The sequence below is a fragment of the Streptomyces sp. NPDC059247 genome, assembly GCF_042754005.1.
Lineage (GTDB): Bacteria > Actinomycetota > Actinomycetes > Streptomycetales > Streptomycetaceae > Streptomyces.
Map to the genome: position 1 here is coordinate 1 of NZ_JBHYZW010000031.1, position 47784 is coordinate 47784.

A 47784-nucleotide genomic window follows, 5' to 3' on the forward strand; every position below is an offset into this window, starting at 1 on the left:
CAGTTCCGCGCGATCGCCACCCGCTTCGACAAACTCGCCGCCCGTTACAAGGCAGGAGTCCACCTCGCCGCACTCATCCTCTGGCTCCGCGAACCCCTCCAAGATCGTTTGTCAGACAGGTCCAGCAAGGGTGCCTGCCGCCACCAGAGAAGACCTGTCAAAATACGACGCAGGTTTCAAACGCGGGAGACGAGCGGGACGCATGGAGAACGAGGACGCTTCGGCCAATCGGATCGGTGGATTCGGAGCGGGGGCACCGCCGTTTACGGATTCGATGACACGCGCTGAGATGGTCGAGGCGTGGCGGGCGCGGCGGTCCGCCCGACGCTCCGCCGCGATCACCAGTTCCGGGGGCGTGGTCGACGGGTTCGCGTTGCGCAAGTGGCGCAGGGCCGGGGTCTTCGGTGCGGAGGCGGTGGCGTGTGTCGAGGATGTGCTGCGCGGGCTGCTGGAGTCCACGAACGCCGAGGACGAAACCCTGCGGTGGGGCGTCGACACCATTCGTGCCTGTCTGGACGGACAGCCGACACCCCAACTTGTCCACGCCGTTAAGGCCCTGCTCGAAGCCGTCGATCCGGGCCGGGCCGTCGAGCAGACCGCCGCCGTGCTCTCCGCCGTCTACGAAGTCGGCCTGCCCTGGCTCTCCCCGGCTGGTGAGCGCCGACTCGCGGTGATCATGGGAGCGGTCCCGGCGGCTGACCTCGGCACGGACACCATGCCCGGCGGGGCCGAGGCGGATCCCACCGGGGCTTTCGCACTTCAGCAAGCTCTTGCCCGGAGGAACCTGAAAGAGCTGTCCACGCACCATCTGGGGGCCATCGTATCCTGGGCGCCCCTCGGCATCATCGACGACCTGATCGAGGCAGGCGTATTGGAACGCGGCCATCAGCCGTGGGCCCTGCGGGCGGACGCCGGCGAACAGCGTTACCTGCTCGCCAGGCTCGCGCCGGAGAAGACGGATGCCGCCCTTGCCCGCTCGCTCGGCTGGGACGAGCCCGGCGAGCGGGAGGCGTTCCTGGCGGGCGACCCGGTCCAGCCGACACCGGGCAGCCTCTACGACCTGCTCCTGTGTGTCGCGGATGGTGAGACGGACGTCCTCAAGGAACTCGAAAGGCTACTGCCTCGCGAGCTGGTGCTTCGCCTGCGCAAGGTGCGCGATGGCGCTGTCACAGGCTCCTGGGACCCGGACATCCCCGCCGACCGCGGGCTGTGGCGGCTGATGTGCTCCCTGTGGGAGCCGAGGGCCGCGGTAAATCCGGCGCGCGGACCGTTCTATGCCCTCGTGGCGCTGCGGCACGCCTACGACCTCATCTGCCAGGGCGAGAGGAAGAAGGCCCAGGCACAGGTGGACAAGCTCGTCGATCACGAAGATGCGCCGGCCGAGCACGCGGCCGAGGCGTGGAACATGTTCGCCTACCTCGCCCTGCTCGATGACGATCTCGACCTCGCCTACGTCTCGCTGGCGCGCGTCGCCCGAACCGACCGGCGGGTCGAGGAAAACCTGGCTCTGCTGGAGCGTCGGCGGGCGACCAAACGCAACGATCGGGATCAGCCCGCCAATCCTTATCTGGAGCTCGGGCTGCCGCACAAGAGTGAGCAGTGGAAGCACCAGTGGCGCGAGCGCAGGCGGGCCGACCGGGACGACCTCGACCTGGCGGCGCAGGCCAACTGGGCGAAGCGCCGGATTGAACAGGCCGAACAGACCGAGGACTGGTCCGACTTCTTCGTGCTGCCGCTGGATCCTGCGTCCCTGCGACTGCCCGCGGTGCGACCGAGCTCCCTGACGCCGGGACCCATCGCGATGCCGCGTCAGACCACGCACCGGGCCGACGCTGACCTCTCGGCGATACGCGACCGCGCGATCGCCGATCTTCTCCCCACCCTGCTGACTGCGCCCCGGCGCCCCGATCACGACCACAGGACGACTTCATGAGCAGCAAGTCCGCACGCCGCAATGGCAGCCCGAACGCGGCCGGACAGGCCAAGAAGCCCACGGGGCGGACCCGGCGCAAGGAGAACCAGGAGTTCACGGCGGACATGAAACTGCGCACCCTCAGGCCGGAGGAACTCCTTCATCCGGCGCAGCTCCTCGCCCGATTCACCGAGCGAGCTTCGGAGCTGATTGCGCAGCTTCCGCAGGACGCCTGTCCGACCCCCGCCACAGTCAACGCGGCGCTGCGTCAGGGAGTGTTGGAGGCATTCAGGACACGGGACGAGCACATCGCGCGGCTGGTCGAGACCGACGTCCTCGCGAGCACGCCCGAACAGGGAGCGAAGGCCATCCGCCGGGCGGTGCGCGCCTCCCTCATCGACATGGGAGTCCGTGTGGTCGAGGAGGCCGATGAGCAGGAGCTCTTCGTCGTCGTCGAGGGCGAAGGCGAGGGCTTCGAGCTGCTCCGGCCGGCCTACGTGGACCAGGCAACGGACAAGCTGCTGCTCGCCGGCCAACTCCGCCGCATCCCAGCCCTGAGGACCCTGGCGGAGCGTGACGGGACCAGTGCGGCGGACGTGCGGGGAGACGATGCCAAGTGACCTCGACAGGAATCGACTTCGGTACGACCAATTCCGTCGTGGCCCAGTGGCAGGGCGACGACGCCGAGGTACTGCCACTCGACGCCCACCACATCGATGCCGACTGGCGGCGGCCCGGGTTTGAACAGCTCTTTCCTTCGGTCGTGGGTGTCAGTTCGCTTCGGCGCGGCCCCTTGTTCGGCTGGGAGGCCAAGCTCCGCTCCGAGGAGGCGGCCGAAGCCTGTAAGCGTCTCCTCAAAAGCGACGAGTACGTGACCATCCAGGGCAGGCGCTTCGCGGCGACCACCGTCGCGGCGGGTGTATTCACCGCCATGCGCGACGGCGCCCAGCACAACCTCACCGACATCGATCGCGCCGTCATTACTGTGCCCGCCAATGCGACGGGCGCCGCCCGGTATCGGACCAGGGCAGCGGCGCGGTTCGCCGGCATCGAGGTCCAGGCTCTGCTCAACGAGCCGACAGCGGCTGCCATCTCGTACGTCCACGACTTCCGCGAGGACTCCCAGATCCTGGTCTTCGACTGGGGCGGCGGCACCATCGATGTGACTGTGCTCGACTACTCGGACGGGTTCTTTGAGGAGCGCGCGTCACGCGGAGTGACGGAGCTCGGCGGTCTGGAGATCGACCGGCGGCTGCGTGAACTCGTCCTCGAACGAGCGCCCGCGCGCAGGGCCTGGACTCCGGCACAGGAGCGCCAGTTCCGGCTGGACGTGGAGCGGAACAAGATCCTGCTTTCCTCCCAGCCGTTCGTCACGGTGGTCACCCCCGACGGTGTCGGCGTCGAGATCCATCAGGGCGAGCTGGAGGAGGCGATCGGCGACCTCGTCGACCGCGCCCTCGGGCCTGTGGAGCAGTGTCTGAAGGACCTGCACATGGCCCCGCTCGACGTGGACGAGATCCTCATGATCGGCGGTACGAGCCAGATCCCCAGCGTGCGAGCCGCGGTTGCCGAGGCACTCCAAACGGAGCCCGTGCCCACCGAACTGTGCGACCCGATGACAGCAGTCGCGCGGGGCGCGTCAATCGCAGCGGCTGTGCTCGCCGGTGAGACCGAAGGAGTCATCCAGGTCGCCACCAGCCATGCGCTCGGCACGATGGTCAAGGACTCCTCGGGACGCAAGCGGTTCAGCCAGATCATCCCCAGGAACTCGCCGCTGCCCTGGAAGGAGCGCAAGAGCTACACGCCGCAGAAGGACCACGCGCGGAAGCTGTCCGTGGAGATCTGGGAGGGTGACCCGGACAAGGAGCTCGCCCACCGCGACAACGTGCAGCTCACCGAACTCACCCTCACGTACCCCACGCCGCGGGTCCGCGACGAGTCCCGCTTCGACCTGGAGTACACGTACGACTCCAACGGCCTGCTCCACGTCAAGGCCACCCTGGAGCACACGGGCGAGGTCGTGGTCGACCGAGAGGTCGAGAGCTTCGGTTCGGGTGGCCCCACTCCCGAGGTCCGAGAAGAGCTGGACCGCCTGCTGAAGGGCAACTCGAATCCGGACCCCCTCAGGACGACGGCCTCGGCCGCAGGCGCCCGCCCCGTTCCCGCGCCTCCGAAGGCGCGGCCGGTGCCGCTCGACGGTGGCCCGCACACCCTGGTGGTCGACGGATCCAACCTCGCCTGGATCGGTCATTCACCGGTCCGCCCGGGGGTCTACGAAGACGACGATCACCCAAGTTTCTCTCAGCTTCAGGCCGCTCGGACGGCGCTGGCCAAGAAGTACCCGCAGGCCGACATTCATGTCGTGGTCGACGCCAGCTTCCGGCACAAGGTCGCGGACGCGGAACGTGAGGCCGTGGAGGCCGCCCTCAGCAAGGGGGACATCATCCAGCCGCCAGCCGGTACCGAGGGCAAGGGTGATGCCCTTGTGGCGGTCATCGCGGATGATTCCGGTGCGACGGTCGTGACGAACGACAACTTCGCAGAGCTGCAAGGCCGCTATCCGTGGCTTCGAGAGAAAGGCAGGGTTCTGGGCGCCACCTGCTCCAAAGGGGTCTGGTTCTTCACCGAACGTACCTGCGTGGCGCCGCGGGGACGGGGGTAAGCGGCAACCCAGCCAGCGAGCCCGTCCTGGATATGCCAGCGGCGCAGCCCGCAGGCTGTTTAAGGTGTCGGGGGCACGCTTCAGTCTCTTCCACAAGGCCCATTACTCCACGGGCTTTTGTCTTCCGCAGTCTCGCCGTCCTGAGAGAAACGTCTGAAGTTTCCGGGACTGGCCGGTGCCTGAGCACGTTCGCCCGGTTCAGAGCCACCCCACTCCCTCACCTACCGATTCCCTTCTAAGTACTCGGCAGCGAAGCTGCGCGGCACACCAAAGACGTATAGAGCGCCAGTTGGAACCTCACCGAACCTCAATGCCAGCCCAGCGGGGTGCACTCGCTGGGCTGGCAGGCCCAAGGCCCTGCGTTCGGCTTCTACAAATGTCGCGTTCGGCTGACCTCCACCGGACGCAACCATGGAGGGCCAGGGGAAGGTCAGCTCGTACAGCTGCCGGCTGTGCCCCAGCGAAGGAACTCCTCGCCTCCGGCGCCGTCGAGGACCGCCACCGCGAACTGGGAGTAGCTCCATTCCCGCCCCGCGCGAGATTCCGTGAGCACTGTCTGGCAGGCCACGCCGGCGGCGGCCTCTGCCCACTCCTCTCGTGTGCTCTGGTCCCACTCGGGCTTCGTGGCCCACACGTACATCACCCCTTCGTGCGGAGCGAAGCCGATGCTGGTGTTCTCGTCGCTGATATAGCGGGGGTCTTCGAACAGACGGGAGTTGGCGTTCCAGTCGGCAAAGAGCTGGTGGACCGCCTCGGTTGCCACTCTGATTTCGCGCTTGTCAACGCTGGGGATCTGGGCCGCGGCCAGTCCTCCTTCAGTGGGGTACCAGCTCGGGGCCTGCCCGGGGTCGGCGGCAGTGCGGTCGATGGTCTGCGTGATGCAGCCGGTGTTGACGCGGAAGTCGTCCTCCCACACGATCGCCGGCGCCGTGGACGTGGTGTTGTCGACCAAGACGTACTCGTCGTACGGAAGGGACTTGTAGATGCCCGCCATCATGCGCAAGGTGAGGCAGGCGTTCTTGGCCACTCCCTGCACGACGCGTGACTCCACGGCCGGGCCGCTGATGGCTATGTAGAGCTCTCTCCGGGCCGGGGCGTAGCCCACGTCGTACTGACCGCTGTAGTTGTAGTCCTCGCCCATGCCGTAGCTGAGATCGTGCCCGAGTGCGGCCTCGGTCTCGATCTCCGCTTCTCCTTTGGCACGACGAGCCGCACGCCACGTGTCGAGCGTCGCCTCATCCGCGTTCGCAGGAGTAGGGGATGACGCAGCGTCCACCGCGGCCTGGGAGCTTGCTGCGGGTGAAACGGAAGCCGGCATGGTGGCAGTCTTGCTGGGGGATGCGCTGGCGAGAGGACGGGAACTCGTCGAAGTCGTCTCCGTCTTGTCGGGCTGCAGGGCCAGCGCTCCACCCGCCAGGCCACCTATGACAGTGCCCACCACCGCCGCGACGCCGACGAGTCGTCTGCTGGAACGGGCCGGACCTCTCCAGTTCGGGTCGTCCAGCGTGAGGACGTCCCACTGGGCAGCGACGAGATCGCCCACCAGTGTCGGTTCCGCACCGGCCGGCGCGACCTGTGTGGCCTGTGCTGCGAGGAGGACGGCGCATGTCTCGGCGGCGTCCCTCGCGGTGGCTCGGACTCCCGGCTCCTTGGCAAGAGCGTTGCTCACGATGGCGTGGAGTTCGCCAGGAAGGCCACGCAGATCAGGATCCTCGGACATGACCCGGTAGGCGACCGCGTCGGGGGCTCCCCCACCGAAGGGCGCGCGACCGGTGGCTGCGAAGGCTATGAGGGCGCCCCAGACGAACATGTCGCCCTCGGGACCGGTTGTACCGGTGCGGTAGTGCTCGGGGCTGATCCATCCTGGGGTTCCGGTCAGAATGCCGGTGCGCGTCACGGATGTGCCGTCGGCGGCATGAGCGATGCCGAAGTCCAGGACTCGGGGACCGACCGGGGTCAGGATAACATTCTGCGGCTTGACGTCCCTGTGGACGACACCCGCGGTGTGAATGGCCGCGAGAGCCTGGGCTGTGCCCGTAGCAAAGGCGTAGAGGGTTCCACCAGCCAGCGGCCCGTGCGCGGCAATGTACCGATCGAGGGTGAGCCCTGGGGCATAGGCAGTGGCCAGCCACGGTGACGGTGCTTCGGCGTCAGCCGCGATCAGGGGTACGAGGCAGGGGCCCTGGACACGGGCGGAGAGCTGGACTTCTCGGCGGAAGCGCGCCCGGAACTCCGCGTCGGCCGCCTGAGCAGGGTGGACCACCTTGACCGCGACCCGTAGACCGGCGGCGTCAAGGCCGGCGAACACCGTGCCCATGCCCCCTGAGCCGAGGCGCCCGATGATCCGGTAGGGGCCGACGCGCTTGGGGTCACCGGGGTGGGCAGCCAGCACCCGCCCACCAGAACGAGCACTGCTCACCGGGCTTCCGATCTCCTTCAGACGTGCAGCAGGCCAAAGGCCGGACGCATGCCGGTACCTGAGACCTGGATATTAGCCGCGCGTCGAGGCGATAGGCACTGCCTTCTCAGGCAATGGTCGGCAACGCTTCCTCATCGAGCGCACAAGAGCGAAACGGAGCCGACGAGCCTCGCTCGCCGTGCTCCGTCGCTTCGCCGCAGCGCGTCTGTTCATCGGTGCGCGCTGCGGTCCGACCCTCCCCGACAATCGACTGACGCCCCATCAGGACGAGCGTCAAATGAGCGTCGCGAGCGCCATTTCAGCGTCAAGATATCGCCCGTAACACCCACACTGCACATGATGCGCACGGGAAAAACCCCAGGTCAGGCGTCCTTCTTCACCGGCTCCAGGATCGCCACGCACTCCACGTGGTGTGTCATCGGGAACAGGTCGAAGACCCGCAGGGTGCGGACGCGGTAGCCGCGCTCCTTGAAGTAGGCGAGGTCACGGGCCAGGGCAGCCGGGTCGCAGGCCACGTAGGCGATGCGGCGGGCGCCGAGGGTGGTGAGGTGGTGGACCGTCTGCTTGCCCGCGCCCGCGCGCGGGGGGTCCAGGACGATCAGGTCGACGTCGGTGATGCCCGTGCGCGGGAGGACCTGCTCGACCTTGCCCTGTTCGATGCGGACGCGCGGGAAGTCGGCCAGGTTGTGGCGGGCGTCCTCCACCGCGCGCTTGCCGGACTCGACGCCCAGGACCGCGCCCTGGTCGCCGACCCGGTCCGCGAGGGCGCCCGCGAAGAGGCCGACGCCGCAGTAGAGGTCGAGGGCCGTCTCGCCCTTGCGGGGCGTCAGGCCCTGCATGACGGCGAGCATCAGGGTCTGCGCGGCCCTCGGGTGGACCTGCCAGAAGCCGCCGCTGCCGACGCGGTAGGTGCGCTCGTCGGCGCGCTCGCGGACGAAGGGGCGGCCGTGGACGCGGTGGACGCCGCCGTCCTTCTCGTCGACGCGCATCACCGAGACCGGCTTGTCCAGCTCCACCAGCGGGAGGCGGGCCCCCGGCCGGGGGGTGAGGATGACCTGGCGGTCGTTCGAGCCCGAGGCGGCGATGGCCTCGACCGAGGCCATGCCCTCCCAGACGCGCTTCTCGATGCCCAGCTCCGAGACTCCCTCGGCGGCGATCATGCAGTGGTCGACGACCTCGACCTCGTGCGAGCGGTGCTTGCGCAGACCCGCGCGGCCCTCGTCGTCGATCGCGTACTGGACGCGGGTGCGCCACTTCGGCACCTCGCCCGCGGGGAGCTTGTCGCCCTCTGCGGGCATGACGGTGCCGTCCCAGCCCGCCTCCTCGGGGGTGAGCCCGGCCAGCCGCAGGAGCTGTTCCGCGACGACCTCGCCCTTGAGGCGGCGCTGGGCGCCCGGCTTGGCGTGCTGCCAGTCGCAGCCGCCGCACTTGCCGGGCCCGGCGAACGGGCAGGGCGCCTCGACCCGGTCCTTCGACGCCTCCAGGACGGTGACGGCGTCGGCGCGCAGGAAGCGGGAGGTCTCCTCGCCCTCGGTGACCCGGGCGACGATCCTCTCGCCGGGCAGCGCGTGGCGGACGAAGAGGACGCGGCCCTCCTCGGTGCGGGCGATGCAGTGGCCGCCGTGCGCCACCGGACCGACCTCGACCTCGTATTCCTCCCCGACCAACGACGAAACAGGGCTGTTCTGCATGGCGGGGGATCTCCAAGGGGAAGATTTCAAGGGCTGCCGCAGGGACGGCAGCCCACCAGTCTAGTTGTTCTTTCCGGCCGTTTCCTTCTGGCCCTTCTCGACCGGTCCGCGGCGGACCGCGCCCGGCGCGTTCCAGTCCTGGCGCTTCCGGGCCCGCTTCTTCGCGGCTTCGGAGGACCGGAGCTGGTACGGGACCGAGGTCACCATGACGCCCGGGGTGAAGAGCAGCCGCCCCTTGAGCCGCAGGGCGCTCTGGTTGTGCAGCAGGTGCTCGTACCAGTGGCCGACGACGTACTCGGGGATGTAGACGGCGACGGCGTCGCGCGGGCTCTCCCGGCGGAGGCTCTTCACGTGCTCGATCACCGGCCGGGTGACCTCGCGGTACGGCGAGTCGAGGATCTTGAGCGGGACGTTGATGCCGCGCCGCTCCCACTCCTCCTTGAGCGCCTTCGTCTCGGCCGGGTCGACGTTGACGGTCAGCGCCTCCAGCTCGTTCGCGTGCATGAGCTTGGCGTACGCGAGGGCGCGGAGGGTGGGCTTGTGGAGCTTGGAGACGAGGACGATGGAGCGCACCCGGGAGGGCCGCACGTACTCGTCGGGGCGTTCCTCTGCGGCGGCGATCTCGGCGGCGACGGAGTCGTAGTGCCTGCGGATCGCGGTCATCGTGCCGTAGAAGATCACCATGCCGAGCAGGGCGACCCAGGCGCCGTGGGTGAACTTGGTGGCGAGGACGACGACGAGGACGAGACCGGTGAAGAAGGCGCCGAAGGTGTTGATCGCGCGGGAGCGGAACATGTGGCGGCGCTTGGCGGGGTCACGCTCCGTGCGCAGGTGCCGGTTCCAGTGCCGGACCATGCCGATCTGGCTGAGCGTGAAGGAGACGAAGACGCCGACGATGTAGAGCTGGATCAGCCGGGTGGAGTCGGCTCCGTAGATCACGACGAGGAGGGCGGCGGCGCCCGCGAGGAGCACGATGCCGTTGGAGAAGGCGAGGCGGTCGCCGCGGGTGTGGAGCTGGCGCGGCAGGTAGCGGTCCTGGGCGAGGATCGAGCCGAGCAGCGGGAAGCCGTTGTACGCGGTGTTCGCGGCCAGGAAGAGGACGAGCGCGGTGGCGGCGGCGAGGACGATGAAGAGGAACGTCCCGTCGCCGAAGACGGCCGCCGCGACCTGGGAGATGACCGGGTCCTGGACATAGCCGTCGCCGACCGGGACGCCGTCGCGCAGCAGGTCGTGGGCGGGTTTCTCGGCCATCCGCACGTCGGTGGCCATGGCGAGGAAGATGATGCCGCAGAACATGGTGACGGCCAGGCCGCCCATGAGGGCGAGCGTGCTGGCGGCGTTCTTCGACTTGGGCTTGCGGAAGGCGGGGACGCCGTTGGAGATGGCCTCGACCCCGGTGAGGGCGGCGCAGCCGGAGGAGAAGGCACGGAGCAGCAGGAAGACCAGGGCGAAGCCCGCGAGGCCCTGGTGCTCGGGCTTGATCTCCAGGTCGGCGGTGGGCGCCCGCATGGTCTCGTCGAGGACGATCCCCCGGTAGGCGCCCCAGACGATCATGAGGAAGACGCCGACGACGAAGACGTACGTCGGGATCGCGAAGAGCTTGCCCGACTCCTTGACGCCGCGCAGGTTCATCAGGGTGAGCAGCACGATCACGGCGACGGCCGCGGCGACCTTGTGCTCGACGACGAAGGGGACGGCCGAGCCGAGGTTCTCGATGCCCGAGGAGATCGACACGGCGACGGTGAGGACGTAGTCGACGAGCAGGGCGCTCGCGACGGTGAGTCCGGCCTTGGGCCCGAGGTTCGTGGTGGCGACCTCGTAGTCGCCGCCGCCGCTGGGGTACGCGTGGACGTTCTGCCGGTAGGACGCGACGACCGTGAACATCAGGACGACGACGGCGAGGGCGATCCACGGGCTGAAGTGGTAGGCCGACAGGCCCGCTACGGAGAGGACGAGCAGCACCTCGCCGGGTGCGTACGCCACCGAGGACAGCGGGTCGGAGGCGAAGACGGGGAGGGCGATCCGCTTGGGGAGAAGGGTCTCTCCCAGCTTGTCGCTGCGCAGGGCCCGCCCGATCAGGATCCGTTTGGGCACGTCGGTCAGTTTGGACACGGAGAGGATCGTAAGCGTTCGAAAAGAGCCATGCTCACCGGCACCCCCGATCGGCACCGAATCTCCCTCCGTACCATCTCGGATGCGGTCCCGGCCAGCGTTGCCGCATAAGCTCGGACCGGGTGAGCCGGTGGGGCATCGCCCGCCACGACCCGGGCCCTTCGGGTGAGGAAAGTTGTGAGCAGGGTGTTTTCGCAGGTCAGCAGGGCGATCAGGAGTGCGGGGTAAGGGGACGTGCACATCGTCATCATGGGCTGCGGGCGAGTGGGAGCCGCTCTCGCGCAGACCTTGGAGCAGCAGGGGCACACCGTCGCGGTGGTGGACCAGGACCCGACGGCTTTCCGCCGTCTGGGCTCCGGTTTCGGCGGTCGGCGCGTCACGGGCGTGGGCTTCGACCAGGACACGCTCCGCGAGGCGGGCATCGAGGACGCCGGTGCTTTCGCCGCGGTGAGCAGCGGCGACAACTCCAACATCATCGCGGCGCGGGTCGCGCGCGAGATGTTCGGCATCGAGAACGTGGCGGCGCGGATCTACGACCCGCGCCGGGCCGAGGTCTACCAGCGCCTCGGCATTCCGACGGTCGCCACGGTCCGGTGGACCGCCGACCAGATGCTGCGGCGGCTGCTGCCGTCGGGCGCGGAGCCGCTGTGGCGGGATCCGAGCGGTGGTGTGCAGCTCGCGGAGGTGCACACCACGTCCGCGTGGATCGGCCACAAGGTGAGCCGTCTCCAGGAGGAGACCGGGGTCCGCGTCGCCTTCCTCACCCGACTGGGCGAAGCGATTCTGCCGACCTCGCAGACGGTGCTCCAGGAGGGGGATCTGGTGCACGTGATGATGCGTACGGACGAGATCGCGAAGGTCGAGGAGGCCTTCGCCGAGGGTCCCGAGGAGGGCGGTCACTGATGCGTGTCGCTATTGCGGGCGCGGGTGCGGTGGGCCGTTCCATCGCCGCCGAGCTCCTGGAGAACGGGCACGAGGTCCTGCTCATCGACAAGGCGCCGACCGCCATCTCGGTGGAGCGGGTGCCGCAGGCGGAGTGGCTGCTCGCCGACGCCTGTGAGATCACCTCGCTCGACGAGGCGGCGCTCCAGCGCTGCAACGTGGTGATCGCGGCGACCGGTGACGACAAGGTGAACCTGGTCGTCTCGCTGCTCGCCAAGACCGAGTACGGCGTGCCGCGGGTCGTCGCCCGGGTGAACAACCCGAAGAACGAGTGGCTGTTCAACGAGTCGTGGGGCGTGGACGTGGCCGTCTCGACGCCGCGGCTGATGTCGGCGCTGGTGGAGGAGGCGGTGAGCGTCGGCGATCTGGTGCGGCTGCTCCGCTTCAGCCACGGCGACGCGAACCTGGTCGAGCTGACGCTCCCGCCGGAGTCGGCGGTCGCCGGTACCTCGGTCGGGGACGTGGACTGGCCGCAGGACACCTCGCTGGTGACGATCATCCGTGGTTCGCGGGTGCTGACGCCGAGCCCCGAGGAGACCCTGGAGGCCGGTGACGAGCTGCTGTTCGTGGCCGCGCAGGCCCGCGAGGAGCAGTTGGAGGACCTGCTCCAGGTCCGCCGTCCCGTGGAGTCCTGATCCCGGTGCGCTCATGACCTCGGGGCATCCGTCCGCGCCGGATCCCTGATCCCGCGCGGACGTTCCCGAGGCCGTCGTACGCGGAGGGGCCCGGACCTGTGACAGGTCCGGGCCCCTCCGCGTGACGTCCGTCCCCGGGGTTCAGGCCTCCGGGTGGGTCCGCGCGGCGGCGGCCGCCGCGCGCTCCTCGTCGGTGCGGTCCTTGTCCGCGCGGTCCTTCGCGGCCCGCTCCTTCTCGGCGCGCTCCTCGGCCTCCATCTCGGCGAAGACGTCGATCGGCGCCGGGGCCTTCGCGAGGAAGACCCAGGTGAGGTAGACCGCGAGCAGGAACGGCGGGATCTTGAGCGCGACGAGCACCCAGCCGAACTTGGTCGTGTCGGCCCACCAGTACATCGGGAAGAGGATCGCGCACTTGCCGAGCAGGATCAGGCCCCAGGCCCAGCTGGCCTTGGTGTACGCCTTCTTGCGGCCGGGGTTGCGGGTCCGCCAGGAGAGGTTCTCCTTGAAGACCGGGCCGAGGATCAGGCCGATCAGCGGTACGCCCGCGAGCGCGGTGACGATGTACGCGAGGGCGAGGCCCAGCGTGTAGATCATGCCCGGCAGGTAGAAGTCCTTGGCGTTGCCGGTCATCATCGCGAAGACCACGCCGAAGGCGACGCCGAAGACCCCGCTGAAGGCGTGCTTGACGGTGTCCCGGCGGATCAGCCGGACGGCGACGAGGACCAGGGAGACCGCCAGCGCGGCGATCGCCGAGAACTGGAGGTTCTTGTTGACCGTGAAGATCGTGACGAACAGCAGACCGGGCACGACCGTCTCGATCATGCCCCGCAGGCCGCCGAAGGCCTCGAACAGCGCGGCCTCGGTGACCTCCTTCGAGGCCTGGGCGTCCTGATCGGCCTGGGCGTCCGTGGGGGTCGGCTTGTCGAGGGACGTCACCGGCTACTCCTGTCCGAGCGGTCGGAGCTCGTATTTGGGGTTGAAGAGGACCCGCCGGCCCTGGCTCATGGAGATCCTGCCGGAGGCGATCAGCCTGCGGCCCGGTTCGATGCCCACGATGGAGCGGCGGCCGAGCCACACGACGTCGAGCGGTGCCGTGCCGTCGAACAGTTCGGCCTCCAGCGCGGGCACACCGGCCCGGGGACGCAGCGTGACCGTGCGCAAGGTACCAGTCACCTTGACTATCTGGCGGTCGGAGCAGTCGCAGATGCGTGTGCACCCCGATGCCTCGGCGTCCTCCTGGAGCTCCTCCGACTCCAGGTCCTCGGCGGAGGAGGAGAGCCGGTCGAGCATCCGGCGGAACCTACCGGCCGGCTTCTCTGTTCGTGGTGCAGCGCTCATATGGAAAGCGTACCGGCCGCTCTTCGCGTCGAGGGCTGGTCCGGGCTTCCCCCCGTACGGCCTTGGCTTCAGCGTTCGAAGCGGTACCCCATGCCCGGTTCGGTGACGAAGTGGCGGGGGTGCGAGGGATCGCCCTCCAGCTTGCGGCGCAGTTGCGCCATGTAGACCCGCAGGTAGTTGGTCTCGGTGCCGTACGAGGGTCCCCAGACCTCCTGGAGCAGTTGCTTCTGGCTGACCAGGCGCCCGCTGTTGCGGACCAGGACCTCCAGGAGGTGCCATTCGGTGGGGGTGAGCCGGACGTCCTTGCCGTCGCGGTGGACCTTCTTCGCGGCGAGGTCGACGGTGAAGCCCTCGGTCTCGACGACCACGACCCCGTCCTCGGCGCCGCCGACCGGTTCGGCACGGCGGACGGCGGCGCGCAGCCGGGCGAGCAGCTCGTCCATCCCGAAGGGCTTGGTGACGTAGTCGTCGGCGCCCGCGTCGAGCGCCTCGACCTTCTCGTCGGAGGTCTGCCTGGCGGACAGGACGAGGATCGGCACCCGGGTCCAGCCGCGCAGGCCCTTGATCACCTCGACGCCGTCCATGTCGGGCAGTCCGAGGTCGAGGACGACGACGTCGGGGTGGCGTTCGGCGGCGAGACGGAGGGCGGTGGCACCGTCGGGCGCGGCGTCGACCTCGTACTTCCGCGCCTTGAGGTTGATCACCAGGGCGCGGACGATCTGCGGCTCGTCGTCGACCACGAGGACCCGGGTCATGTCGGGGGACCTTCCTTCTTCGGTCGCCCGTAGGGGCGGAGGCATGGGGCGGGGCAGGGAGCAGGGCAGGGAGCGGGTGCGGAGGAGCAAGAGGGTACGGGAGGGGCGGGGCCGGGCCTCACGGCGCCGGGCCCCGGGGTCAGGTCACCGCGTGGGCCGGGAGGTCGGCGGCGGGGACCGGGGGCCCGCCCCGCGCGGCGCGGAGCGTGAGCACCATCGTCAGGCCGCCGCCGGGGGTGTCCTCCGCGCCGAGGGTGCCGCCCATGGCCTCCACGAAGCCCCGGGCGACCGCGAGGCCGAGGCCGACCCCGGAGCCGCGCGGGGCGTCGCCGAAACGCTGGAAGGGCTCGAAGATGCCGTCCTTGGCCTCGTCGGGCACGCCGGGGCCCCGGTCCACGACCCGCAGCTCGACGCGTTCGCCGAGCGCGCTGGCGGCGACGGCCACGGGCATTCCGTCGGGGCTGTACTTGACGGCGTTCTCGACGATGTTGGCGACGGCCCGTTCGAGCAGGCCCTTGTCGACCTCGACCATCGGCAGCGTCTCGGGTATGTCGAGCTCCGCGCTGCCGTCCGGCACTCCCCCGAGGGCCATGGGGACGACCTCGTCGAGGTCGACCACCCGGATGAGGGGGGTGACGGTGCCGGTCTGGAGGCGGGACATGTCGAGGAGGTTGCCGACGAGGTGGTCGAGGCGGTCGGCGCCCGCCTCGATGCCCTCCAGGAGTTCGGCCCGGTCCTCCTCGGACCATTCGACGTCGTCGGAGCGGAGCGAGGTCACCGACGCCTTGATGCCCGCGAGGGGGGTGCGCAGGTCGTGGCTGACGGCGGCCAGCAGGGACGTGCGGATCTTGTTGCCCTCGGCGAGCTTGCGGGACTCCTCGGCCTCGTCGACGAGCCGCTGCCGGTCCAGGACGACGACCGCCTGGGCGGCGAACGCGCCCAGCACCCGGCGGTCCTCGGCGGGCAGGACCCGGCCGGTCAGGGCCAGCGCGAGGTGGTCGCCGACGGGCATGTCCACGTCGGCCTCCTCGGGCCGGGCGGCCGGCGCGGGGCCCACGCTGCCCGCGCGGGTCCAGGGCTCGACCTCGTCCACCCGTTCCAGGAGGGCGACGGACTCCATGGAGAAGGTCTCCCGGACCCGTTCGAGAAGGGCTTCGAGACTGGTCTCGCCGCGCAGCACGCTGCCCGCGAGGTAGGAGAGCACCTCGGACTCGGCGCGCAGCCGGGCCGCCTGGTGGGTGCGGCGGGCGGCCAGGTCCACCACGGAGGCGACGGCCATGGCGACCCCGAAGAAGACCGCGATGGCCACGATGTTCTTCGGGTCGGAGACGGTGAGCCGGTGGACGGGCGGGGTGAAGAACCAGTTGAGCAGGAGGGAACCGGCGGCGGCCGAGCCCAGTGCGGGCAGGAAGCCGCCGAGCAGCGCGGAGGCCACCGTGAGGGCCAGGAAGAGCAGCATGTCGTTGGCGAGGCCGAGGTCGGCGTCGACATGGGTGAGGAGCAGGGCGAGGGCGACCGGTCCCGCGACGCCGACCAGCCAGCCGGCGATGATCCGCGAGCTGCCGAGCCGGGCCCCCCGGGTGACGGGCAGGCCGCGCCCCTTGGCGACCTCGCCGTGGGTGACGATGTGGACGTCGAGGTCGGGCCCGGAGTCACGGGCCACGGTCTGGCCGACGCCGGGGCCGAGGATGTACTGCCAGGAGCGGCGGCGGCTGGAGCCCAGGACGATCTGGGTGGCGTTGACCCCCCGGGCGAACTCCAGGAGCGCCAGGGGGACGTCGTCGCCGATGACGTGATGGAACGTTCCGCCCAGGTCCTCGACGAGGGTGCGCTGGACGGCCAGCTCCTTGGGCGAGGCGGCGGTGAGTCCGTCGCTGCGGGCGATGTAGACGGCGAGGACCTCGCCGCCCGCGCCCTTCTCGGCCAGCCGGGTGGCCCTGCGTATGAGCGTGCGGCCCTCGGGCCCGCCGGTCAGCCCGACGACGATCCGCTCACGGGCCTGCCAGGTCGAGCGGATGTTGTGCTCGCCCCGGTAGCGCTGGAGGTACTCGTCGACCCGGTCGGCGGTCCACAGCAGGGCCAGCTCGCGCAGGGCGGTGAGGTTGCCGGGACGGAAGTAGTTGGACAGGGCCGCGTCGACCTTGTCCGAGGTGTAGATGTTGCCGTGGGCCATCCGGCGGCGCAGCGCCTCCGGGGACATGTCGACCAGCTCGATCTGGTCGGCCCGGCGCACCACCTCGTCGGGGACGGTCTCCCGCTGCCGTACGCCGGTGATCGCCTCGACCACGTCGCCGAGCGACTCCAGGTGCTGGATGTTGACGGTCGAGACGACGTCGATGCCCGCCGCGAGCAGTTCGGCGACGTCCTGCCAGCGCTTGGGGTTGCGGGAGCCGGGGACGTTGGTGTGGGCCAGCTCGTCGACGAGGGCGACGGCCGGGCGGCGGGCCAGGACCGCGTCGATGTCCATCTCGGTGAAGGTGGCGCCCCGGTACTCCAGGGTGCGGCGCGGCACCTGCTCCAGGCCGTGCAGCATGACCTCCGTGCGCGGCCGTCCGTGGTGCTCGACGAACGCGACCACGCAGTCCGTGCCGCGCTCCACGCGCCGGTGCCCCTCGGAGAGCATCGCGTAGGTCTTGCCGACGCCCGGCGCAGCGCCGAGGTAGATCCGAAGCTTGCCGCGTCCCATGGGACGACCATACGTCCAGCCAATCGGACATTCCGCACGTGGGGGAAGGGGCCGGTGTGGTCTTGACGTGATTCTGATGTCGGAAACACGACCCCGGGCCCGCCCCGGGGACCCTGTGGCGGGAGTCCCCGGGGAAGCCGTCCTCAGTGCTCGGTGATCTCGCCGTCGCTCAGCTCCAGGACCCGGTCCGCCAGGCCGAGGAGCTGCGGGTCGTGGGTGGCGACCAGGGCCGTACAGCCCTCGCTGCGCACCACCGCGCGCAGCAGCTGCATGACGGCGAGCCCGGTCTCCTGGTCCAGCTGACCGGTCGGCTCGTCGGCGATGAGCAGGGCGGGCTTGTTGGCCAGTGCCCGTGCGATGGCGACCCGCTGCTGCTGGCCGCCGGAGAGCTCACCGGGCCGCTGCGAGGCGTGGTCCGCGAGGCCGACCAGACCGAGGAGGAGGGAGACCCGCTCCTCGCGCTCCTTCGGGTCCGCCTTCCGCAGCCGCATGGGCACGCCCACGTTCTCCGCGGCGGAGAGGATGGGCAGCAGGCCGAAGGACTGGAAGATGAACCCGATCCGGTCCCGGCGCAGCTCCAGGAGCCCGCTCTCGCCGAGCGTGGAGAGGTCGATGCCGTCGATGACGATGGAGCCGCCGTCGGCGCTGTCGAGGCCGCCGACCAGGTTCAGCAGCGTCGTCTTGCCGGAACCGGAGCGTCCCTTGAGCGCGACCAGCTCACCGCGCGGGATGTCGAAGGAGACCCCCCGCAGTGCGTGGACGGCGGCCTCTCCCGTGCCGTACGAACGGCGCAGGTTCTCCACCCGGACCATCGGCGGGCCCGCCGGGTCCTCGGCGACGGCCGTCGCGGACCTCGTGCTGCTCTCACTCACGCTGTGCTCCCCCTCCTCGAACATGTGCCCGCCAGTATGGTCCGCCGCCGGGCCCGAGGGCCAGAGCCACCGGGAGAAACCTGTGGAAAACGGCCGGTGGGCCGCTTCCCGTACGTCGGTACGGGAAGCGGCCCACCAGAAGGTTCACCCGCTCGGCTGAGCCCGGAGGCCCTCCCGGGAGGGGCCCGGGGAGACGGCTCAGCGGATCTCGGAGATCTCCGGACCGCGCTGGAGCTGGCCCATGCCGCCGGAGAAGCGGGAGTTCTCCTGCTCCTCCTGCTGCACGCCGTCCGGCACCATCTGCGCGTCGTTCGGCAGCTTGAGGACGATCGGGTCGCGCGGGGCCATCGGGCCCTCGCCGCGGACGACCACGCTGTCCCGGACGATCTGTTCGAGCAGCCCCGCGGCCTCGGGCTGGACCGCGCCCTGCCCGGAGATCACTCCGCGCAGGAACCAGCGGGGTCCGTCGACGCCCACGAAGCGGACCAGCTGCACGCCCCGGTTGCCGTCCGGCAGCTGCACCGGCACCTGGGCCCGCAGCTCCCAGCCGAGGGGGCCCTCGACCTCGTCGATGACACCGCCCTGCTGGACGATGCCGGTCGCGATCTCGTCGCGGACCTCGCCCCAGATGCCCTCGTTCTTCGGGGCGGCGAAGGCCTGGAGCTGCACGGCGCTGTCCCGCAGGACGACGGTGGCCGCGACGATCGCGTCGCCCGCCACCTCCACCCGCAGTTCCATGCCCTCGACCCCGGGCACGAAGACCCCGCCGAGGTCCACGCGGCCCTCCTCGGGCTTGGCGACCTCGGAGATGTCCCAGGGTCCGTCGGGCCGGGGCGCCGGCGGAAGGTTCACCCGGCGCCGGGTCGCGGCGTCCGCGTCCTCGCCGTCCACCGCGTCGACGACCTGCTCGGCCTCGCCCGCCGCGTCCTCGGCGGCACCGCTCTTCTTGCGACGTCCGAACACGTCACTGTCCTTCCCGGTCGGATACGACCGAAGCGTATCGATTCCCACCCGTTGTGCCGTCCACGGCGGCATGACCGCCGGTGGAACCGAAGCCCCCCTCGGACCGCGCCGAACCGGGAAGCTCCGCCACCTCGTGGAAGCGCACCTTCTCGACCTGCTGGACGACAATCTGGGCAATCCTGTCGAACCGTTCGAACCGCACGGTCTCGCGCGGATCGAGATTGACCACGATCACCTTGATCTCTCCACGGTACCCGGCATCCACCGTCCCCGGGGCATTCACAAGCGCCACTCCGCAGCGGGCCGCGAGTCCCGAGCGGGGGTGCACGAAGGCCGCGTACCCGTCGGGCAGCGCGATCGAGACCCCGGTGGGCAGCACGGCGCGCTCCCCGGGGGCCAGCTCGGCGGCCTCGGTGGTCACGAGGTCGGCCCCGGCGTCACCGGGGTGCCCGTAGGAGGGGATCGGCACGTCCGGGTCCAGACGCCGGATCAGTACGTCGACGGGGTTGCGCATCAGGGGTTCACCTCGAAGGCGCGAGCGCGCCTGACCTGGTCGGGATCGGACATGGCGGCCTGGATCTCCTCCGGCCGGCCGTTGTCGATGAAATGGTCGACCTTGACCTCGACGAAGAGGGCGTCGGCGCGGACGGCGACGGGGCCCTCGGGCCCGCCGATCCGGCCGACCCCGGTCGAGAAGATCTTGCGGCCGTCCACGGCGGTGACCTCGGCCCGGAGATGGAGCACGGTGCCCACCGGGACGGGCCGCACGAAGTCGGTCTCCAGCCTGCCGGTCACGGCGATGACCCGGAGGAGCCAGTTCAGGGAGCCGAGGGTCTCGTCGAGCGCGGTGGCGAGGACGCCGCCGTGCGCGAGACCGGGGGCACCCTGGTGGTCGGGGGTCACGGTGAACTCGGCGGTGACGGTCACGCCCTCGCCCGCGCGCGCCGCGAGGTGGAGGCCGTGGGACTGCCCCTCGCCGCACCCGAAGCAGTACTCGTAGTGCGAACCGAGCAGCTCGCCGGGGGCCGGCGCGTCGGGGTGGCGCACCGGCGGTATGGCGTCGGGCGGCGGGGTGAGGGCGGCAGATGTTGCGGTCACAGGCGCAGACCTTACCCGCGCGGATGGGCGCGGGTCGCGCCGTGCCAAGCTTGGGCCCATGCAGCCTTCCGCACCGTCTCCGGCCTCCTCGTCCACGCCGTCCGCCGTGCCGCGCTTCGACGAGCGGCTGACGGCGCCCCGCTCGTGGTGGGTGATCGTCGGACTGCTCGGCCTGTCCGGCGGTCTGATCATGTTCCCGCTGGGTACGGTCCCGATGCTGGGCGGTCTGATCGTGGCCACGGTGCTGGCCGGTGCGGCGGTCTCCTCGTACGGCTCCGCGCGCGTGCGCGTGGTGGCGGGGTCGCTCGTGGCGGGCGACGCGCGCATCCCGGTGACGGCCCTGGGGACGGCCGAGGTGCTGGACCCGGAGGAGGCGCGCGCCTGGCGCACCCACAAGGCCGATCCGCGTGCCTTCCTGCTGATGCGCAGCTACGTGCCGCGCGCGGTGCGGGTCGAGATCGCGGACCCGGCGGACCCGACCCCGTACGCGTACCTCTCCAGCCGTGAGCCGGAGGCCCTGGTGGCGGCGCTGGAGGCCGAGCGCCCCGGGGCCCGCACGGAGGCCGGGGGCTGACCCGTACGGACGTCCGGGGGCCGACCGGGCCCGTACGGGCGGTGTGCCGGTCCCCGGGGGAGCGGTGGCCGGGGGTCCGGCCGTCGGCGGCGGTTCTCCCGGGCTCTGGGAACCCGTCCCGGGTGTCGGCCGCCCACGGGCTGACGAGTCCGTCCGTCCCGGGGCACGGGCCCACGGGGAGACCCCTGGTCCCCCGCCCGGCTAGAGGCCCGGTTCCTCGGGGTTCTCCGGCTGTTCCAGCGGGGGCAGCTCCCGGAGGGACTCCCAGGGGACGCGGCGCTCGCGCAGGTCCTTGCGGATGTGCGCCGCGAGCTTCTTGGTGTCGCGGCGGTTCATGACGGCGCCGACGGCCGCGCCGACCATGAAGGGCATGAGGTTCGGCAGGTTGCGGACCATGCGCTTCATGATCTGCTGGCGCAGTTCGCGCTTGAGCTGCCCGCCGAGGGCCGCGTTGACCGTGGTGGGCCTGGTGGGGTCGACGCCCCGCTCCTCGGCCCAGGAGGCCAGGTAGGCGGCCGACCGCTGGGTGAGCCTGCCCGGGGGGCGCAGCCCGTAGACCTCGTGCAGCTCGGCGATGAGCTTGAGCTCCACGGCGGCGACGCCGGTGATCTCGGCGGCGAGTTCCGCGGGCATGGCCGGGGGCACCGGGAGCATGGCGGCGGCGCCGACGCTCGCGCCCACGGTCGAGCTCGCGTTCGCCGCGCCCGCGACGAGCTTGTCGGCGAGTTCCTCCGGGCCGAGCCCGGGGAACTGTTTGCGCAGGGTCGCCAGATCGCGGACCGGGATCCGCGGGGCGAGGTCGATCAGCCGGTCGGCCAGGTAGCCGATGCCCGCCCTGGCGCTGTCGCCGCCGCGCTTCACGCCCTGGCGGACGCCCTGCGCGACGCCGCGCCGGACGGCGTCGATCCGGCCGGAATCGATCTTGATCTTGTCGAGCTGGGCGCGCGCGGGGTTGGCGAGGCGCTTGACGGCGCCGAAGCGTCCGTCCCTCCCTGCCTCCTCGCGCGGGGACCCGTCGGGGTCCGTCGGGTCGAGCGCGTCGCTCCGTCCGGTGCCCCGCTCCGCCGGGAGGCGGGCCGGGTCCGGCTCGGCGACCGCAGCGAGCGAGGCCGGGTGGCCCCGCTCGTCGTCACGTACGCCGAGGGAGGACGGGGCGGCGCTGTGCTCGGCCTCGGGAGCCCCGTGGGCGCCCTCCGCCGGGCCCGAGCCGCCCTTGTTCGCCTTCGGGCTCCCGGGGAGCCTCAGACGTCGCTTCCGGGACGGTGTGTCGCCTGTCACGGCCGACGACCTCAGTCGCAGTCGCGGCAGATCGGCTGGCCGTTCTTCTCCCTGGCCAGCTGGCTGCGGTGGTGCACGAGGAAGCAGCTCATGCAGGTGAACTCGTCGGCCTGCTTGGGCAGGACCCGGACGGCCAGCTCCTCGTTGGAGAGGTCGGCGCCGGGCAGCTCCAGGCCCTCGGCGGCCTCGAACTCGTCGACATCGACGGTCGAGGTGGACTTGTCGTTCCGGCGGGCCTTCAGTTCTTCAAGGCTGTCCGAGTCGACGTCGTCGTCGGTCTTGCGTGGGGTGTCGTAATCCGTTGCCATGTCGCTCTCCCCCTCTGGGTGGTTGCGGGTGTCTCAGCGCACGTAACGCGTGAGAGGTCGGACTTGTGCCCGACCTGAGGCGGAGATTTTGCCTCACATCAAGGTCTGTTACTCAATCGACACCCGTCCCGCCCTCTCGCGAGTGGCGGGCTTCGGGTGGCGAACCGGACCGTACACGGTCCGCGGGGTGCGCCTCGCGCACACCACCCCGTGTACTTCCCGTCATTACGGGCCCTGGAAACCCGGACTTTTCCAGGTTTTCCGAGGGATTTCCCGGTCACGGAGAGTGGGGGGCCAGGCCCCTTCCCCTGTGATCGATCACACAGGGGCGTCTCAGGATCAGGGCTCCGGAATTCCGCCCAAAGCGAACGGAACCGGTCGGCCCGTGCAGTGTGTCAGATCGGCAGAGTGACACGCATCACGAGGCCGCCGCCCTCGCGGGGCTCCGCGATGATACGGCCGCCGTGCGCGCGGGCCACGGATCTGGCGATCGACAGGCCGAGACCGACGCCCTTGTCGCTCCCGGTGCGCTCCTGGCGGAGCCGCCGGAACGGCTCGAAGAGGTTGTCGATCTCGTACGCCGGGACCACGGGTCCCGTGTTCGAGACGACCAGGACCGCCTGGGCGTGCCGGGTCTCGGTGGTGACCTCCACCCAGCCGCCCTCCGGCACGTTGTACCGGACGGCGTTCTGCAGCAGGTTCAGGGCGATCCGTTCGAGGAGGACGCCGTTGCCCTGGACGACCGCCGGGGCGCGCACGCCCCGGATCTCGACGCCCTTGGCCTCCGCCTCGGCGTGCACCTGGTCCACCGCGCGCTCGGCGACCTCGGCGAGGTCGACGGGTTTGCGCTCGACGATCTGGTTGTCGCTGCGGGCCAGCAGCAGCAGGCCCTCGACGAGCTGCTCGCTGCGCTCGTTGGTGGCGAGCAGGGTCTTGCCGAGCTGCTGGAGCTCGACCGGTCCCCCGGGGTCCGAGAGGTGGACCTCCAGGAGGGTGCGGTTGATCGCCAGCGGGGTCCGCAGCTCGTGCGAGGCGTTCGCGACGAACCGCTGCTGGGCGCTGAAGGCCCGCTCCAGGCGGTCCAGCATCTCGTCGAAGGTGTCGGCCAGCTCCTTCAGCTCGTCGTCGGGACCGTCCAGCTCGATCCGCCGGGACAGGTCCGAACCGGCCACCTGACGGGCGGTGCGGGTGATCCGGCCCAGCGGCGAGAGCACCCGGCCCGCCATCGCGTAACCGAAGGCGAAGGCGATGATGCTCAGCCCGAGCAGCGCGAACAGCGAGCGCCGCAGGAGGTCCTCCAGGGCCAGGTCGCTCTGGTGCCGCAGGCAGACCGAGACGGCGTCGTTCAGCTGCTCGCCGGTGCCCTGCACGGGCAGCTCGCACCAGGAGGTCGTGGGCTGGACCTTGCCCTCGACGACCTTGAAGGGCAGCTCGGAGACGCTGTCCGTGAGGGCCTGCGCGGTGAAGAGGTAGATGATCGAGAGCAGCAGGATGCCCGCGATGAGGAACATCCCGCCGTACAGCAGGGTGAGCCGTATCCGGATGGTCGGGCGCAGCAGCGGCCGGACCGGGTCCCGGGGGTCCCAGGTCGGTTTCGGCGGCGCCTGGGGGTGAGGGGGCGCGGGGGTGGTGGCCATCGGGTCAGATCCGGTACCCGGATCCGGGCACCGTGACGATGACCGGCGGCTCGCCGAGCTTGCGGCGCAGGGTCATGACGGTGACGCGCACGACGTTGGTGAACGGGTCGGTGTTCTCGTCCCAGGCCTTCTCCAGGAGCTGCTCGGCCGAGACGACCGCGCCCTCGCTGCGCATGAGGACCTCAAGGACGGCGAACTCCTTGGGCGCGAGCTGGACCTCCCGGCCCTCCCGGAAGACCTCGCGGCGGTTCGGGTCGAGCTTGATGCCCGCGCGCTCCAGGACCGGCGGCAGCGGCACGCTGGTGCGGCGGCCGAGGGCGCGCACCCGCGCGGTCAGCTCGGCGAAGGCGAAGGGCTTGGGGAGGTAGTCGTCCGCGCCGAGCTCCAGGCCCTCGACGCGGTCGCTGACGTCGCCGGAGGCGGTGAGCATCAGGACGCGGGTGGGCATACCCAGCTCGACGATCCTGCGGCAGACGTCGTCCCCGTGGACGAGGGGCAGGTCGCGGTCGAGGACGACGACGTCGTAGTCGTTCACCCCGACGCGTTCCAGGGCCGCGGCGCCGTCGTACACGACGTCGACGGCCATGGCCTCCCGGCGCAGTCCGGTGGCCACGGCATCGGCGAGCAGTTGCTCGTCCTCGACGACGAGTACGCGCACGTCGTTTCCTTTCCGCTGAGCATCGGTCCGGGACGGGACCGGCTGGAACCTGAGCACTGACTGTGCGTGTCCATCCTGCCCCGTACGCGCGTAAACCGGCTGTAAGACGGCCGTGCGGGGGTCTTCCCCGGGCGGACGGGGGCGGCGGAAGGCCATGGGGCGGTTGGCCTGTTACCGGGAATCGGGTGGATTTCCGGGCCAGTTGAGGTTTCTCCGGGGGAGCGCTTGGGGAGGACGTCTGCACACCCCGTGATCACGCCCTGTATGTGGCGCGCCACCTACCGCTCTCTGTCCCCCAGAGGCCGCAGTGCGTGATCCACCCACCTCCGGCACACCCCCGTGCCGCCGGACCCATGACGAGGGGGCGCATGATGGACGCTTTCACCGCAGGACTGCTGCACCGCATCAGGACCACGCAGACCGACCTCACGCGGGCTCGTGAGACGGGCGACGACTACCTGGTGGATGTCGAGCAGGCAGAGCTCGACGACCTGCACCGGCTGGCCGCCGAGCACGGTGTGGAGGTCTCCGCGCCGGGTCACTGACCCTGCGGACCCGCCACACCTGCTCTCACCTGTCCCACCCGTTCCGGAGTGGTCCGTCCGCTCCGGACGCACCGCGTGCGAGGGCCCCGGTGCCGATCCCGGCACCGGGGCCCTCGCGCGTCCGCCGTCCCGGCGGGCGGCAGCCGGTCAGTCGTGCCAGGCGCCCAGGTCCTCCAGGAGGTCCTGGAGGGGCGCGAAGAGGCCCGGGGAGGCCGCCAGGGTCAGTTCTCCGGACGCCTGCTCGCCCCGGCGGCCTCCGGTGAGGGCGCCCGCCTCGCGGGCGATCAGGGCCCCCGCCGCGAGGTCCCAGGGGTTGAGCCCGCGCTCGTAGTAGGCGTCGAGCCGTCCGGCGGCGACGTCGCAGAGGTCCACGGCGGCCGAGCCGCCGCGCCGGATGTCGCGGACGAGCGGGATCACCCGCCGGGCCACCTCCGCCTGGTGGGCGCGCCGGGCCTGGACGTATCCGAAGCCGGTGCCGAGGAGCGCCTGGTCGAGGGCGGGCGAGGGGCGGGCGGCGAGGCGCCGGTCCCCCGCGTACGCGCCGCCGCCGAGGACCGCCCGGTAGGTCTCGCCGCGCATCGGGGCCTCGACGACGCCGACCACGGCCTCGCCGTCGCGTTCGGCGGCGATGGAGACGGCCCAGGTGGGGAGGCCGTAGAGGTAGTTCACGGTGCCGTCGAGCGGGTCGATGACCCAGCGGACGCCGCTGGTGCCGGGGCTCGCCGCGCCCTCCTCGCCGAGGAAGCCGTCGTGCGGCCGGTGCTCGGCGAGGAAGCCGGTGATCAGCTTCTCGGCGGCGATGTCCATCTCGGTGACGACGTCGATGGGACTGGTCTTGGTCCTCGCCACGGCGAGGTCGTCGGGCCGTCCGTCGCGCAGCAGCGCTCCGGCCCGGCGGGCGGCCTCCAGGGCCAGGGCGAGCAGTTCGGCGAGCAGCGGGTCCTGCGGGGCGCTCGCCCCGGTCACGTCGGTCACGGGGACTCCTCAGGCGTAGGGGCTGTCGGCGCCCGCCGCGGCGGGGCGCTCCGCGCGGGCCGGGCAGCAGCCGATGGGGCACAGGTCGCGGGAGGGGCCGAGGGCGCCGAGGGCGCACCGCTCGGCCCTGGTCCCGCGCTCGGTCGCGGCGCGCTCCAGGAGGAGGTCGCGGACGGCGGCGGCGAAGCGGGGGTCGGCGCCGACGGTGGCGGAGCGCCGGACCGGCAGTCCGAGTGCGGCGGCCTTGGCGGTGGCCTCGGTGTCGAGGTCGTAGCGGACCTCCATGTGGTCGGAGACGAAGCCGATCGGGACCATGACGGCGGCGGGGGCCCCGGCGGCGTCCAGCTCCTCCAGGTGGTCGCAGATGTCGGGCTCCAGCCAGGGGATGTGGGGGGCGCCGCTGCGGGACTGGTAGACGAGCTTCCAGGGGTGGTCCACGCCGGTGGCCTCGCGGACCGCGTCGGCGATCGTCCGCGCCGCGTCGAGGTGCTGGCGGACGTAGGCCCCGCCGTCGCCGTGCTCGGTGACGGGTCCCGAGGTGTCGGCGGCGGATTCGGGGATGGAGTGGGTGGTGAAGGCGAGGTGGGCCCCGTCGCGCACGGCCGGGTCGAGTTCGGCGAGGGAGGCGAGGACGCCCTCGACCATGGGCTCGATGAAACCGGGGTGGTTGAAGTAGTGCCGGAGCTTGTCGACCCGGGGCAGCGGGAGGCCCTCCGCTTCCAGGGTGGCGAGCGCGTCGGCGAGGTTCTCGCGGTACTGGCGGCAGCCGGAGTAGGAGGCGTACGCACTGGTGGTGAGGACGGCGATGTGGCGCCGCCCGTCGGTGATCATCTCGCGGAGGGTGTCGGTGAGGTACGGCGCCCAGTTCCGGTTGCCCCAGTGGACGGGCAGCCGGAGACCGGCGGCGGCGAAGTCCGTCCGCAGCGCGTCGAGGAGCGCGCGGTTCTGGTCGTTGATCGGGGAGACGCCGCCGAAGAGGAAGTAGTGCTGCCCCACTTCCTTGAGCCGTTCCTTCGGGATGCCACGGCCGCGCGTCACGTTCTCCAGGAACGGGACCACGTCGTCCGGGCCCTCGGGGCCGCCGAACGAGAGCAGCAGCAGGGCGTCGTACGGGGCGGGATCGTGCTGATCGGACATGGCACCGATCCTCCCACCCGGCCCGGAGGGCGCGGGGCGCGGCCCGTCCGGAAAATAGGGGGATGACCCATCGACTTCACCGCCGTAGGCTTTAGCTCTCAATTACACGTGCGGGTGCCCCTCCGGGTGACCGCGCGGAGGCCGCGCCGCTGCGCGGAGATCCGGAGACCTCCTTGCCCAGTCCCTACCGCGCGATATTCGCGGCGCCCGGCGCCGCCTCCTTCTCCGTCGCGGGACTCTTCGGCCGTATGCCGCTGTCCATGATGGGCATCGGCATCGTGACCATGATTTCGCAGGTCACCGGCCGGTACGGGCTGGCCGGAGCCCTCTCGGCGACGCTCGCGATGTCCGCCGCCGTCCTCGGCCCCGCGGTCTCCCGCCTGGTCGACCGGCACGGGCAGCGCCGGGTCCTCCGCCCGGTGACCCTGGTCTCGCTGGTGGCCGCCGCCGGTCTGCTCCTCTGTGTGCAGCAGCGGACCCCGGACTGGACGCTCTTCGTGTTCACCGCGATGATCGGCTGCGTGCCCAGCGTGGGCGCCATGACCCGGGCCCGCTGGGCGGAGATCTACCGGGGCGACGCGCGGCGGCTGCACACCGCGTACGCCTGGGAGTCGATCGTCGATGAGGTGTGCTTCATCTTCGGCCCGATCATCTCGATCGGTCTGTCGACGGTCTGGTTCCCCGAGGCCGGTCCGCTGTTCGCCGGGGTGTTCCTCACCATCGGCGTCTTCTGGCTGACCGCGCAGCGCGCCACCGAGCCGGTCCCCCACGGCGGGAACGGCGAGGACCGGGGCGGTTCCGCGCTCCGCTCCCCCGGTCTCCAGGTCCTGGCCCTCGCCTTCGTCGCCACCGGCGCCATCTTCGGCTCGGTCGACGTGGTGACCGTGGCCTTCGCGGAGGAGCAGGGCCACAAGGCCGCCGCCAGCCTGGTCCTGGCCGTCTACGCGCTCGGTTCCTGTCTGGCCGGAGCCGTCTTCGGGCTGCTCCACCTCAAGAGCGAGCCGTCCAGGCGCTGGCTCCTGGGCGTCTGTGCGATGGCCGTGAGTATGATCCCCCTCCTACTGGCCGGGAACCTGCCGTTGCTGGCCGTGGCGCTCTTTGTCGCGGGCCTGTCCATCGCACCGACGATGGTGACCACGATGGCCCTCGTCGAAGCGCACGTACCGCGCACCAAGCTGACCGAGGGCATGACCTGGACGGGTACCGGGCTCGCGGTCGGCGTGGCGCTCGGCTCGTCGGCCGCCGGCTGGGTGGTGGACGCGTCGGGCGCGGAGGCGGGGTACGTGGTGCCCGTCGTCGCGGGCGCGCTCGCGGTCGCGGTGGGTCTCCTCGGACACCGTCGGCTGCGCAAGCCGACGCCGAACCGGGAGGGGCAGCGTGAGCGGGACGACAGCGAGGTCAGCGGGGTCGGGGAGCGCAAGGACGGCGAGCAGTCCCTGGCGTAACTGGGCGGGGAACGTCACCTCCCGTCCCGTGCGGGAGGTGAGCCCGGCTTCGGCCGAGGAGCTCGCCGAGGCGGTGCGCCGGGCGGCCGACGACGGGCTGCGGGTGAAGACGGTCGGCACCGGCCACTCCTTCACCTCGATCGCGGCCACCGACGGCGTGCTGATCCGGCCGGGTCTGCTGACCGGCATCCGGCGGATCGACCGCGAGGCGATGACCGTCACGGTCGAGTCGGGCACTCCGCTCAAGCGGCTCAACGTGGCGCTGGCCCGGGAGGGCCTGTCGCTCACGAACATGGGCGACATCATGGAGCAGACCGTCGCCGGGGCCACCTCGACCGGGACGCACGGCACCGGCCGCGATTCGGCCTCCATAGCCGCGCAGATCCGCGAGCTGGAGCTGGTGACGGCCGCGGGCGAGCTGCTGACCTGCTCCGAGAAGGAGAACCCGGAGGTCTTCGCCGCCGCCAGGATCGGACTGGGCGCGCTCGGCGTGGTCACGGCGATCACCTTCGCGGTGGAGCCGGTCTTCCTGCTCACCGCGCGCGAGGAGCCGATGACCTTCGACCGGGTCACCTCGGAGTTCGACGCGCTGCACGCGGAGAACGAGCACTTCGAGTTCTACTGGTTCCCCCACACGGACAACTGCAACACCAAGCGCAACAACCGCAGCGCCGGGCCCGCCGCTCCTCCCGGCCGGGTCAGCGGCTGGGTCGAGGACGAACTGCTGTCCAACGGCCTCTTCCAGGTGGCGTGCTCGCTGGGCCGGGCCGTGCCCCCGGTCGTCCCCGCGATCGCCAGGGTCTCCAGCCGGGCCCTGTCAGCCCGTACGTACACCGACATCCCGTACAAGGTCTTCACCTCGCCGCGCCGGGTCCGCTTCCTGGAGATGGAGTACGCGCTGCCGCGTGGGACGGCGGTCGGCGCGCTGCGCGAGCTGAAGGCCATGGTCGAGCGCTCGCCGCTCAAGGTGAGCTTCCCGGTGGAGGTGCGGACCGCCCCGGCGGACGACATCGCGCTGTCCACGGCCTCGGGGCGGGACACCGTCTACATCGCCGTGCACCTCTACCGGGGAACGCCCCACCACGCGTACTTCACCGCGGTGGAGCGGATCATGACGGCGCACGAGGGCCGCCCCCACTGGGGCAAGGTGCACACCCGCGACGCCGCCTACTTCTCCGGGGTCTATCCGCGCTTCGCCGAGTTCACGGCGCTGCGCGACCGGCTCGACCCGGACCGGCTCTTCGCCAACGACTACCTGCGCCGGGTCCTGGGCGACTGACCGGTCACCCCTGGGGCGTCCCGGTCTCCGCTCCGGTGCCCGTGCCGCCCCCCGCCGGAGCGGGCGCGCGCGGGGTCTCGGGGCGGGCGCCGGTGGCGGGCTCCCCGCTCGGGGTGGCCGGGGCCGTCGGGTCCGTGCTCGGCCCGGTCGTCGGGCCGGTCGGGGTCGGGGTGGGGACGCCGGTGGAGCCGGAGCCGGAGGGAGTCGGCTGGGGCGAGGGGGTGGCGGTGCCCTCCCCGGTCCCGGTGCCGGTGGTGGTGCCCCCGTCGCCCGGGGTCGGGGTGCCGCCCGTCGTCGGAGTGCCGGGGCCGTCGGTGGCACCGGACGGCGCGGGCGCGGGGTCCGTGCCGGTGTCCGGCGCCGGGGTGTCCTTCCCGGTGCTCTCGCCGCCCCGGACCACGGAGCCGAAGGTCGTGGTCCCCCGCGTCCCGCTGAAGTCCTGACCCGAGACCAGTTCGTAGGTGGTGATGCCGCCCATGGTGACGCCGAAGACGAGGGCGGCGGCGACGGCCGGGCGCTTCCAGCCCCGGACCCGGGTGCCGTGGGTGGTGGCCGCGCCGAACGCGTCGCTCCCGCCCGGCGCCGGGGCGGGGACCGCGCCGGACATCAGGGTCCGGTCGTCGCGCGGGACGGCGGGGACCGGGACCTGACGGGGCTTGGGCCTGGCGGCCGTGGTCACGTCCCGCACCTGCTCGCCGGTGCGCCGGAAGAGGTGCTGGAAGAGGGGTCCGCCGCAGGTGGCGATCACACTGATCACACCGGCGCCGACGATCGTGCCGTACACGCCGAGGGTGGAGGCGAGTTTGGCGGCGATGACCGCGGCCAGCGCACTGCTCAAGACCTGGGCCATGCTCAGGTCGATCCTCCGGCCCTCCTTCTCCTCCCCCGACGTCCCTGACGCCCCGGACGCCCCGGTCCGCTCCCGGTTCTCCGGCCCGTCCGTGTCGGTGTCCGGCCTGTGACGCATCTCCAACCCCTGACGGTTCATCCGTTCGCCTTGCACCCAGAAGGGACAAATGGGGGAAGCGATTAGTTCCGTTTCCACTGTTTCTGTGAAGAGCGACACGTGGGGGCGGAGATCCCGGACACTCAACTCCCGTACCGCCCGAGAAGTTGAGCGGCGCGCCGGTCCACCCAGGTGGCCCGAATGGAGTACATTGACGAACCCTGGGTCCGGACGCCTTCACGGGCGCCCTGAATCAGGGAAAAGGGAGCCGGAGACGGCGCCCGAAACCGGCGGCGCCGTGGCACCGCACGGAGACCGGACACATGGAGTGACATCTCGTCACTCCATGTAGTCATCCCGGTAACCGTGCCACACGGCGTTCCAGGGTCCACGCCCGACACGCCGGGCAACTCGGCAAGGTAGTGGCAGGCTGCACCCGGGCAGGCCACACTCGACTAGCGGAAGCAGCGACGCACGTGACGTCGGCAGGCACCACCCGGGAGGTCCCCATGCCCGAACTGCGTGTCGTGGCCGTCTCCAACGACGGCACACGACTGGTGCTGAAGGCTGCTGACAGCACGGAGTACACGCTTCCGATCGACGAGCGGCTCCGCGCCGCCGTGCGCAACGACCGCGCGCGCCTCGGCCAGATCGAGATCGAGGTGGAGAGCCACCTCCGCCCCCGGGACATCCAGGCGCGGATACGAGCCGGTGCCTCCGCCGAGGAGGTCGCCCAGCTCGCGGGCATCCCCGTCGACCGCGTGCGCCGCTTCGAGGGGCCCGTGCTCGCGGAGCGCGCCTTCATGGCGGAGCGGGCCCGCAAGACCCCGGTCCGCAGGCCCGGCGAGAACAGCGGACCGCAGCTCGGTGAGGCGGTGCAGGAGCGGCTGCTGCTGCGCGGCGCCGACAAGGACGCCGTGCAGTGGGACTCGTGGCGGCGCGACGACGGCACCTGGGAGGTGCTGCTCGTCTACCGGGTCGCGAGCGAGGTCCACACGGCCAGCTGGACGTACGACCCGCCCCGGCGGCTCGTCCAGGCCGTGGACGACGAGGCGCGCGCCCTGATCGGCGAGACCGACGACACGATCGCCGCCGCGCCCGAGCCGAGTTTCCCCTTCGTGCCGCGCATCGCCCGGCTGCCCAGGGACAGGCCGCTCGACCGCAGCCTCGACCGTCAGCTGGAGCGGCCGTCCGCGTCCGCCGAGCCCGAGGACGAGCGCGACTCGCTGACGAGCCTCCTGGAGGCCGTGCCGAGCTTCCGGGGCGACATGGTCGTGCCGGAGCAGCCGGACGGCGGGAACACGGAGACGGCCGGGGCCGAGGAACCGCCCGCGCCGGCCGCCTCGGCGGGTGCCGGGTCGGCGTACGCGGACGTCCTGATGCCCCGCGCGGTCTCCGGCCACCGGGACCGGCTCACCGGCACCACCGACCGGCAGGCGGAGGCGGACGGCGTCCGCCCCGGCCGTCGCGCCGCCGTGCCCAGCTGGGACGAGATCGTCTTCGGCACCCGCCGCAAGAAGCAGGACTGACCCCGACCCCGTCACCGCCCGTCCGGACGCGACACACCGGGACGGGATACGGGATCGGGCCCACCCGCCCCGGGCCCGCACACCGCCCAAGCCCCCGGCCCCCGGGCCCGCCCGGCGCCCGACCCCACCCCGGAGAATCCCGGCGAGGCCCGGCGGGACGGGAGCGGGCACGCCCACCGGCGGGAGACCCGGGCCGACCCGGACCGGGGGCTGCCGTCACGCCCCGGCCACCGGCCCCTTCTCGTGCGGGCCCTCGCGCGGTGGGTGCGGACGGGCCCGGGTCTCGGCGGGGCGGCGCCCCACCGCGTGACGTCCGGCCCGGCCCACCCCGTGACGCCCGGCCCGGCCCGGGTCGATGCGGACGGGGGCGACCCGCTCCGGGCTCCCCGGTCGTCGTGAGCGGCGCCGGGTCCCGTACCTCCTACTGCGGTTCCGGGCCCGTCGCCACCGGGCGGGCGGGGTCCGAGGACCATTCCGACCAGGAACCGGCGTAGAGCGCGGCCGGGACGCCCGCGATCTCCAGGGCGAGCACCTCGTGGGCGCCGGAGACGCCGGAGCCGCAGTAGACGCCGACCGGGGTGTCCCCCGTGGCGCCCAGGGCCACGAAGCGGTCCCGCAGCGCGTCCGCGCCGAGGAAAAGCCCCCGCGCGTCGACGTTCTCGGTCGTCGGGGCCGAGACCGCGCCCGGGATGTGCCCCCCGACCCGGTCGATCGGCTCCACGTCCCCCCGGTAGCGCTCGGCCGCCCGCGCGTCGAGCAGCAGCCCCGCGCGGGCGAGGGCCGCCGCGCCGTCGGCGTCGAGCAGCTCCGGACCGCCCGGTTCCGGCCGGAAGTCGCCCGGCTCCGGCGCCGGGACCTTCTCCGTCAGCTCGCCGGTCCAGGCCGCGAGTCCCCCGTCGAGCACCCGGACGTCACGGTGGCCCGCCCGGCGCAGCAGCCACCAGGCACGGGCGGCGCCCCAGCCGAGGCCGCCGTCGTAGACGACGACCGAGGTGTCCGCCGACACGCCCGCCCGGCGCATCACCGCCCCGAAGGACTCCAGGTCGGGCAGCGGGTGGCGCCCGCCGTCGCCGGGCGGGCCCGCGAGTTCCGCGTCCAGATCGACGTAGACGGCTCCGGGCAGGTGACCGGCCTCGTACACGGGACGTCCCGGCGGCCCGCCCAGGGTCCAGCGGACGTCCAGGAGGACCGGCGGCCGGGCCCCGGCGGACTCGCTCAGCAGTTCGCTTGCGGAGATGATGGGCTTCATGGGGCCATCCTCGCGCAGCCACGGGGCCGCGGCGGAGGAACCCGGCGCCCGGCCCGTCAGCACGGCGGGATCGCGCCACTCTTTGGTGCGACCGGGAAGCGCCGGGGCCCCGTGAGTGACACCATCGGACAGGGGGACGGGCACGACGACGGTCCGAGGAGAGAGTCACGATGACCGAGGCGACTCGGCGCACACCCGGGACACCCTGCTGGGTGAGCCTGATGGTGCACGGGCTTGACGCCACGCAGGAGTTCTACCGCGCACTGTTCGGATGGGAGTTCGAACCCGGTCCGCAGCACCTCGGCCCGTACGTGCGCGCGCTGCTCGACGGCGAGGAGGTGGCGGGCATCGGCCAGCTGCCGCCCGACCGGCATCTGCGGATCGCCTGGACGCCGTATCTGGCCAGCGACGACGCCGACGAGACCGCCGAGAGCATCCGGTGCTGCGGAGGCACGGTGGCGGTGGGCCCGCTCGACGCGGGCGAGGCGGGCCGGATGGCGCTCTGCTCCGACCCCGTCGGCGCGATCTTCGGCGTGTGGGAGGCCGACGCCCACCACGGCACGGCGACGGCGGGCCCGCCCGGCACCCCGGTGTGGAACGAGCTGCTGACGTACGAGACGTCCTCGGTCGGCAAGTTCTACCGGGCGGTCTTCGGCCACGAGGTGGAGCCGGTCGTGTCCGCCGACCACGACTGGGCGACCCTGCACGTGGACGGGGTCCCGGTGGCCTCGCTGCACGGCGTCGGCAACGCGCTGCCCCGCGACCGGGGCCCGCACTGGATGACGTACTTCGAGACCGTCGACGTGGACACGGCCGCCCGGCTCGCCGTGGAGCTGGGCGGACAGCTGCTGCGCCCGCCGTACGAGGCCAGGACGGGCCGGGTCGCCCAGGTGACGGACCCGGAGGGCGCGGTCTTCGCCCTCGTGAGGTCGGCCGGGCGCTGAGGCGCCCGGCCCGACGCGTGGCTCCGGCCCGGGACCTCCGGGCCCGTACGGCGGTCGGCGGGTCGGCGGTCAGTCGCGGCGCGCGCGGGACAGGGTCCTGCGGAGGCGGGCCGGGGCTCCGGCGCGTCCCGGGGCCGGTCCGCCGGACAGGGCCAGCTCGGCGAGGCGCTCCTCGGTGAAGTGGTGGGCCGTGCCGGGCTCGGCCCGGTGCGCGGCCAGGAAGCGGACGGTCTCCTCGCGCAGCCCCGGGTGGGCCTTGTGCCTCATGCAGTAGCCGACCGCCCTGACCAGCGGTGTGAGCGAGTCGGGGGCGGCGCCCGGGACCTCCGGCGTGCCGTCCCCCTCCAGGTCCGTGACCAGGTGGTCGACGACGGTGAGCGGAATCCGGTTGCTGTTCTCGAAGGGGGTGAGCCGGGCGAGGACGTCGGCGGTGCCCACCCGTGCGACGGGGATGCCGTAGTACACGGCGGCGGTGAGCATCGCCGTGGAGAAGCAGCCGACGACGAGTTCGAGCCCGGCGCGCTCGTAGAAGGTCTCGGCGAGCAGCGGCCCGTCGAGGACGGTGAGGCGGACACCGGTCCGCTCGGCCTCCTCGTGGAGGGCCCGGGAGTATCCGGCGGGGGCGCTGGGGTGCGGTTTGAAGACCACCGAGCGGTGTCCCGAGGCGGTCGCCCCGCGCAGCATCCGCAGGTGCAGCTCCTCTTCCTCCTCGGGGGTGAGGAGGGCGAGGGCGGCGAGGTACTGGCCGAGCAGGAGCGCGGTGGGGCGGGCGGCGAGGGCGCCCGCGATGTCCGGGTCGTCGGCCGCGTCCCGCGCGATCTCGGTGAGGACCGCCCGGAAGGCGTCGTCGGGGACGAGCTCGGGCTCGACGCCGTACTCGGTGAGGAGCAGGGGCCGCAGACCGGGGACCAGATCGAGGTGGAGGACCCGGCGGACGCGGCAGGCCACCGACTGGGCGAGGTCGGAGCGGGTCGGACCGTAGCTCATCAGTCCGTCCGCGTAGACGTGGAGGGCGCTCTCGGGGAAGGCGCCCGCCAGTGCCTTGGCCGGGTTGACCTGGATGGACTCCACGACCAGTTCCACCGGGGCGGGGCCGAGGTCCCACGCGGTGCGCAGCACCCGCTGCCAGAGCGGTGCCTCCTCGGGGCGGGGGGCCCAGGCGGCGGGGTGGTACGGGTGGATCGTCTCGTTCCAGTCGAGGGTGCCGTCGAAGCGGCGGGCGATCCGCGCGTAGCCGGTCATGCTCTCCAGGCGCAGCGCGGTCTCGGGGATCTCGGTGTTGTGGGAGAGCAGCAGCAGTCTGCGGAAGTCCTCGCGGGGGCCGAACCGTCCGGCGTCGAGCGCCGCCGCGAGGGTGGCCGCGCCGTAGAGGGTGGACGCCTGGAAGATCTGGACCGGGCGGCGGTCGGGGGCGGGGGCGGGGGCCGCTTCGGGGGCGGGGGCCATGGGTCAGGCGGTCCTTCCGGTGTCGCGCAGGCTCCGGAGGAGGGTGCTGCGGGGGGTGTCCATGGTGGCGAGGGTCTCGTCGAGGACCCGCTGGGGCATCCGGCGCAGCGCGTCGGTGACATCGGTGCGGAGCCGTCGGGCGACGGCGGGCTCGTAGGTGTCGGTCTTGCCCAGGTGGAAGGCGATCATCGCGCAGTAGGTGCGGACGGCCTTCGGGAGGAACCGGTCGGCCTCGGCGTCCCGGGAGACCTCGTCGAGCAGGAGGTCGTACGAGGGGATGAAGTCGAGCTGCCGGTTGTCGGTGATCTGGGTGAGCGAGGTGGTGACGCCCCGCCGGTAGAAGACCCCGTGCAGGGAGAGCGCCGCGAAAGTGCGGGCCTCGAGGTGGAGCCGCCAGATCCACAGGCGGTCCTCGGCCGTTCTGAGGGAGGTCTCGAAACGCGCGGCGCCGTTCTCGAAGAGGTGTGCGCCGTAGATTCCGAAGGGGACGAACGGATAGTCGACCATCGTCACCATGCTGGCGGGCGCGATGCCGTCCCGGGGGTCCATGACGGTGTCGCGGAGTCTGGCGGGGGCGTACCGGATCCGCCGTTCACGGCCTTCGGAGAGGACGTGGTCGGTGCGGGCGAAGTCGCAGCCCAGGCGCTCGATCCCGGCGACGGCGGCGCGCAGGTGGCCGGGGGCGTACCAGTCGTCGCCGTCGAGGAAGGTGAGGTAGGAGCCGCGGGCCGCGTCGATCCCGGTGTTGCGCGCCTGGGCGACGCCCCGGTTCGTCTCGTGGCGCAGGACGGTGGAGTTCGGCAGCCGGTCGCGCCAGCGTTCGAGGATCTCCGGAGTGTCGTCCGTGGAGCAGTCGTCGACGAGGAGGAACTCGAAGTCCGGGTCCGCGTTGTTCGCCAGACTGCGCAGGGTGTCCGGGGCGTAGGCCCCGACATTGTGGAACGGTACGACGACGGACAGTTTCGGCACGCGGAATCCCCAGCTGGATCGAACGATGTACACGCCGCTACGGCGGGCAGGTTAACCCCGGGGTTTCCCGGGCGGACGAGTCGTGCGTGCACTCCCGGTGAACTCTTGCCGTCCCCCGTGGGAAGCCCGCGCGGTGCACGGGTCACCGCCCGGCCCGCCGCCGGTGCAGGAGTCCCGTGGCCACCAGGGCCAGGAGGGCGGCTCCGCCGACGGCGGAGCCCAGCCGGAGCCCCGGGGGCCGGAAGGAGCAGCTGACCGTGGTCGCCCGGCCGTCGAGGGGGACGGCGAGGAGACCCTGGTGGGCGCGGGCGGGGCGCGGGGGCGCGTCCCCTGCGGCGCACCGCCAGCCGGAGGTGCGGGTGACGGCGAGGACGGCGGTCCCGGTGCTGCCCGGGGGCAGTTCGGCCGTGATTCCGTGCCCGTCGGCCGCGACCCGGGTGGCGCCGGTGGCGGTCAGTTCCCGTACGGCGGTGTCGAGGCGGGCGCGCACCAGGCAGCCGACCGGCTGCCGGGGCAGCTCCGGCCGGGCCCCGGGGGCCAGGGCGATCCGCAGCTCGCCGGTGGCGGGGGTGGTGCCGAGGGCGCGCATCGGGGCGCGGACGGACGGCGGCTTCCCCTCGAACGCCACCGGCGGTCTCCCGGCGAGGGCCGCCGTCCCCCGGTACTCGGGCGCCCAGAACCAGACCTCGGTCCCGGCCGGGCAGCGGGCGGTGAGCAGCCGTCCGGCGCGGGTGACGGGCGGCAGCTCGTACACGGGGGCGCCGAGCAGGCGTTGCTGGGCGGCGAAGGCGGAGTCCCCGGCGGGGACGGGCGGTTCCCCCGGGGGGCGGACGGTGACGAGCGGCGGTACGGGGGTGGTGGTGACGGTCACGGTGGCGCGGGGCGGTGCGTCCTGGCGCACCGGCCGCGTCGGCCGGGAGCGGACCCGGGTGCCGATGGAGAACAGGGCGTCCGTCACCGGGTTGTCGAGGGTGACCGGGTGACGGCCCTTGGCGTAGTGGCCGAAGCCCAGGCCGTCCAGGGTGCGGGAGGTCGTCTCGGCGGTGAGGCTGCTGTAGTAGTCGGCGCCCTGCCCGCCGACGAGCAGGACGTCATTGCCGCCGGGGACCTCGCCGGGGTCGGTGCGGTGGCGGGGCCAGGCGTCCGCGCGGGCCGTCGCCCCGGCGACGGAGGTGTGCCAGGGGCCGACCCGGGGGGACCAGGAGACCTCGGCGCGCTGCTGCTCCACGATCCGCTCGCCGGTGACGAGCGTCTCGCCCGCCTGGGCGGCGAGGAGCAGGAGCACGGCGAGCACGGACAGCGGACGGGAGGCGCGGCGGCGGACGGGAGGCGCGAGCGCGACGGCGGCGAGCGCCAGGACGGCGGCGGCGCCTGAGGCGGGGTAGGTCCACCGGTCGATGTCGGCGCTCCCCCTCGCCGCCCACGCGAGGGCGGCGAGCAGTGCGCCGCCGCCGAGGAGCGCGGCGGGCCGGGGGGTCCCCCGGGAGACCGAGAGCCAGGCCGCGACGAGCAGCAGACCGCACAGGACGAAGGTCTGGCGGTACGGGATGCCGTTGGGCGAGGCTCCGGCGTGCCAGAGGAGGTGGGTGGGCTCCCACTGGAGGGAGAGGGCGACCAGGACGATCGCGGTGGTCCAGCCGGCCCGGACGCGCGGGGCGACGGACCGGTTGAAGGGCAGGGTGAGGGCGAGGGCGAGGGCGGGCGTGCCGATGAAGAGGGCGGGGCTGGCCACGCTCGCGGTGGCGGGCAGGAAGCGGGCGAGGAGGTCCGTCCAGGGGGCGGGCGCGAAGGTGGTCCCGGGGGTGGGGTCGGCGACCCGGGTGGCGAGGAAGACGACGGTGACGAGCGGGGCGGCGAGCCCGACGCCGATGAGGACCCCTCGGGCGGCGCGCAGGGCTCCGGCGAGCCGCTGCCGGGCGGTGGCGGTCTCCTCGGCGGTGAGGAGCCGTACGGCGAGGACGACGGCGGCGCCGAGCGTGGCCATGTACGCGGTGTAGAAGTTGGCGGTCCAGGCGAGGGCGACGACCAGCGGGCCGAGGACCGGGCGGCGCGCGGTGCGGGCCCACTCGCCGACCAGGCAGAGCAGCGGGAAGGCGACGAGCCCGTCGAGCCACATGGGCACGGTGGCGCCGTAGTCGAACGTCCAGCCGGAGAGCGCGTAGGCGGTGCCGAGGACGGCGGCGACGGGCCAGGGGCCGGGGCGGAGCCGCAGCAGCAGAAGGGCCATGGCGGCACCGGCGGTGGTGATCTTGGCCGTGGTGACGACGTACAGGGCGAGTTCGTCGTGGCCCGCCGGGAAGACCACGACGAGCAGGGCGAAGGGGCTGCTCAGGTAGGTGCCGATGTCACCGAGGAAGTTGGTGCCGAAGCCGGAGTTCCAGTTGAGGAAGGCGTCGCCGTGGGTCTCGCCGAGGAGGAAGGAGCGCCAGTAGGCGTGGAACGGCAGGTACTGCTGGCCGAGGTCCACGGTGTTCCTGGTCACCGGGCCGAAGGGGTGGCTGCGGGCGAGCCGGGTGGCGAGGCAGAACAGGACGGCGGTGAGCAGGGCGGCGGCGAGCGGACCGGCGGGGGTGAGTGGGCCAGCAGGGGCGGGTGGGGTGAGCTGGGGGTGCGGGGCGGACGGGCCGGGTGGGGCGGACGGGGCCTGGGCCGGGCTTTCCCCGGTCCGGCCTTCCCCTGTCCGGCCTTCCCCGGCCTGACCTTCGCTGACACGGTGGCCCCCGGCACGGTGGTCCCCGGCGCGGTGGTCCCCGGCGCGGTGGTCCCCGGCTTCGGCGGGGACGGTCTCGGCGGGGGGCACACGTCCTCCAGGGGCGTACGGAGCGGGAACGCCCGGGGCGGAACGATCACGGGCCGACCGCCATTACCGCCGAACCGGGCGACCCTCGACCGATCTTCAGGCGGTCTTCCGGTACACCCCCGGTGAACTCCCGGGGTCAGTCGGTCCGCGCCGGGGCCACCAGTTCGTCGACGGTGCGGGCCACCGTGCCGAAGAGGTCGGTGACCGTCGTCAGGGCCGTGGCCCGGAGCGTCCGCGCGGGCACGACCGTGCCGTCGGGGTCCGCCAGGGCGCGGGTCGCGGTGGCCTCGGCGACGACGGTGGGGCGGTAGCCCCGGTGGAAGGCGCCCTGCGCGGTGAAGAGGACGCACAGGTGCGTCATGAAACCGGCGATGACGAGGTCGGTCCGTCCGAGGCCCTTGAGGACCTCCTCGAGACCGGTCCCGTGGAAGGCGTCGGGGAACCGCTTGACCACGACCTGCTCGCCCGCGACCGGGGCGACCTCGTCGCTGATGGCGCCGGACTCGGCCCGGAGGTCGTACGGGGTGCCCTCGCCGCCGTCGTTGACGACATGGACGACGGGGGCTCCGGTGGCGCGGGCGGCGGCGAGCAGCCGGGCACCGGCGGCGAGGGCGGGCTCCGCCCCGTCGAGCCGCATGACACCGGAGCGGTAGGTGTTCTGGAAGTCGACCATGACCAGGGCGGACGCGGCCAGGTCGGGCAGTTCCCGGGGAAGGCCGATGACCTCGCGGAGGGTGGTGGAGGCGCTCACGGGGTTCCTTTCGATGGGTACGGGGTGGTTCTCGGGTGCCGTGGGAGGCGGCGCGGGCCCGGAGTCCGGAGGGTGCTGGGCACGGCCGGTGACGGGACGGGTGCGGGCCCGGATCGGAAGCGGCGCGGCCCCGGCGTTCCCGATGGCGCGGGCTCCGATGTTTTCAACGCTAACACATCACGTAATCATCGATTACATCGACGGTCGTCACGCTTCTCCCCGTCCCAGGGACACCACCCCTCCCGCCCAGGAATCCGCCCAGGTCCGGGCTGTTAGCGCTGTTATCGTGGAGGGCATGTCGACGGCACGAGAGCGCATCCTGGAAGCCACCGGGGAACTCCTCGCCACCAAGGACGCGCTGGCGATCTCGACCCGCGCGATCTGTGACCGGGCGAAGGTCGGGATGCCCGAGATCTACCGTCAGTTCGGCGACAAGCAGGGGCTGCTGACCGCCGTCGCCGACATCGGCTTCGCGCGTTTCCTCGCCGAGAAGCGGCGGAATCCGCTCACCGACGACCCGGTGGCGGACCTGCGGACGGCCTGGGACAGCCACGTCGCCTTCGCGCTCCGCAACCCGTACCTCTACCGCCTGATGTTCACCCCGACCGGCGACGAGAAACCGGCCGCCATCGAGGAGGCGCAGGCCATCCTCCTGACGGCGGTGGAACGCTGCCGGGACGCCGGACGGCTCAGGACGCCACCGGAACTCGCCGGTCAGGCGATCCTCTCCGCCAATGTGGGCGTGTGCATGATGGCGCTCTCGTTCCCCGACCGGTTCGGCGGCGCCGACGTCTCACCGGCCGTACGGGACGCGGTGATCGGCCAGGTCACCGGCGACGAACGGGAGGACACCCGGATCGGCACCGCGACCGCCCTGGCCCGCGCCCTGCTCGGCACCCTCACCGGGGCGGAGCCCCCGGGCGCCTCGGACCTCGACCGGCTGACCCGCCCGCCGCACCCGGAGAACGGGGCCTGACGGCCGACGGGGCCGGACCGACGGGCCGGGCCCGGTCGGCTAGACGGGCAGGACGTCCGGGGACAGGACTCCGGCGCGGGCCGCGGCGGCGGTCATCCGGCGCTGGTGGTGGCGGCGGCAGAGGACCTCGTAACCGATCTCCTCGGCCGGGCGGTTCACGTCCCCGACGACGACCTGCTCGCCCTCGACGACCATGACGTCGCCGACCGTGCGCGCGTTGTGGGTGGCGCGGGCGCCGCACCAGCACAGGGCCTCCACCTGGAGCTGCTCCAGACGGTCCGCCAGCTCGATCAGGCGCTGGGAGCCGGGGAAGAGCTTGGTGCGGAAGTCCGTGGTGATGCCGAAGGCGAAGACGTCCATGTCGAGGTCGTCGACGATCCGGGCCAACTGGTCGATCTGCTCGGGCGCGAGGAACTGGGCCTCGTCGACGATGACGTAATCCGCCCGGCCGCCCTTCGAGAGCTGCGCGACCAGGTACGCGTACAGGTCCATGTCCTCGCCTGCCTCGACCGCCTCCGTCACCAGTCCGAGGCGTGAGGACAGCTTGCCCTCGCCCGCCCGGTCGTCACGCGTGAAGATCACGCCCTGGAGGCCCCGGGCCGAGCGGTTGTGCCCGATCTGGAGAGCGAGGGTGCTCTTCCCGCAGTCCATGGTTCCGGAGAAGAAGACCAGCTCGGGCATGACGGGTCGGGGGCCTTTCAGGTCGTGGAGGGGAGGTCGGTCGTGGGGAGGCGGCGTGGACGGAGAGGTCCCGCGAAGGCTCAGGTGCGCACTTCGAGCAGCGGGACCAACTGCTCCGCCGAGGTCATGGAACCGTGCATACCGGCCATCGCGGACTCGTTCGGCTCGTTGACGGACGCGGTGATCGCCACGTCGTCGTGGGCGGCGACGACCACGTCGCCGATCCGGCCGTACACCCGCTCGTCGATCTCCGGGCCGAACCAGCCCAGGGCTATCGCCTCGTCGCGGCTCGCCACCCAGAACTGCTCGCCCACCACCTCGCGCCAGCAGGTGAGGACGTCCGCCTCGGCGCCGGGGACCGCGTAGACGTGCCGGGCACGTCCCTCGCCGCCGAGGAGGGCGACGCCCGCGCTCAGCTCCCAGTCCTCGTCGAAGTCGATGCGGTGCTGCTCGTCGAAGGGGATGTCCACCATGCCGTGGTCGGCCGTGACGTACAGCGCGGAGCGGGGCGGCAGCTGCTCGGCGAGCCGCCGCACCAGCCGGTCGACGCACATCAGCTGGCCGCGCCAGGCGTCGGAGTCGATGCCGAAGCGGTGTCCGGCTCCGTCGAGTTCGCTGTAGTACGTGTAGACCAGCGAGCGGTCGCCCCCGGCGAGCTGCTCGGCGGCGAAGTCCATGCGCTCGTCGCCGGAGAGCCGCCCGTGAAACGTTCCGCCGCTCAGCGCGATCTGGGTCAGGGGCGTCTGGGCGAAGATCGGGGACGACACCTGCGCGGTGTGGATCCCCGCCTCGTGCGCCGACTGGAAGACGGTCGGGTACGGCTGCCAGGCCTGCGGCGCGGTCCACGGCTTCCAGCGCAGCTGGTTCATCAGCTCGCCGGTCTCCGGGTTGCGCACGGTGTATCCGGGCAGCCCGTGGGTCCCGGGGTGGCGGCCGGTGCCGACGGAGGCCAGCGAGGTCGCGGTCGTCGCGGGGAACCCGGCGGTGACCGGCCGTCCCGTACCGCCCCGGGAGGAGCCGAGGAGCGAGGTCAGATAGGGGGCCTCGGCCGGATGGGCCTTGATCTGCTCCCAGCCGAGCCCGTCGATCAGGAAGACGCAGTTCCGGTCGGCCGGGGCCAGTTCGGCGATGCGCGCCTCGAAGCCGGGCACGCCCTGCCCGGCGACGAGCGTCGGCAACAGGTCGCCGAGGGCGCCGGAGGAGTACTCGGGGACCGGCGCGGTCTCCGGGGCGAGCGGGACCGGATCGTCGGGCCAGCCGTGGGCCACGGTGGTCGGATGCGCCATCAGCGGGTGGGCGCGGCGGTGGCCGCGATGGCTTCGGAGAGGGCCTGGGCGAAGGTGAGGGTCTGCCGGACGGTGTCGGGGCCGTCCCCGGCGTCGCTCACCCGGAGGCTGAGGTCGTCGGCGGTGGAGTTGCCGGTGTAGCCGTGGTCGGCGTCGCAGTCGGGGTCGCCGCAGGCGGCGGGCTCCAGGTCGATCCGGGAGACGGCGCCCCAGCCGATGGTGAGGACGACCTCGCGGGGCAGTGTGCCCGGCGTGTACGACTCGGGGTTGGCGACCACCCGGCTGACGACGACCGACGAGATCCGGTCGAGCTTCACGGACTCGGTGGAGGTCGTGGCGTACGGCGTCGGGGAGCTGCTGTCGGCGGCCTGCTCGTCGGTGTGGCTGACGATGAAGCGGTGCGGCGTCAGGACGAGGACGGTGACGTGGCGACGGACCTCGTTCGCGTCGAAGGTGGTCTCCTGGTGCACCACGTACGACGCGACGGCCTCGCCGCCGACGGCGGACTCCACCGCCTCGGCCACGAGGGCCGGGTAGTAGCCGCTGCGCTCGATCGCCGCGCGCAGCCCCTGGGTCGTCGTACCGCTCTTTGCCATGGACTCCATCCTACGGGGCGGTGGGGGCCCCTCAGGTCCCTCAGTAGCTCGGCAGGCTGCGGGGGCCGAGGTCGGTGCGGGGGGCCGGTGGGGCCAGTCGCACGGTGGCACCGAGGACGGAGAGGCCGTGCGGTGCCACGACCACCGGCTCCAGGGAGACGGCCACCACCTCGGGGTGGGCGTCGACGAGCCGGGAGACCCTCAGCAGCACCTCTTCGAGGGCCGGGGTGTCGACGGGCGCGGCCCCGCGCCAGCCGAAGAGCAGGGGTGCGGTGCGCAGGGAACGGACCTGTTCGGCGACGTCCCGGTCGGTGGCCGGGACCAGCCGGTGGGCGACATCGCCCAGCAGCTCGGAGGCGGCGCCCGCCAGGCCGAAGGAGAGGACGGCGCCGACCGCCGGGTCGATGGCGGCGCGGACCACGGTGTCCACGCCCCGGGGTGCCATGGCCTGGACGACCGGCTGGAGCTCGGCCGCCCGGCCGAGGACCTCGGTCAGCTCGGCGTACGCGGTCCTGAGCTGCCCCTCGGTCGCCAGGTCCAGCCGGACTCCGCCCAGGTCGGGGCGGTGGCGCAGATGCGGAGCGGTCGTCTTGAGGGCCACCGGGTAGCCGAGGCGGGCGGCTGCCGCGACGGCGGCGTCGGGAGTGGGCGCGGGGAGGGCCGGGCGGACGGCGATGCCGTACCGGGCGAGGAGTTCACCGGCCTGCCGGGTGTCGAGGGTCACACCCCGGGCGTCGGCCTCGGCACCGCCGAGCAGCCGCTCGACGAGGGCGGCGGCCCCCGCCTCGTCGATGTCGTCGTACTCGGGCACCCGTCCGGGCTCGGCGGCCTGCCGCCGCCACTGCCCGTACCGCACGGCCTCGGCCAGGGCCCGTACGGCCCGCTCGGCGGCGGGGTAGGCGGGGATGGCCGGAACGGCGGCGGGACCGTCCGGCGCGGGGGCTTCCGGCGCGGGGGCTTCCGGAAGGGGGCCGGTGGCGGTGGGCGTGACGGTGGCGGCGGGCGTGCCCGTACCGCCCTGGTCCCGGTCACCCCTCGGGTCCCGGTCCGGTGCGGCTGCCCGGCCGGGGGGCGTTCCGGCCGGGCGGGGGGCCCGCTCGGTCCCGGTGCGGCGGCCCGGGGCCGTCGGGCGGGTGCTGGTCGCGACCGCGAGGGCCTCCGCGAGGCCGCCCATCTCGACGTGCACGACGACGACCGGCTTGGCGGGGACGGGCGCGGAGGCGACGGCCTCGCGCAGGGCGACGGCGAGGACCTCGCCGTCGCCGAACTCGGGGGCCCCGTCCTCCCCCACCCAGGGGATCGCGGTGACCACGACCGCGTCCGAGGCCTCGTCGGCGAGCGCCGCCGCGAGCGCGTCCCGGAAGTCGGCGGGCACCGCCCCCGTGGTCAGGTCGAGCGGGCGCAGGGGCCGCAGCCCCTCCGTGAGGCACGCGTCGTACGTGAGGAGGCCGAGCGACTCGGAGTTGCCGAGGATGGTGACCCGGGGCCCGGCGGGCAGCGGCTGGGCGGCGAGCAGCAGTCCGGCGTCCACCAGCTCGGTGACGGTGTCGACCCGGATGACCCCCGCCTGGCGGAGCAGCGCGGAGACCGTGGCGTGGGGTATGCGGGTGACGGGGACCCGGTGGCCGGGCGGGGCGCTGCCGCTGTGCCGGGCGCCCTTGACGACGACGACCGGCTTGACGGCGGCGGTGCGGCGCGCGAGCCGGGTGAACTTCCGGGGGTTGCCGATGGACTCCAGGTAGAGGAGGACGACATCGGTCCCGGGATCGTCGTACCCGTACTGGAGGAAGTCGTTGCCGGAGACGTCGGCGCGGTTGCCGGCCGAGATGAAGGAGGAGAGGCCCGCGCCGCGCCGGTGGAGCCCGGCGAGGAGCGCGATGCCGATGGCGCCGGACTGGGTGAAGAGCCCGATGCGTCCGGCGGCGGGCATCTGCGGGGCGAGGGAGGCGTCGAGGCGGACGTCGGCGGCGGTGTTGATGATCCCGAAGGCGTTGGGGCCGATGATCCGCATCCCGTACGAGCGGGCCTGCCGGACCAGGGCGCGCTGCCGCTCCCGTCCGTCCGGCCCGCTCTCGGCGTAACCGGCGGAGAGGACGACGAGACCGCGGACGCCGTGTTCGCCGCAGTCCGCGACGACCTCCGGCACCCGTTCGGCGGGTACGGCGACGATCGCGAGGTCGACGGGTTCGCCGATGGCGCCGACGGAGGGGTGGGCGGGGACGCCGTCGAGCGAGGCGGGCCCGTCGGTCGTCCCGGTGAGCGCGGCGTTGACCGCGTACACCCGTCCGGTGAATCCGGTGCCCAGAAGGTTGCGGAGCACCGTCCGGCCGACGCCGCCGGGTGTCCGGCCCGCGCCGACGACGGCGACGGAGCGGGGGGTGAGGAGGCGCTGTACGGAGTGGGCCTCGGCCCGCTGCTCGCGGGCGCGCTGCACGGCGAGGGAGCGGTCGGTCGGTTCGAGGTCGAGGTGGAGCCGTACGGAGCCGTCCTCGAAGCTGCGCTTCTGGGTGTAGCCCGCGTCCGTGAACACCTTGATCATCTTGTTGTTGGCGGGGAGCACCTCGGCGGCGAAGCGTCTGATGCCGCGTTCGCGGGCGACGGCCGCGATGTGTTCGAGCAGGGCGGAGGCGACCCCGCGTCCCTGGTGGGCGTCCTGGACGAGGAAGGCGACCTCCGCCTCGTCGGCGGCGCCGGAGGCGGGCAGCCCCCGGTCGTCGATGCGGTCGTAGCGCACGGTGGCGATGAACTCGCCGCCCACGGTCGCCGCGAGGCCCACCCGGTCCACGAAGTCGTGATGCGTGAAACGGTGCACGTCCTTGGCGGAGAGCCTCGGGTAGGGGGCGAAGAAGCGGTAGTACTTGGACTCGTCCGAGACCTGCTCGTAGAAGCTGACCAGCCGGTCGGCGTCGTCGGCGGTGATGGGCCGGACGCGCGCGGTGCCGCCGTCGCGGAGCACCACGTCCGCTTCCCAGTGGTCGGGGTAGCTGTGGTCCGGGGGCTCCGGACGCGCCGGTGGTGTCGGCTGGTCCGCCGCTTCCGACTGCTCCGACGCGCTGTGCATGGGGTCAGCCTACGGCCGCGACACGCCGGTGGCACCGGTCGCGCGACGGGGGGCGGCCGTGCAAGGTGGGGAACGTGCCGGACACCGCACGAAGGGCCGAAAGACCGGTCCGATCCGGGCCCAAGGTCGGTGCGCGCGCGGAACAACCCGTGAGAGACTGGTCTAGACAACCGCTTGAGACTTGAAGGGCAACACCATGGCTGAGCGCCGCGTCAACGTCGGCTGGGCCGAGGGCCTCCACGCCCGCCCCGCGTCCATCTTCGTCCGTGCCGCCACGGCTTCCGGCGTTCCGGTGACGATCGCCAAGTCCGACGGCAGCCCCGTGAACGCCGCCTCCATGCTCGCGGTGCTCGGTCTGGGCGCGCAGGGTGGCGAAGAGGTCGTCCTGGCTTCCGAGGCCGAGGGCGCCGAGGCCGCGCTCGAGCGCCTGGCGAAGCTGGTCGCCGAGGGTCTGGACGAGCTCCCCGAGACCGTCTGACCCGGGTCAGCACCCCGTACGACGAGAGGCCGTGGCCCCCCGGGATACGGGGGGGCCGGCCGCGCGCGTCACCCCCGTGAAGGGGTGTGTTATAAAAAACAGAAGCAGCCGCCGCAAGGGGGGGGGGTTATATAGGGGGTGGGCGGGAGAA

40 protein-coding genes and 1 pseudogene are annotated in these 47784 nt (G+C 72.4%); 14 read left to right on the forward strand and 27 right to left on the reverse strand.

All coding sequences use genetic code 11. The annotated features are described in order from the left end of the window. The 4 genes and pseudogenes from ACFXGN_RS30725 to ACFXGN_RS30740 all read left to right on the forward strand — a co-directional run. A pseudogene (locus ACFXGN_RS30725) lies at positions 1-123 on the forward strand (IS5/IS1182 family transposase); the annotation flags it as partial. Between the two features lie 79 nt (positions 124-202). Beyond that, positions 203-1933 (forward strand): hypothetical protein, encoded by a 1731-nt coding sequence (locus tag ACFXGN_RS30730; protein ID WP_384865450.1) that lies wholly within the window; start codon positions 203-205, stop codon positions 1931-1933. Beyond that, complete coding sequence (locus tag ACFXGN_RS30735) at positions 1930-2532, forward strand: hypothetical protein (RefSeq protein WP_384865385.1); 603 nt, start codon at positions 1930-1932, stop codon at positions 2530-2532. The genes ACFXGN_RS30730 and ACFXGN_RS30735 overlap by 4 nt, the downstream gene beginning before the upstream one ends. After that, on the forward strand, positions 2529-4574 hold the full coding sequence (locus ACFXGN_RS30740) for an Hsp70 family protein (RefSeq protein ID WP_384865387.1): 2046 nt from the start codon (positions 2529-2531) through the stop codon (positions 4572-4574). Before ACFXGN_RS30735 ends, ACFXGN_RS30740 begins: the two co-directional genes overlap by 4 nt. Positions 4575-5004: 430 nt before the next feature. Here ACFXGN_RS30740 and ACFXGN_RS30745 read toward each other — a convergent pair whose 3' ends face one another. From ACFXGN_RS30745 to ACFXGN_RS30755, 3 genes are all read right to left on the reverse strand, one after another. Continuing rightward, positions 5005-6966: a serine/threonine-protein kinase gene (locus ACFXGN_RS30745; RefSeq protein ID WP_384865389.1), complete on the reverse strand. Its 1962-nt coding sequence runs from the start codon at positions 6964-6966 to the stop codon at positions 5005-5007. Between the two features lie 389 nt (positions 6967-7355). Then, complete coding sequence (locus ACFXGN_RS30750; RefSeq protein ID WP_384865391.1) at positions 7356-8684, reverse strand: class I SAM-dependent RNA methyltransferase; 1329 nt, start codon at positions 8682-8684, stop codon at positions 7356-7358. Between the two features lie 60 nt (positions 8685-8744). Continuing rightward, complete coding sequence (locus ACFXGN_RS30755) at positions 8745-10796, reverse strand: APC family permease (protein ID WP_384865393.1); 2052 nt, start codon at positions 10794-10796, stop codon at positions 8745-8747. A gap of 234 nt (positions 10797-11030) precedes the next feature. Between ACFXGN_RS30755 and ACFXGN_RS30760 the strand changes: the two genes are divergently transcribed. After that, positions 11031-11699, forward strand: a complete 669-nt coding sequence (locus ACFXGN_RS30760) for a potassium channel family protein (protein ID WP_384865395.1) — start codon at positions 11031-11033, stop codon at positions 11697-11699. Then, complete coding sequence (locus ACFXGN_RS30765; RefSeq protein ID WP_384865397.1) at positions 11699-12373, forward strand: potassium channel family protein; 675 nt, start codon at positions 11699-11701, stop codon at positions 12371-12373. Before ACFXGN_RS30760 ends, ACFXGN_RS30765 begins: the two co-directional genes overlap by 1 nt. Positions 12374-12514: 141 nt before the next feature. On the opposite strand, the gene ACFXGN_RS30770 is transcribed toward ACFXGN_RS30765, so the two are convergent. The 8 genes from ACFXGN_RS30770 to ACFXGN_RS30805 form a co-directional block, all read right to left on the reverse strand. Then, entirely contained in the window at positions 12515-13309 is a 795-nt protein-coding gene (locus tag ACFXGN_RS30770) for a DUF3159 domain-containing protein (RefSeq protein ID WP_384865399.1), read from the reverse strand. Positions 13310-13312: 3 nt separating this feature from the next. Further along, positions 13313-13711 carry an OB-fold nucleic acid binding domain-containing protein gene (locus ACFXGN_RS30775; protein ID WP_351781200.1) on the reverse strand — a complete coding sequence of 133 codons (399 nt, stop codon included), beginning with the start codon at positions 13709-13711 and terminating at the stop codon, positions 13313-13315. 68 nt (positions 13712-13779) lie between these two features. Then, the gene (locus tag ACFXGN_RS30780) at positions 13780-14466 is read right to left on the reverse strand and encodes a response regulator (RefSeq protein ID WP_366445645.1); all 687 of its coding nucleotides are present in this window, start codon (positions 14464-14466) and stop codon (positions 13780-13782) included. Positions 14467-14605: 139 nt separating this feature from the next. Then, positions 14606-17152 (reverse strand): DUF4118 domain-containing protein, encoded by a 2547-nt coding sequence (locus tag ACFXGN_RS30785; RefSeq protein ID WP_384865401.1) that lies wholly within the window; start codon positions 17150-17152, stop codon positions 14606-14608. A gap of 143 nt (positions 17153-17295) precedes the next feature. Then, positions 17296-17964 carry an ABC transporter ATP-binding protein gene (locus tag ACFXGN_RS30790; RefSeq protein ID WP_384865446.1) on the reverse strand — a complete coding sequence of 223 codons (669 nt, stop codon included), beginning with the start codon at positions 17962-17964 and terminating at the stop codon, positions 17296-17298. 258 nt (positions 17965-18222) lie between these two features. Further along, positions 18223-18987 (reverse strand): DUF3710 domain-containing protein, encoded by a 765-nt coding sequence (locus tag ACFXGN_RS30795; protein WP_384865403.1) that lies wholly within the window; start codon positions 18985-18987, stop codon positions 18223-18225. Between the two features lies 1 nt (position 18988). Continuing rightward, positions 18989-19501, reverse strand: a complete 513-nt coding sequence (dut, locus tag ACFXGN_RS30800) for a dUTP diphosphatase (protein WP_384865405.1) — start codon at positions 19499-19501, stop codon at positions 18989-18991. Beyond that, positions 19501-20085 (reverse strand): PaaI family thioesterase, encoded by a 585-nt coding sequence (locus ACFXGN_RS30805; RefSeq protein ID WP_384865407.1) that lies wholly within the window; start codon positions 20083-20085, stop codon positions 19501-19503. The genes dut and ACFXGN_RS30805 overlap by 1 nt, the downstream gene beginning before the upstream one ends. A gap of 58 nt (positions 20086-20143) precedes the next feature. Here ACFXGN_RS30805 and ACFXGN_RS30810 point away from each other — a divergent pair, with 58 nt between their 5' ends. Further along, complete coding sequence (locus ACFXGN_RS30810; protein ID WP_384865408.1) at positions 20144-20659, forward strand: DUF3093 domain-containing protein; 516 nt, start codon at positions 20144-20146, stop codon at positions 20657-20659. A gap of 201 nt (positions 20660-20860) precedes the next feature. Here ACFXGN_RS30810 and ACFXGN_RS30815 read toward each other — a convergent pair whose 3' ends face one another. The 4 genes from ACFXGN_RS30815 to ACFXGN_RS30830 form a co-directional block, all read right to left on the reverse strand. Then, entirely contained in the window at positions 20861-21937 is a 1077-nt protein-coding gene (locus ACFXGN_RS30815) for a hypothetical protein (RefSeq protein ID WP_384865410.1), read from the reverse strand. Between the two features lie 11 nt (positions 21938-21948). Then, positions 21949-22245 (reverse strand): DUF4193 domain-containing protein, encoded by a 297-nt coding sequence (locus ACFXGN_RS30820; protein ID WP_003955561.1) that lies wholly within the window; start codon positions 22243-22245, stop codon positions 21949-21951. A 395-nt stretch (positions 22246-22640) separates the two neighbouring features. Continuing rightward, a complete protein-coding gene (locus tag ACFXGN_RS30825; protein ID WP_384865412.1) occupies positions 22641-23882 on the reverse strand; it encodes a sensor histidine kinase in 1242 nt (413 codons plus the stop codon). 4 nt (positions 23883-23886) lie between these two features. Further along, positions 23887-24540: a response regulator transcription factor gene (locus ACFXGN_RS30830; RefSeq protein WP_384865414.1), complete on the reverse strand. Its 654-nt coding sequence runs from the start codon at positions 24538-24540 to the stop codon at positions 23887-23889. A 368-nt stretch (positions 24541-24908) separates the two neighbouring features. Here ACFXGN_RS30830 and ACFXGN_RS30835 point away from each other — a divergent pair, with 368 nt between their 5' ends. After that, a complete protein-coding gene (locus ACFXGN_RS30835; RefSeq protein WP_384865451.1) occupies positions 24909-25085 on the forward strand; it encodes a hypothetical protein in 177 nt (58 codons plus the stop codon). Between the two features lie 147 nt (positions 25086-25232). Here ACFXGN_RS30835 and ACFXGN_RS30840 read toward each other — a convergent pair whose 3' ends face one another. Beyond that, positions 25233-26051 carry an inositol monophosphatase family protein gene (locus ACFXGN_RS30840; RefSeq protein WP_384865448.1) on the reverse strand — a complete coding sequence of 273 codons (819 nt, stop codon included), beginning with the start codon at positions 26049-26051 and terminating at the stop codon, positions 25233-25235. 18 nt (positions 26052-26069) lie between these two features. Continuing rightward, positions 26070-27197: a ferrochelatase gene (locus tag ACFXGN_RS30845; protein WP_384865416.1), complete on the reverse strand. Its 1128-nt coding sequence runs from the start codon at positions 27195-27197 to the stop codon at positions 26070-26072. A gap of 173 nt (positions 27198-27370) precedes the next feature. On the opposite strand from ACFXGN_RS30845, the gene ACFXGN_RS30850 reads away from it, so the two are divergent. Both ACFXGN_RS30850 and ACFXGN_RS30855 read left to right on the forward strand, forming a co-directional pair. Next, positions 27371-28642 (forward strand): MFS transporter, encoded by a 1272-nt coding sequence (locus ACFXGN_RS30850; RefSeq protein ID WP_384865418.1) that lies wholly within the window; start codon positions 27371-27373, stop codon positions 28640-28642. After that, positions 28575-29921 (forward strand): D-arabinono-1,4-lactone oxidase, encoded by a 1347-nt coding sequence (locus ACFXGN_RS30855; RefSeq protein WP_384865420.1) that lies wholly within the window; start codon positions 28575-28577, stop codon positions 29919-29921. Before ACFXGN_RS30850 ends, ACFXGN_RS30855 begins: the two co-directional genes overlap by 68 nt. 4 nt (positions 29922-29925) lie before the next feature. Here the strand turns inward: ACFXGN_RS30855 and ACFXGN_RS30860 are convergent, their stop codons facing one another. Next, entirely contained in the window at positions 29926-30771 is an 846-nt protein-coding gene (locus tag ACFXGN_RS30860; protein ID WP_384865422.1) for a hypothetical protein, read from the reverse strand. A gap of 572 nt (positions 30772-31343) precedes the next feature. Here ACFXGN_RS30860 and sepH point away from each other — a divergent pair. After that, the gene (sepH, locus tag ACFXGN_RS30865; protein WP_384865424.1) at positions 31344-32396 is read left to right on the forward strand and encodes a septation protein SepH; all 1053 of its coding nucleotides are present in this window, start codon (positions 31344-31346) and stop codon (positions 32394-32396) included. A gap of 421 nt (positions 32397-32817) precedes the next feature. Here the strand turns inward: sepH and ACFXGN_RS30870 are convergent, their stop codons facing one another. Beyond that, the gene (locus ACFXGN_RS30870; RefSeq protein ID WP_384865426.1) at positions 32818-33645 is read right to left on the reverse strand and encodes a sulfurtransferase; all 828 of its coding nucleotides are present in this window, start codon (positions 33643-33645) and stop codon (positions 32818-32820) included. A gap of 170 nt (positions 33646-33815) precedes the next feature. Between ACFXGN_RS30870 and ACFXGN_RS30875 the strand changes: the two genes are divergently transcribed. Then, positions 33816-34589, forward strand: coding sequence for a VOC family protein (locus ACFXGN_RS30875; RefSeq protein WP_384865428.1), 774 nt, complete (start codon positions 33816-33818; stop codon positions 34587-34589). A 69-nt stretch (positions 34590-34658) separates the two neighbouring features. Here the strand turns inward: ACFXGN_RS30875 and ACFXGN_RS30880 are convergent, their stop codons facing one another. From ACFXGN_RS30880 to ACFXGN_RS30895, 4 genes are all read right to left on the reverse strand, one after another. Next, positions 34659-36035, reverse strand: coding sequence for a polysialyltransferase family glycosyltransferase (locus ACFXGN_RS30880; protein WP_384865430.1), 1377 nt, complete (start codon positions 36033-36035; stop codon positions 34659-34661). A gap of 3 nt (positions 36036-36038) precedes the next feature. After that, entirely contained in the window at positions 36039-37004 is a 966-nt protein-coding gene (locus tag ACFXGN_RS30885; RefSeq protein WP_384865432.1) for a glycosyltransferase family 2 protein, read from the reverse strand. Positions 37005-37146: 142 nt separating this feature from the next. Beyond that, on the reverse strand, positions 37147-39804 hold the full coding sequence (locus ACFXGN_RS30890; RefSeq protein ID WP_384865434.1) for a YfhO family protein: 2658 nt from the start codon (positions 39802-39804) through the stop codon (positions 37147-37149). Positions 39805-39940: 136 nt separating this feature from the next. Next, entirely contained in the window at positions 39941-40555 is a 615-nt protein-coding gene (locus ACFXGN_RS30895; RefSeq protein ID WP_384865436.1) for an isochorismatase family protein, read from the reverse strand. 295 nt (positions 40556-40850) lie between these two features. Between ACFXGN_RS30895 and ACFXGN_RS30900 the strand changes: the two genes are divergently transcribed. Next, positions 40851-41531, forward strand: a complete 681-nt coding sequence (locus ACFXGN_RS30900; RefSeq protein ID WP_384865438.1) for a TetR/AcrR family transcriptional regulator — start codon at positions 40851-40853, stop codon at positions 41529-41531. A 39-nt stretch (positions 41532-41570) separates the two neighbouring features. Here ACFXGN_RS30900 and ACFXGN_RS30905 read toward each other — a convergent pair whose 3' ends face one another. The 4 genes from ACFXGN_RS30905 to ACFXGN_RS30920 all read right to left on the reverse strand — a co-directional run bounded on the left by ACFXGN_RS30905 (position 41571) and on the right by ACFXGN_RS30920 (position 47155). Further along, on the reverse strand, positions 41571-42212 hold the full coding sequence (locus tag ACFXGN_RS30905; protein ID WP_384865440.1) for a thymidine kinase: 642 nt from the start codon (positions 42210-42212) through the stop codon (positions 41571-41573). Between the two features lie 80 nt (positions 42213-42292). Further along, positions 42293-43498: an alkaline phosphatase family protein gene (locus ACFXGN_RS30910; RefSeq protein WP_384865441.1), complete on the reverse strand. Its 1206-nt coding sequence runs from the start codon at positions 43496-43498 to the stop codon at positions 42293-42295. After that, positions 43498-44094, reverse strand: a complete 597-nt coding sequence (locus tag ACFXGN_RS30915; protein ID WP_384865443.1) for a DUF5998 family protein — start codon at positions 44092-44094, stop codon at positions 43498-43500. Before ACFXGN_RS30915 ends, ACFXGN_RS30910 begins: the two co-directional genes overlap by 1 nt. 40 nt (positions 44095-44134) lie before the next feature. Further along, entirely contained in the window at positions 44135-47155 is a 3021-nt protein-coding gene (locus tag ACFXGN_RS30920; RefSeq protein ID WP_384865444.1) for a GNAT family N-acetyltransferase, read from the reverse strand. A 196-nt stretch (positions 47156-47351) separates the two neighbouring features. On the opposite strand from ACFXGN_RS30920, the gene ACFXGN_RS30925 reads away from it, so the two are divergent. Further along, complete coding sequence (locus tag ACFXGN_RS30925) at positions 47352-47633, forward strand: HPr family phosphocarrier protein (protein ID WP_366444271.1); 282 nt, start codon at positions 47352-47354, stop codon at positions 47631-47633. Positions 47634-47784 lie beyond the last annotated feature (151 nt).

Coding starts and splice junctions, on each gene's coding strand:
- ACFXGN_RS30845 (WP_384865416.1), bottom strand. CDS start 27,197: ATGTCCGATCAGCACGATCCCGCCCCGTACGACGCCCTGCTGCTGCTC.
- ACFXGN_RS30765 (WP_384865397.1), top strand. CDS start 11,699: ATGCGTGTCGCTATTGCGGGCGCGGGTGCGGTGGGCCGTTCCATCGCC.
- ACFXGN_RS30905 (WP_384865440.1), bottom strand. CDS start 42,212: ATGCCCGAGCTGGTCTTCTTCTCCGGAACCATGGACTGCGGGAAGAGC.
- ACFXGN_RS30835 (WP_384865451.1), top strand. CDS start 24,909: ATGATGGACGCTTTCACCGCAGGACTGCTGCACCGCATCAGGACCACG.
- ACFXGN_RS30925 (WP_366444271.1), top strand. CDS start 47,352: ATGGCTGAGCGCCGCGTCAACGTCGGCTGGGCCGAGGGCCTCCACGCC.
- ACFXGN_RS30810 (WP_384865408.1), top strand. CDS start 20,144: ATGCAGCCTTCCGCACCGTCTCCGGCCTCCTCGTCCACGCCGTCCGCC.
- ACFXGN_RS30870 (WP_384865426.1), bottom strand. CDS start 33,645: ATGAAGCCCATCATCTCCGCAAGCGAACTGCTGAGCGAGTCCGCCGGG.
- ACFXGN_RS30775 (WP_351781200.1), bottom strand. CDS start 13,711: ATGAGCGCTGCACCACGAACAGAGAAGCCGGCCGGTAGGTTCCGCCGG.
- ACFXGN_RS30880 (WP_384865430.1), bottom strand. CDS start 36,035: ATGGCCCCCGCCCCCGAAGCGGCCCCCGCCCCCGCCCCCGACCGCCGC.
- ACFXGN_RS30780 (WP_366445645.1), bottom strand. CDS start 14,466: ATGACCCGGGTCCTCGTGGTCGACGACGAGCCGCAGATCGTCCGCGCC.
- ACFXGN_RS30860 (WP_384865422.1), bottom strand. CDS start 30,771: ATGGCCCAGGTCTTGAGCAGTGCGCTGGCCGCGGTCATCGCCGCCAAA.
- ACFXGN_RS30820 (WP_003955561.1), bottom strand. CDS start 22,245: ATGGCAACGGATTACGACACCCCACGCAAGACCGACGACGACGTCGAC.
- ACFXGN_RS30875 (WP_384865428.1), top strand. CDS start 33,816: ATGACCGAGGCGACTCGGCGCACACCCGGGACACCCTGCTGGGTGAGC.
- ACFXGN_RS30735 (WP_384865385.1), top strand. CDS start 1,930: ATGAGCAGCAAGTCCGCACGCCGCAATGGCAGCCCGAACGCGGCCGGA.
- ACFXGN_RS30910 (WP_384865441.1), bottom strand. CDS start 43,498: ATGGCGCATCCGACCACCGTGGCCCACGGCTGGCCCGACGATCCGGTC.
- ACFXGN_RS30785 (WP_384865401.1), bottom strand. CDS start 17,152: ATGGGACGCGGCAAGCTTCGGATCTACCTCGGCGCTGCGCCGGGCGTC.
- ACFXGN_RS30915 (WP_384865443.1), bottom strand. CDS start 44,094: ATGGCAAAGAGCGGTACGACGACCCAGGGGCTGCGCGCGGCGATCGAG.
- ACFXGN_RS30790 (WP_384865446.1), bottom strand. CDS start 17,964: ATGGTCCGGGTGGAGAACCTGCGCCGTTCGTACGGCACGGGAGAGGCC.
- ACFXGN_RS30750 (WP_384865391.1), bottom strand. CDS start 8,684: ATGCAGAACAGCCCTGTTTCGTCGTTGGTCGGGGAGGAATACGAGGTC.
- ACFXGN_RS30900 (WP_384865438.1), top strand. CDS start 40,851: ATGTCGACGGCACGAGAGCGCATCCTGGAAGCCACCGGGGAACTCCTC.
- dut (WP_384865405.1), bottom strand. CDS start 19,501: ATGCGCAACCCCGTCGACGTACTGATCCGGCGTCTGGACCCGGACGTG.
- ACFXGN_RS30920 (WP_384865444.1), bottom strand. CDS start 47,155: ATGCACAGCGCGTCGGAGCAGTCGGAAGCGGCGGACCAGCCGACACCA.
- ACFXGN_RS30825 (WP_384865412.1), bottom strand. CDS start 23,882: ATGGCCACCACCCCCGCGCCCCCTCACCCCCAGGCGCCGCCGAAACCG.
- ACFXGN_RS30730 (WP_384865450.1), top strand. CDS start 203: ATGGAGAACGAGGACGCTTCGGCCAATCGGATCGGTGGATTCGGAGCG.